This window comes from Phenylobacterium sp., from assembly GCF_031984885.1.
GTDB lineage: Bacteria > Pseudomonadota > Alphaproteobacteria > Caulobacterales > Caulobacteraceae > Phenylobacterium.
On record NZ_DAMABV010000012.1, the window covers coordinates 55097 to 103355 of the forward strand.

Genomic DNA, 48259 nt, shown 5'->3' on the forward strand with positions numbered 1-48259 from the left:
TGCGGGTCGAGGAGGCCTAGATGTTCGCCAACATCAACTGGGCCGACATCGGCCAGGCGAGCCTCGACACCTTGGTCATGCTGGCCGGGTCGCTGGGCTTCTCGGTGCTGCTGGGCCTGCCGCTGGGGGTGATCCTGTTCCTGACCGGCAAGGGCCGGCTGCTGGAGAACGGGCCGGCGCATGCGGGCCTGTCGCTTGCCGTCAACGTGCTGCGCTCGGTGCCGTTCGTGATCCTGCTGATCGTGATGATCCCGCTGACCATGCTGCTGGTTGGCACCTCGCTGGGGGTGGCCGGGGCGATCCCGCCGCTGGTGGTCGGGGCCGCGCCGTTCTACGCCCGGCTGGTCGAGACCGCCCTGCGCGAGGTCGACAGGGGCGTGATCGAGGCGGCCCAGGCCATGGGCGCGACCCCGCGCCAGATCGTGTTCGGGGCGCTGCTGCCCGAGGCGCTGCCGGGCATCGTGGCCGGGGCGACGGTCACCGCCATCGCGCTGGTCTCCTATACGGCCATGGCCGGGGTGGTGGGCGCCGGCGGCCTCGGCGACCTCGCCATCCGCTTCGGTTACCAGCGGTTCCAGACCGACGTCATGGTCGTGACGGTGCTGCTGCTGCTGGCCCTGGTGCAGGGGCTGCAATGGGCGGGCGACCGCCTGGTCATCAAGCTCAGCCGCCGCTGAGCCGCGAAAGGAAGTCCATGCTGAACAAGCGCACCCTGATCCTGGCCGCCGCCGCCCTGGCGCTGGCCGCCTGCGGCCAGAAGCCGGCGGCGCCGTCCGACACCCTGGTCGTCGCCGCCACGCCCGTGCCGCACGCCGAGATCCTGGAGGTCGTGCGCCCGATCCTGGCCAAGGAGGGGGTGAAGCTGGATGTGAAGGTGTTCAACGACTACGTGCAGCCCAACCTGCAGGTGGCGCAGAAGCAGCTCGACGTGAACTATTTCCAGACCGCGCCCTATCTGGACGAGTTCAACAAGGCCCGCGGCACGCGCCTGGTGAAGGTGGTCGGGGTGCATATCGAGCCGATCGGGGCCTATTCGAAGAAGATCAAGGCCATCGCCGACCTGCCGCAGGGCGCCAGCGTGGCGATCCCCAACGAGCCGAGCAACGGCGGGCGGGCGCTGCTGCTGCTGCAGAAGGGCGGGCTGATCACGCTGAAGGACCCGGCCAACCCACTCTCGACCCTGAACGACATCGTCGCCAATCCCAAGGGGCTGAAGTTCAGGGAACTGGAGGCCGCCACCCTGCCGCGGGTGCTGGGCGAGCTGGACCTGGCGGTGATCAACACCAACTACGTGCTGGACGCGGGGCTGAACCCGGCCAAGGACGCGCTGCTGCTGGAGGACGCGAACAGCCCCTATGTGAACCTGCTGGTCGCCCGCGAGGACAACAGGGACGATCGGCGGGTGCAGAAGCTGGCCAAGGCGCTGACCAGCCCGGAGGTGAGGGCGTTCATCGAGCAGAAATACGCCGGCGCGGTGCAGCCGGCGTTCTGAAGTCTCTCCGCCAAGTCAGCAGACATAGGGCGGTCGCGCTAATTTTCCTCCCCCATTCATGGGGGAGGTACCGGCGCAGCCGGTGGAGGGGGGGCGGCCGGCGATGAGCCTGGGGCTCGCCCCCTCCACCACGCTGGCGCGTGGTCCCCCTCCCCCGCTGCGCGGGGGAGGAAAATATGCGACATCCCTGCCTCCCAGGGAGAGGGGCCTAGCGCGCCACGACCTCGGCGATCTGGACGGCGTTGAGGGCGGCGCCCTTGAGCAGTTGGTCGCCGACCGCGAACAGGCTGAGCGTGCGGCCGGTGGGGTCCGACAGGTCGGCGCGGATGCGGCCGACCAGGACGTCGTCGCCGCCCGAGGCTTCGTTCGGCATCGGGAAGTGGTTGCGTAGCGGGTCGTTGACCAGCTTCACGCCCGGGGCCTGGGCCAGCCAGGCCTCGGCTTGCGCGGGGCTGACCGGGCGTTCGAACTCGACGGTCAGCGACATCGAGTGGGCGCGCAGCACCGGCACGCGCACGCAGGTGAACGACAGGCGCATGTCCGGCGTGGACATGATCTTGCGGATCTCCTCCATCGCCTTCAGCTCCTCGCCGTTATAGCCGGTCTCGGCGTCGACGCCGGCGTTGTGGCTGAACAGGTTGAAGGCGTAGGGGTGCGGCAGCACCTTGGGCTCGAAGGCCTCGCCGGCCAGGTAGGCGGCGGTGGACTGTTCGAGCTCGGCCATGGCCGCGGCGCCGGCGCCCGAGGCCGACTGGTAGGTCGAGGCGATCACCCGCTGGATGGGGTTGTGGGCGTGCAGCGGTTGCAGCGCCATGACCGCGATGGCCGCGACGCAGTTGGGGTTGGCGACGATGCGCGGCTGCTGGGCCAGCAGGTCGCCGTTGACCTCGGGCACCACCAGCGGGATCTCCGGCTGCATGCGGAAGGCCGAGGAGTTGTCGACCACGACGCAGCCCTTGGCGGCGGCGATCGGCGCGAACTCGCGGCTGATCGTGGCGCCGGCCGAGAACAGGGCGATGTCGACGCCGGTGAAGGAGTCGGCGCTCAGCGCCTCGACGGCCACCTGGCGGCCCTGGAAGGCGTAGGTGCGGCCGGCCGAGCGCGGCGAGGCCAGCAGCTTCAGCGCGCGGACCGGGAAGTTGCGGCGCTCCAGGCACTCCATGAGCTCGACGCCGACGGCGCCGGTGGCGCCGACGATGGCGACGTTGAACAGGCGCTGGCCGGCGGGGCGGGCGACTTCGGTGGAAAGCATGACTCTATCGTCTCCGGTGGGTGAGGTCCGGAAGGCCGAGGTCTTTCGCGTTTCGAGAATGCGACCCCGGCCTGCCGGCGGGGTCCTTGGGGTCTTACGCGGCGAGCACGCGCGAACCCCCAAGCCCCGCGGGCGTGGTGGTTTTAATCGCGCTTTTAATGGTCGAACGACGCATGCCGCTCCGATATGGCAAAGAGCGCCTGCTTGTAAATGGTGAAATGCAGGCCAAATCCAAATCACGGCTCGGGCGTTGTGGTCGCGCCAGGAAGTCTAGAGGGGCCGCTGCGGCGAGGCATGGACGACGATACGGGCCACACTTCCATCTCCGCCATCGTCCGGGAACTGAGCGCGCGCGAGAGCGTCAGCCTCGGCGAGATCATCGACCGCTTCGGGACGCGCGCGTTCGGGGCGCTGCTGTTCATCTTCGCCCTGCCGAACCTGCTGCCGTTGCCGCCCGGCTCCTCGACGATCCTGGGCGCGCCGCTGCTGCTGCTGGCCCCGCAGGTGGCGCTGGGGGTGGACGGGCCCTGGCTGCCGCGCTCGATCGACAACCGCCGGATCAGCGGCACGGACCTCAACAAGGTGTTCGCCCCGCTGCTGCCATGGGTCGAACGCTTCGAGAAGATCTCGCGGCCGCGGATCGGCCTGCTGTTCACGCCCTGGGGGCAGCGGCTGATCGGGGCGATCTGCACGCTGCTGGCCTTCGTGCTGATCCTGCCCATCCCGCTGGGCAACCTGCTGCCCGGCCTGACGATCGGGGTCCTGGGCTTTTCGCTGTTCCAGCGCGACGGCCTTTTTGCGATCGCCGGCTACATCCTGGCCGCGTTCAGCGCCTTTCTCCTGTACGTCGCCGCCGACGCCGTGATCGTCGGCGTTCGCCTTCTCGTGAACTGGCTCGGGGGCGCTTGACACCTAAGCCGCGCGGGCGCGTTGTTAGCTCATGCAAGTCTTAGTCTCTGGCAAGCATGTCGCCGTCGGGGAGGCCCTGCGCGAGCGGGTCACCGACGAAATCACCGGTTCCATCGGTAAGTACTTCGAACGTGGCGGAGACGCCGACGTCGTGGTCAGCCGTGAGGGCCATTCCTTCCGAGTCGACTGCGCGGTGAAGCTGGCCTCCGGCCAAGCCTTGCAGTCCCATGGTCTGGGGAGCGATGCGCATGGCGCGTTCGATGCGGCCCTCGCCAAAATCGAAACCCGCATACGCCGGTACAAGCGCCGGCTGAAGAGCCACTCCGCCGCGGCGAACGCCAAGCTGGCGGAGACGGCCTCCTACTTCGTCATCCGGGCCCCGGAGGGCGACGAGGATGTCGACTGGGACGACGGCGAAACGTCGCAGGCGGGGCATGCGCCGCCTTCGGGAATGGTTATCGCCGAAACCGAAAAGCCTGTCCGCGAAATGACCGTTTCCATGGCGGTCATGGAGTTGGACTTGACGGAATCTCAAACAATCGTGTTTAGGAACGCCGCTCACGGGGGCTTGTCCGTGGTGTACCGCCGGCCGGATGGGAATATCGGCTGGATCGATCCTGAACGTACGAAATCGCTCGAGGGTAACGGACTGAACGGAACCAGCGTCTAGGCGCGCCGTCGTCCCCCGAGCCAAGGCGTGCGTCGGGCTTTGTTCGAGTTTGGGCGTCACGAGATCATGCAAATAGGCGATATAGTGGACCGCGCGGCGATCGCGGCGCGCGCGAGCGCGCCGAGCAAGCGCCAGGCCCTGGCCGTGGTGGCGGAGATCGCCGCCCGGAACTTCGGCCTGGACGCGGGCGCGGTGCTGGACGCCCTGATCGAGCGCGAGACCGCCGGATCGACCGGCGTCGGCTATGGCGTGGCGGTGCCGCATGCGCGCCTGGAGGGCCTGACCCAGATCCGCGGCGTGTTCGTGCGCCTGGACCAGCCGGTCGATTTCGAGTCGGTCGACGAGCAGCCGGTGGACTTGATCTTCGCGCTGCTGGCCCCGCCGAACGCCAGCTCCGAGCACCTGCGGGCCCTGGCCCGGGTTTCGCGCATGCTGCGCCAGGGCGACCTGCGCGAGCATCTGCGCCAGGCCAGGACGCCGGACGCCATACACGCGCTGCTTGTTCAGGAAAGGCCGTCGGCGGCCGCCTGACGCCGCTGCGGGCCAGGTTCAGGAACCCGGCCCGCGCGTCGCACCTTTTCGATTAGTGCACCGAGACCGGCGCCAGTTCGTGGGCCAGCGCCGCAGCGACGGCCGAGTCCTTGTCGGTCAGCACCGCCAGGCGTTCGCCGTCGGCGCGGTGGACCGCATAGAGAATCTGATCGGGATCGAGCTGAAACCCCTGGATCTGGGCCGCCGGCGTGCTCGCCATGATCTCTGCGGCCTTGATCGGACGGACATAGACGAGGTCCGGCGCGCCAAGGGCGGCGAAAGCTTCAGTCGTAAGATTGGGCGTCATCATGACCACCTCCGTAAAACTCAACGCGTCGAACGGCCGCCGGTTCAGCCGGCCGTCTTGATCGGGATCCGCTGGACGAGGCGTTCCGGTTCGGGCCGGATCAGGTCGATGTGCAGCAGCCCATGAGCCAGGGTCGCGCCGTCCACCTTCATTCCGTCCGCCAGCACGAACGTCCGGATGAAGCCCCGCGCCGCGATGCCGCGGTGCAGATAGGCCTCGTCGGACGCGCCCTCGCGCTTGCCCGCCACGATCAACTGGCGGTCCTCGATGGTCACCTGCAGTTGCTCGGGGGTGAAGCCGGCGACCGCCAGGGTGATCCGCAAGGCGCCGTCGCCGCGGTCTTCCACGTTGTAGGGCGGATAGCTTTCGGCGGCGGCCTTGGCCGCGCGCTCGATCAGGCTGCGGGTGTGATCGAAACCCAGCAGGAAGGGACTGTCGAAGACAAGCGACCGATTCATTCCAGAGTCCTCGGTTGAAGCGACTCCCCGGAACTCCGCCCTGACGGCGCGGCGCCCCGGTTGGAACTCATGTGGCGACGACCCGGCGGGATTTCAACGGCGAGGCGAGGCCGCCGGCTGCTGACAGGTTTTGGGCCCCCGGCGCGTTAGCTGACGGATCCATCCCCTCACGGAGCCCAAGCCCATGACCCTGACCGCGTCCTGCCACTGCGGCGCCACCAAGATCCAGGCGCCCGCCCCCACGACCGCCACGGAATGCAACTGCACCTACTGCGCGCGCACGGGCGCGGTGTGGGCCTATTTCCAGCCGGGCGAACTGGTCCTGCTCTCGCAGGAGGACGAGCGCGCCTATTCGGCCGGCGAGGCGGACAACCGCCATCACTTCTGCGGCCGCTGCGGGATGCAGACCTGGGGCGATTCCCCGGACTGGGCCGCGGTCTACAATACGGACGGGACGCCGAAGCCGGGGTTCGAAGCCGGATCGTTTCCGAGTACGCGCATCCACGCGCTGAACCTGCGGCTGGTCGACGACCTCGACTGGTCGGCGATCACGGTCGAGAAGGTGGACGGGCGCAACGGCTGGTGAGACGGGCCGCCGAGGCCAGGCCCCGGATAAGGCGAAGGCCCGCAGGGTGTCCTGCGGGCCTCCATGGTGGAGCTAAGCGGAGTCGAACCGCTGACCTCTTGAATGCCATTCAAGCGCTCTACCAACTGAGCTATAGCCCCGAGGTCTCGGGTCTCTCAGGAGGTCGCCCCCCGAAGAGGCGCGGAACCTAGTCTGAGAGTTTCGCGCGATCAACCCACCCTGAGAGAAATTTTTGGGTGGGTTGTCGCACCCGGGTTTTTACCGGTCGTCGTCGTCCCCTTCGCCCGGCAGACCCTCGATTTCGGCGTCGTCGAAATCGTCTTCGTCCTCGTCCTCGAGGAACGGAACGTCGTCGGTTTCTTCGTCCTCGATATCGTCCTCGGAGAACTCCGAGAGCTGGTCTTCGGGCGTGGTGTCGGGGGCCTCGTCGTCGTCGTCCGAGACGAGCGGCGGCTCGTTGGCGACTTCATCGAGTTCCGGGGTGACCACCTCGTCTTCTTCCTCGTCCTCGTCGACGGGCTTGGCGCGGACTTGATCCTCGGCCTCCTCCTCGTGATCGACGACGGCGGTGCGGGCGCGGACCCGGCGGTTGCGGACCGCTTCGTCCGGATCGAATTCCGTGCCGCATTTCGGGCAGACGGCGGGCCGGCGGGTCAGGTCGTAGAATTTCGCCTGACAGTTGGGGCAAATCTGCTTTGCGCCCAGTTCGGGATTGGCCAAGGGGCGGAGCCTCTTTGAGCGAGGTTGGAATTGAAGCGGGCTCCCTTGCCATGGGCGGAGAGCGCTGTCAAAAGCAAACCCCTTTCGAAAAACTGGACAAACTTGATAGCTGAAAGTGGACGCCGGTTTCGGCGGCCATCAAGTTTGCGCAAAAGGACCGGCCTGATCGACGATCACGCCTGGGGCCTTAAGGAGGCTTGGCAATCCCATGACGTCAGCAGGACTGACCGCGAAACGCGGCGGCCCGCTGCGGGGCCGCGTGCGCGCCCCAGGCGACAAATCGATCTCCCACCGCTCATTGATCCTCGGCGCCCTGGCGCAGGGGACCACCGAGATCGAAGGGCTTCTCGAAGGGGACGACGTGCTGCGCACCGCCGCGGCCATGCGCAGCTTCGGCGCCAAGGTCGAGCGGCTGGGCGAGGGCCGCTGGCGCGTCGAGGGCCATGGCGGCTTCAGCGAGCCGTCCGACGTCATCGACTGCGGCAACGCCGGCACCGGCGTGCGCCTGATCATGGGCGCGATGGCGGGTTTCGATTTCGCCGCGACCTTCACGGGCGACGAGTCCCTGCGCGGCCGGCCGATGCGCCGGGTGCTGGGGCCGCTGGGGCAGATGGGCGCGAGCTTCCTGGGCCGCTCGAACGGGCGGCTGCCGCTGACCCTGCAGGGCGGGACGCTGAAGCATCTGTCCTATCGCCTGCCCGAGCCGTCGGCCCAGGTGAAGTCGGCGGTGCTGCTGGCCGGCCTGCACGCCGACGGCGGCGCGCAGGTGATCGAGCCCGAGGCGACCCGCGACCATACCGAGCGGATGCTGCGCGCCTTCGGGGCCGTGGTCGAGGTCGAGGACCGCGCCGACGGCCGCTGGATCACCCTTCCCGGCGGCCAGAAGCTGACCGGGACCCGGGTGCGGGTCCCGGGCGATCCGTCCTCGGCGGCGTTCCCGCTGGTGGCGGCGCTGGTGACGCCGGGGTCCGAGGTGACGGTCGAGGGCGTGCTGCTGAACGACCTGCGCACCGGGCTCTTCACGACGCTGCAGGAGATGGGCGGCGACCTGGCGATCTCCAACGTCCGCGAGGAGAGCGGCGAGCAGGTCGGCGACATCACCGCCCGCCATTCGGCGCTCAAGGGCGTCGAGGTTCCCCCCGGGCGGGCGCCCTCGATGATCGACGAGTATCCGATCCTGGCCGTGGCGGCCGCGTTCGCCGACGGCTCGACCGCCATGCGCGGCATCGGCGAGATGCGGGTCAAGGAGAGCGACCGCATCGCCCTGATGGCCGCGGGCCTGGCGGCCTGCGGCGTCGGGGTCGAGGAGGAGCCCGAGGGCCTGATCGTGGTCGGCTCGGCCCGCGGCAACCATCCGGTGGCCGGCGGCGCGATGGTGACCACCCGGGGCGACCACCGGATCGCCATGTCGCACCTGGTCATGGGCCTGGCCTCCGAGGCGCCGGTGGCCGTGGACGAGCCCGGCATGATCGCCACCAGCTTCCCCGGCTTCGTGGAGCTGATGCGCGGCATGGGCGCGGAGATCGCGTGAAGCCGGTCGCTTTCAGATCCTCCCCTTTTGGGGGAGGTGGATCGCATATGGCGCCGACGTCCCAGCCTCCGTCTTCTCCGATCGTCATCCCCGGCCGCGTAGGCGTGCCGGGGATCCAGACGCGCCGGAGATTCTCGACAAAGCTCGGCGTCTATGGATGGCCGGGACCTGGCGGCCCGGCCATGACGAGTCATCGAGGGGGAGCATCTTGGAAGGGCAGGGCATGAGGGCGCCGTTCGTCATCGCGGTGGACGGGCCCGCCGCGTCGGGCAAGGGCACGATCGCCAGCCGGCTGGCCGAAGCCTATGACATGCCGATGCTGGATTCCGGCCTGCTCTACCGGGCGGTCGGGGTGCTGCTGGCGCGGCATGGCGGCGACTTCGACGACGTCGCGGCGGCTGCGGCGGTCGCCCGCGAGCTGACCGCCGAGATGCTGACCGATCCGGCCTTCCGCACCCGCGAGGCCGGCGAGGCGGCCAGCCGCGTGGCGGTGCATCCGCCGGTCCGCGAGGCCCTGCGCGACATGCAGCAGGCCTTCGCCCGGCGGCCCGGCGGCGCGGTGATCGACGGGCGCGACATCGGCACGGTCATCGCCCCGCAGGCGCCGGCCAAGCTCTATGTGACCGCCGCGCCCGAGATCCGGGCCGAGCGGCGCTGGAAGCAGCTCAAGGCCCAGGGCGAGGCGGTTTCCTACGAGGACATCCTGGGCGACATCCGCAAGCGCGACGCCCGCGACGGCGGCCGCGCCGACAGCCCGATGCGCCCGGCCGACGACTCCGTCTTGCTGGATACCAGTGAAATGACTATAGAGCAGGCCACCGATGCGGCCCGCCGTATCGTCGAGGCGGCGCGCGCGCGCTGGGAGCTTTCCTAGAGGAAGCCGCCCAGCCCGCAAATCCAACCGCGCCTTTCCCTCGCACGGCTGCGGGCAAATCACCGGCGCGGGGTCTCCCGCGTCATCGGTCGCAACCCTCAACCTGACGCCGGGACTCCGTCCGAACTCCGTTCGGCCGGGATCATGCCCTTTCCGAAGGGCGCCGAGGTCATTCAAGTACGAAAGAACATCAATGGCTGACGATCTTAGCCTGAACCCCTCGCGTGACGATTTCGCCGCGCTGCTCGACGCCTCGATGGGCGGCCGTGACTTCATGGAAGGCACCGTCGTCAAGGGCGCCGTGGTCGGCATCGAAAAGGACTTCGCGATCATCGACGTCGGTCTGAAGACCGAAGGCCGCGTGTCCGTGAAGGAATTCGGCGTCGATGAAAGCGGCAAGCCGACCCTGAAGGTCGGCGACACCGTCGAAGTCTTCCTGGAACGCGTCGAAAACGCCATGGGCGAAGCGGTCATCAGCCGCGACAAGGCCCGCCGCGAAGAAGCCTGGACCCGTCTGGAAGGCGTCTACGAGAAGAACGAACCCGTCATGGGTACGATCGTGGGCCGCGTGAAGGGCGGCTTCACCGTCGACCTCGGCGGCGCCTCGGCCTTCCTGCCCGGTTCGCAAGTCGACATCCGCCCGGTGCGCGACGTCGGCCCGCTCATGGGCAAGGAACAGCCCTTCGCCATCCTCAAGATGGACCGTCCGCGCGGCAACATCGTCGTCTCGCGTCGCGCCATCCTGGAAGAAGCCCGCGCCGAACAGCGCACGGAACTGGTCAGCCAGCTCCAAGAGGGCGAAGTCCGCGAAGGCGTGGTCAAGAACATCACCGACTACGGCGCGTTCGTGGACCTGGGCGGCATCGACGGCCTGCTGCACGTCACCGACATGAGCTGGAAGCGCGTCAACCACCCGAGCCAGGTGCTCGCGGTCGGCGACACCGTGAAGGTCCAGATCGTCAAGATCAACCCGGACACCCAGCGCATCAGCCTGGGCATGAAGCAACTGCAGTCCGACCCGTGGGACGGCGTGGAAGCGAAGTACCCGGTCGGCGCCAAGTTCACGGGCCGCATCACCAACATCACCGACTACGGCGCCTTCGTGGAGCTGGAAGCCGGCGTCGAGGGCCTGGTGCACGTCTCGGAAATGTCCTGGACCAAGAAGAACGTCCACCCCGGCAAGATCGTCTCGACCTCGCAGGAAGTCGACGTGGTCGTGCTGGACGTCGATCCGTCCAAGCGCCGCGTGTCGCTGGGCCTGAAGCAGGCCATGGCCAATCCGTGGGACGCCTTCGTGGCCGCCCATCCGATCGGCTCGACCGTCGAAGGCGAAGTCAAGAACGCGACCGAATTTGGTCTGTTCATCGGCCTCGACAACGACATCGACGGCATGGTGCACCTGTCGGATCTCGACTGGACCGTGTCGGGTGAAGAAGCGATCGCCAAGTACAACAAGGGCGACGTGGTCAAGGCGCGCGTTCTCGACGTCGACGTCGAGAAGGAACGCATCTCGCTGGGCATCAAGCAACTGGCCGGCGACCCGATGGAAGGCGACACCTACCGTCGCGGCCAGACCGTCACCGTGACCGTCACCGAGATCACCACCGGCGGCATCGAAGTGAAGTTCGGCGACGAAGAAGCCCCGATGACCGCCTTCATCCGCAAGTCGGACCTGTCGCGCGACCGCGCCGACCAACGTCCGGAGCGCTTCGCCGTGGGTGACCGCGTCGACGCTCAAGTGACCCAGATCGACAAGGCCGCCCGCCGCGTGTCGCTGTCGATCAAGGCGCTCGAGATGATGGAAGAAAAGGAAGCCATCGAGCAGTTCGGCTCGTCGGACTCCGGCGCTTCGCTGGGCGACATCCTCGGCGCGGCCCTTCGCGAGAAGGCCGGCAAGGAATAAGCCTCATAGCCGCATAGCGGTCTGAAGCTGACGGCGGATCGGGTGACCGGTCCGCCGTTTTCTTTTCCGGGCATGCCGGTATCGTGCGCGACCCGAGCCGCCTGGAGATCCGTATTGCTTCGTCCTGCCCTGGCGGTTCTCGCCGCCGCCGCCTGGATCTCCCCCGCCGCCGCGGCCGACCGCCCCGCCTTCGGACCGCCCGCCGCCTGGATCGCCGTGGCGGACATCCCGCAGGCCCCGCCCGAGGACGGCGCCGCGGCCGTGCAGGTGGTGCTGGACGACAACCAGACCCGGTTCTCGCCGCAGGGCGACGCCTACTACAACCGCCGCGTCTACCGGATCGCGCGGACCGAGGGCCTGACCGGCTTCCAGTCGCGCCAGGTCACCTGGGACCCCGCCGTCGAGGAGGTCGCCTGGCACACCCTGCGCATCATCCGCGGCGGCAAGGCCATCGACCTGCTGAAGGGCGGCAAGGACATGCTGGTCCTGCGGCGCGAGACCAATCTGGAGCGCGCGATGCTGGACGGGCGGCTGACCGCCAGCCGCCAGATCGAGGGGCTGCAGGTCGGCGACCTGGTCGACATGGCCTGGACGGTCGTCCGCCGCGACCCGATCGTCGAGGGCCATTCCTACGACTATGAGCGCATGCAGTTCCCCGGGGCGGCCGGCCGCTATCGGGCGAGGGTCTGGTGGCCGCAGGGCCAGGACGTGCGCTGGAAGACCACCGAGGGCTATGGCGAGCCGACGGTGACGCAGGAGGACGGCTGGACCCTGCTGGAGCGCGACCAGCCGCTGGCCGTGGCTCCGAAGCCGCCGCTGGGCGCGCCGCCGCGGTTCCAGCGGCTGGGCGACCTGGAGGTCTCCAGCTACGGCGCCTGGGCCGAGGTCTCGCGGGTGATGAGCCCGCACTTCGCCAGGGCCGCGATCCTGAAGCCGGACTCCGACGTCCGCGCCCAGGCCGGCGCCATCGCCGCCGAGCACAAGGACCCCAAGGCCCGCGCCTTCGCGGCGCTGAAGCTGGTCGAGGACCAGACCCGCTACCTGTTCCTGGGCATGGGCGAGGGCGGCTACGTGCCGGCCGCCGCCGACGAGACCTGGGAGCGGCGGTTCGGCGACTGCAAGGGCAAGACAGTGCTGCTGCTGGCCCTGCTCGGGGAGCTGGGGATCGAGGCCGAGCCGGCGCTGGTGTCGCTGGGCGGGGGCGACGGCATGGACGAGCGGCTGCCGTCGCTGTCGGCCTTCAACCACGTGCTGGTGCGCGCCAGCATCGAGGGGCGGACCTACTGGCTGGACGGGACCCGCAGCGGCGACCGCGGCGGGCTGGACGCGCTGCCGGCGCCGGGCTGGCGCTGGGCGCTGCCGCTGCGGGCCGAGGGCGCGGAGCTGGAGCGGGCGGCCGAGCCGCCGCTGACCCAGCCTCAGGTGGTCGCCTCCATCCATCTGGACGCCTCCCGGGGCCTGGCCGAGGCCGCGCCGGCCCGGGTCGAGATGCGGATGCAGGGCGAGGCCGCGGCGAGCTTCCAGCAACTGGCGGCCCGCGCGCCGAAGGCGGACCTGGAGCGGACCTTCCGGCAGGCGTTCTCGGCCAGCTATAGCTGGATCGAGCTGGACGACGTCGCCTGGGACAGCCAGCCGTCGGGCTTTTCGCTGGTCATGACCGGCAGGGCCGAGGTCGACTGGCGCGAGAACCCCGACCTGGGCGTGCGCGAGTTCCGCCTGCCCGGCGCGGGCGGCGTGGCGGCCTTCCCGCGGCGCGAGCCCGGCCCCAACCGTGACGCGCCCTATGCGGTCAGCTATCCGATGTTCCGCCAGTCGGTGACCGAAGTGGTGCTGCCCGATGGCGGGCGCGGCTTCACGATCCGCGGGCCGAACGGCGAGCAGACCGTGGGCGGCTATGAGATCAAGCAGTCCTCGGCGATCCAGGGCGAGGTGGCCCGCTTCACGACGCAGGTGCGCTCGGTGACGCCGGAGATCGCGGCCAGCGAAATCGAGGCGGCGAATCGCACCCTGAGGTCGCTGGCGGCGCAGGAATACTTCGTGCGGGCGCCTAAATGACGTGGGGTGACCCTGACCTCACGTCACCTGACGGTTGAAAATGCGGCGAACCGGTCTGGTGTAGGGGCCGTCAACCTTCTTTGCGCCTTGAACATCCAATCGGACTCGACCATGGTCCCGCTCGCTTCCAGCGATTTCTTGGAATGCGCGCCGGTTTTGGCGAATTGTTGCTCCTAGTTGAACGCCTATGAGCCGTCTCCCCACGGCTCGGGGACCCGGAAATAGGCATGATCAAGTCGGAACTTATCGCCCGCCTGTCGGAGGAGAACCCGCACCTGACCCAACGCGACGTCGAACGCGTCGTGGGGGTGATTCTGGAGCGGATGATCCAGGCGCTGGAGGCGGACGGCCGCGTGGAACTGCGCGGCTTCGGGGCCCTGTCGGTGCGCTCGCGCGACGCCCGCGCCGGCCGCAATCCCCGCACCGGAGAGTCGGTGGACGTGCGCGCCAAGCACGTGCCGTTCTTCAAGAGCGGCAAGGAACTGCGCGAGCGGCTCAACGCCGACTAGGCTGCACGCCAAGGTTTGCAGTTGACCGTGAGGAAGGGCTCAGTCGATCCTGGCCCTCCTCTCGATGATCAACGGTGAACCATGAGCATCTTCTCCGAATTTCGCGAATTCATCGCGCGCGGCAACGTCATCGACCTCGCCGTCGGCGTGATCATCGGGGCGTCCTTCAACAAGATCGTCGAGAGCCTGGTCACCCAGATGGTGATGCCGCCGATCGGCCTGCTGACCGGCGGGCTCGACTTCTCCAAGCTGCAGTTCGTGCTCAAGCCCGACGACCCGGCCACCGCGGCGAGCGAGCTGGTGGCCATCCAGTACGGCGCCTTCATCAACACCCTGATCCAGTTCCTGATCGTCGCCTGGGTGATCTTCCTGCTGGTCAAGGGGGTGAACACCCTGCGCCGCAACCAGGCCGAGGCGCCGGCGGCGCCCACCCCCAGCGAGGAGCTGCTGACCGAAATCCGCGATCTTCTGAAGTCCAAGCCCTGATCCGGCTTGGCTTGGCGCGCCCCAGGCCCTAACTCATCGGCCATGAGCGTGCGCGCCAAGATCTGCGGACTTTCGACGCCGGCGACCGTCCAGGCGGCGATCGACGGCGCGGCCAGCCATATCGGCCTCAACTTCTTCCCCAAGAGCCCGCGCTATGTCGAGCTCGAGGCGGCCGCCATCCTGGCCCGGCCGGCCCGCGCCGCCAGGGTGAAGGTCGTGGCGGTGACGGTCGATCCCGACGACGCCCTGCTGGACCGGCTGACCGCCATCCTGCAGCCCGACCTGATCCAGTTGCACGGCAAGGAGACGCCGGCCCGCGCCCATCAGGTCGCCGCGCACACGGGGGCGGGGATCATCAAGGCGTTGTCGGTGTCCGAGGCCTCCGACCTGGCCGGGGCGGCGGCGTTCGAGCCGGTGGTCGAGCACCTGATGTTCGACGCCAAACCGCCCAAGGACTCCGAGCTGCCGGGCGGGACCGGCTCGCGGTTCGACTGGACGATCATGGCCGGGCGCCGATTCCAGCGGCCGTGGCTGCTGGCCGGCGGCCTCGATCCATGGAACGTGGCCGAGGCGATGAAGCTGTCCGGGGCGCCGCTCGTGGACGTTTCTTCTGGCGTGGAGCGCGGTCCCGGACTAAAGGACCCGGCCTTGATCACGGCGTTTCTCGACGCCGTCCGCCGCGCTTGAAGTTGCAGATTCCTGTGAACGCCCCAGCGAAACCCAACGACTACACCGCCTATCCCGACGCCGCGGGGCGCTTCGGCGACTATGGCGGCCGCTATGTGCCCGAGACGCTGATGCCGCTGGTCCACGAGCTGGACGCGGCCTATGCGGCGGCGAAGAACGATCCGGCCTTCCAGGCCGAGCTGCGCAGCTTCCTGACGCACTATGTCGGCCGCCCGAGCCCGCTGTACTTCGCCGAGCGGCTGACCCGGCATTATGGCGGCGCGAAGATCTATCTGAAGCGCGAGGAGCTGAACCACACCGGCTCGCACAAGATCAACAACTGCATGGGCCAGATCCTGCTGGCCATGCGGATGGGCAAGACCCGGATCATCGCCGAGACCGGCGCCGGCCAGCACGGCGTGGCCACGGCCACCGTCTGCGCCCGCTTCGGCCTGCCCTGCGTGGTCTATATGGGCGCGGTGGACGTGGAGCGGCAGAAGCCGAACGTGTTCCGGATGAACCTGCTGGGCGCCCGGGTCGAGGCCGTGACCGCCGGATCGGCGACCCTGAAGGACGCCATGAACGAGGCCCTGCGCGACTGGGTCACCAACGTCCACGACACCTACTACCTGATCGGCACGGCGGCCGGCATGCATCCATATCCGGAGATGGTGCGCGACTTCCAGGCGGTGATCGGCAACGAGGTCAAGCAGCAGATCCTCGAGCTCGAGGGACGCCTGCCCGACGCGGTGGTCGCCTGCGTGGGTGGCGGATCGAACGCCATCGGCCTGTTCCACCCGTTCCTGAACGACGAGGGCGTGAAGCTGTTCGGCGTCGAGGCGGCGGGCGAGGGCATGGACACCGGCCGCCACGCCGCGGCGATCAACGGCGGCCGTCCGGGCGTCCTGCACGGCAACATGACCTATCTGCTGCAGGACGACGAAGGCCAGATCACCGAGGCCCACTCGATCTCGGCGGGCCTGGACTATCCGGGCATCGGCCCCGAGCACTCCTGGCTGCACGACGTCGGCCGGGCCACCTACCTGACCTGCACCGACCAGGAGGCGCTGGACGCTTTCAAGCTGCTGGCCGAGCTGGAGGGCATCCTGCCGGCGATCGAATCCTCGCACGCCCTGGCCCGCCTGCCCGAGGTGGTGAAGGAGGTCGGCAAGGACGGGATCGTGGTGCTGAACCTCTCCGGGCGCGGCGACAAGGACGTGCAGACCGTCGCCGACCACCTGGGCCGCACGATTTGAGCGCGCCGATGTCGAGGCTGAAGTTCGTCCTGCAACTGGTCGCCGCCGCGGTTCTGCTGACCGCCGCCGCCTGGGCGACCGGCGTCGTCAAGGTCGAGGTGCGCGGCGACGCGACCCCCACAGTGCACAGGGCGTCCCAATGACCAAATCCCGCATCGAGGCCCGCTTCGCCCAGCTCAAGGCGGAGAACCGGGCCGCGTTCGTCGCCTATGTGATGGCCGGCGACCCCGACCATGCGACCGGCCTGGAGATCCTGCAGGGCCTGCCGGCCGCGGGCGCGGACCTGATCGAGGTCGGCTTCCCGTTCTCCGACCCGATGGCCGAGGGGCCGCCGATCCAGCGCGCGGCGCAGCGGGCGCTGGCGGGCGGCATGACGCTCAACAAGACTTTGGCGATGATCGCCGAGTTCCGGAAGGGCGACCAGGCGACGCCGATCATCATGATGGGCTACGCCAATCCGCTGGTGCACCACGGCTATGCGGCCTTCGCGCGCGATGCGGCGCAGGCGGGCGTGGACGGGGTGATCTGCGTCGACATTCCGCCGGAAGAGGCCGATCCGCTGGCCGACGCCCTGGACGCCCACGAACTCTCGCTGATCCGGCTGGCGACCCCGACCACGGACGACCGGCGCCTGCCGGTGGTGGTCCGCCGCACGTCGGGCTTCGTCTACTACGTCTCGGTCGCCGGCGTGACCGGTGTGAAGGAGGCCGACGCCGCCGCGGTGGCCCCGAACGTCGAGCGTATCCGCGCCGCTTCGGGCCTGCCGGTGGCGGTCGGGTTCGGCATCAAGACGCCCGAGCGGGCCGCGGAGATCGCCCGGGTGGCGGACGCCGCGGTGGTCGGTTCGGCGCTCGTCGAGGAGGTCGCAACAGGCTTGGCAATGAACGAATCTGTGACCGCCCGGGTTCTTTCCAAAGTAGAATCCTTGGCTAAGGCTGTGCGCTCCGCGCGAGTCGAAAGCCTCACGGTGTAGAACCCCATGGCGATGGCTGAACAGCGAAACGACAAACCGGGCAAAGGCCCCCAGGGACCGCGCGAACGCCGCGGCTGGCTTTCGCGGATTGCGCCCGGCGTGCGCAACCTCGTGGCCAAGCGCGAGACGCCGGAGAACCTCTGGGTGAAATGCCCGGACACCGGCGAGATGATCTACCGCTCGGACCTGGAGGCGGCCCTGTGGGTCACCCCGTCCGGCCACCACATGCGGATCGGCGCCGAGCAGCGCCTGCGCTACACCTTCGACGAGGGCCAGTACGAGAAGCTGGAAGCGCCCAAGGGCGTGGTCGACGACCCGCTGAAGTTCCCGGACACCAAGCCCTACATGGAGCGCCTGAAGGCGGCCCGTAAGGCGAGCGGCGCGCAGGACGCGATGAGCTCGGGCTACGGGACCATCGAGGGCGTGCCCTGCGTCGTCTCGGTGCAGGACTTCAGCTTCATGGGCGGCTCGCTGAGCGTCGGGGTCGGCGAGGCCTTCATCAAGGCCGCGCAGGAAGCCGTGAAGCGCGGCGCGCCCTATGTGATCTTCACCGCCGCCGGCGGCGCGCGCATGCAGGAGGGCACCCTGGCCCTGATGCAGATGGCCCGCACCACCCTGGCGCTGAACGAGGTCAAGGCCGCGGGCCTGCCCTACATCGTCGTGCTGACCGACCCGACCACGGGCGGGGTCTCGGCCTCCTACGCGATGCTGGGCGACATCCACCTGGCCGAGCCGAACGCCATGGTCGCCTTCGCCGGCCGCCGGGTGATCGAGCAGACCATCCGCGAGACCCTGCCGCCGGGCTTCCAGCGCGCCGAGTTCCTGGTCGAACGCGGCCAGATCGACCGGGTGGTGACCCGCGCCGACATGCGTCCGGTGCTGGGCTCGATCCTCAAGACCCTGATGATGGGACGCGACCGTTCGAAAGCCGCCTAGGCCTTGTCATTGCGCCCCCTGTGGGGGAGCTGTCAGCGAAGCTGACCGAGGGGGACTTTGACTTCGAGCGTTGCGGCGGCTGCGGCCCCCTCCACCACTTCGTGGTCCCCCTCCCCCATGAGGGGAGGAATTAGACATGTATGATCCGATCCGCGCTTCGGACGAGGTGATCCTGCGGCTGCGGGCGCATCATCCCTCGCTCATCGACCTGACCACCGGGCGCGTGGAGCGGCTGCTGGCGGCGCTGGGCCATCCCGAGCGGCGGCTGCCGCCGGTGATCCATGTGGCCGGCACCAACGGCAAGGGCTCGACGGTCTCCTACCTGCGCGCGATCGCCGAGGCGGCGGGGATGAAGGTCCACGTCATCACCTCGCCGCATCTGGTGCGGTTCGCCGAGCGCATCCGCGTGGCCGGCGAACTGGTCACCGACGAGCGGCTGTCGGAACTGATCGACAAGGTCGAGGCGGCCAATGCCGGAGAGCCGATCAGCTTCTTCGAGATCACCACGGTGCTGGCGATCCAGGCCTTCGCCGAGACCCCGGCCGACCTCTGCATCGTCGAGGTGGGGCTGGGCGGCCGGTTCGACGCCACCAACATCTTCGACGCGCCGGCGGTCAGCGTCATCACCCCGGTCGACTACGACCACCTGGAGATGCTGGGCCCCGAGCTGTCCAAGATCGCCTGGGAGAAGGCCGGCATCATCAAGCCGGGCCGCCCGGTGGTGGTCGCCCGGCAGATGGAGGAGGGCGAGGCGGTGATCCTGGCGGAGGCCGAGCAGCTCGATGCGCCGCTGACCCTGATGGGCCGCGACTTCGACGCCTGGGAAGAGCGCGGCCGGCTGCTGGTGCAGATGCCCGATCAGCTCTACGACCTGCCGGCGCCCAGCCTGTTCGGCGGCTACCAGTTCGCCAATGCCGGGCTGGCGGTGGCCGCGGCCCTGGCGCTGGGCGACCCGCGCATCGACGAGGCGGCGCTGGCCAAGGGGGTCTCCAGCGCGGTCTGGCCGGCCAGGTTCCAGCGCCTGACCGACGGGCCGATGGCGCGGCTGGCGGCCGAACGGGGCGCCGACCTGTGGCTGGACGGCGGGCACAATCCGCATGCCGGCCGGGCGCTGGCCGAGGCGGCCGGGCGGCTGGTGGCGCGCGACCCGCGGCCCCTGGTGCTGATCACGGCCATGTTCGCCCGCAAGGACGCGCTGGGCTTCTTCCGGCCGTTCGCGGACCTGAAGCCGCGGGTGATCGCCACCACCTTCGAGTCGCCCAACGCCGCGCCGGCCGAGGAACTGGCCGCGGCGGCGCGCGAGGCCGGGCTGGACGTCGAGATCGCCGCCGATGTCGAGGCGGGCGTGCGCCGCGCCCTGGCGGGGCCGGGCCCCGCGCCGCACGTGCTGATCTGCGGCGGGCTGCACTTCGCCGGCGAGGTCCTGGCCATGAGCCCGGAGACCTGGCCGACATGATCCCCTGGGTCCACCTGGCCACCGCCGTCATGCCCGACGACGGCGGGGAGCTGCGGCTCATGCAGCGCGGCGCCGAGTTCTCGATCATGTCGGGCGCCATCGAACTGATGAGCAGCCGCGTCAGCGGCTCGGAGAAGGCGCTGGCCACCCTGGCGTGCGAGCGCCTGCGCGATCGCCCAAGGCCGCACATCCTGATCGGCGGCTTCGGCATGGGCTTCACCCTGCGCGCGGCGCTGGAGAACCTCGGCCCCGAGGCGCAGGTCACCGTGGGCGAGCTGGTTCCGGAAATCATCGCCTGGGCGCGCGGGCCGATGGCCCATCTCTCCGGCGAGTGCCTGAAGGACCCGCGCCTGACGCTGATCGAGGGAGACGTCGGCGCCCTGATCGGGGCCGGCCGGGCCAGCTATGACGCCATCCTGCTGGACGTCGACAACGGCCCGGAGAGCCTGAGCCGGACGGCCAACGACCAGCTCTACAGCGACCAGGGCCTGGCGGCGGCCCGCCGGGCCCTGCGTCCGGGCGGCATGCTGGCGGTCTGGTCCTCGGCCCGGGACGAGCGCTTCACCAAACGTCTGCGCCGGGCGGGCTACGAGGTCGAGGAGGTCGGCGTGCGCGCCACCGGCGGCAAGCGCGGCGCGCGGCATATGATCTGGATGGCGAGCGCGCCCGGCCGGCCCTGACGGCCGAACTCGCGCGGGCATCGCGCTTGGCGGCCGCGGCGGATATGGTGAGGCATGGATTATCGAATTTCAGCCCGCCATCCCGGCCGCGCCGTGACCTATACGGCGAAGACGGAAGAGGCGGCGCTCGCCAAATACGAAGAACTGGTCGCCGACGGCGTGCCCTTCGAGATCACCGACGCCGACGGCGTCGTGGTCGACGACATCGACCTTGAGGAGCGCATCGACGCCAGGGGCGAGGCCTGAACGACGAGGTCCCGGCAGCCGGAACCCCGCTGGGGCCCGGCTGCGCAGAGACGGTTAGATGCCGGCCTCGTTGAGCCACTCAACGATCTTCTGCTTGGGCATGGCGCCGACCTTCATCGAGGCCATCTGGCCGCCCTTGAACAGCATCATGGTCGGGATGCCGCGCACGCCGTAGCGCGAGGGGGTCGTGGGGCTGTCCTCTATGTTCAGCTTGGCCACGGTGACCTGTTCGCCGAGCTCGGCGGCGATCTGCTCCAGGGCCGGGGCGATCTGCTTGCACGGGCCGCACCACTCGGCCCAGAAATCCACCAGCACAGGCTTGGAAGCCTGCAGCACGTCCTTGTCGAAGGATTCGTCGGTGACCGTCACGGTGCTCATGAAAAGCTCCTTATAGCCCGGCCGGAAGAACGTTTGGCCGCGGCTCTCGATCCGCCGATGTAGGCGGGCACGGCTCCGGTATCAACCTTCGCGATGGAGGTCGGCAAGGGTCTGACGCCACAGGTTTTCTGGAACCGCCATCAGCTTCGGGCCATCGGTCCAGACCAGGGCGGCCTCGATGCGGCGGCCCTCGAAGATGTCCTCCAGCACCGCGGCGTAGATCGCCATCTGCCGCAGATAGGCGCGGTCGGCGTCCTCGATGCGGTCGGGGGAAGGGCGGTTGGTCTTGAAATCCGCCACTAGAACACGGTCTTGCAGCACCACCAGCCGGTCGATGCGGCCGGAGATGGCCAGGCCGGGCGGCAGGCCGCGGGCGGTCCCGGCGACCGAGACCTCGGCCCGGCTGCCTGGCCCGAACACCTCGGAAAAGCGGGCGTCGGTGAGCACGCCCATGGCCGCGGCGGTCATCTCGGCGCGCTGCCCGGCGGTCAGATCACGTTCGCGCGAGAGGATGCGGCCAGCGGCGGCTTCGCGTTCCGCGGGCGGCAGGTCGGGCAGGATCTGCAGCAGGCGGTGGATCAGGTCGCCGCGGCGGAAGCGGCCCAGGCCCTCGGTGCGGACCAGCGGCGAGGTGGCGGGCGTGGTCGCGTCCTCGCCGAGCTGCGAGGGCGAGGCGTAGCGGGCGAAGGCCTCGGCCGGCGGGGCGACCTGCGCCCAGGCCGGCAGGGCGGCGGTGGTTTCGCTCTGGGCCCGGGCGGGGCCCAGGGCGAGGGGATCGGGGCCGAAGCGCAGGAATTCGCGGCCGCCCGCGGTCACGATCCGCTTCTCGCCGCCGACATCGGCATGCTCGAAGGCGGCGACCACCGCGCCCCACCAGCCCTTGACGTTCTCTTCCTTGGCGGTGGCCGAGACCCGGCCGCACAGGACCAGCCGGTCGCGGGCGCGGGTCAGGGCGACGTAGAGCAGGCGCGCGGCCTCCTCCTCGTCCTTGCGGGCGCGCCATTCGCGGGCCTCCAGCGAGGCGGCGCAGTCCGTGCCTTTCGAGGGGCTCCACAGGAAGCCGCCCGCCTGGGTCCGCATCAGCGGCGAGCCGCGGGCGGTGCGGCCGAGCGTGGTCTCCGGCAGGAAGACGATCGGCGCCTCCAGGCCCTTGGCGCCGTGGGCGGTCATCACCCGGACCTCGTCGCGGCCGGCCTCCATCTCGCGCTTGACGGTGATGTCGAGGCTGGCCAGCGCCGCGGCCAGGCTTTCGAGGTCCTCCACCCCGCGGCCCTCGGCGGCCAGGACCTGGGCCAGGAACTCGTCCAGGGCGTCCTCGGCCTCCGCGCCCAGCCGCTCCATCAGCCGCCGGCGCATGGAGCGGCCGCCCTCGTCGCGCAGGGCCAGCAGGCGCGCATAGAACTCGAACGGCCGCAGGGCGCGGTTGGCGACCAGCCATTCGACCAGATCGGCGGCGGCGGCCCATGGCGGGGTCTCGGCGCGGCGGCGGCGCAGCACGGCCGCGAGGTTCTCGCGGCCCCGGAGATGGGCCAGGGCGTAGAGGCTGTCGTCGGAGAGGTCGCAGAACGGGCTGCGCAGCAGGGCCGCCAGGGTCAGCTCGTCGGCGGGGTGCTGGGCGAAGCGGGCCACCGCCAGCAGGTCGTCGAAGACGATGTGCTCGGACAGGGCCAGCCGGTCGGCGCCGGCCACCGGGATCTTGCGATGCTTGAGCGCGCGCAGGATCTCCTCGAACAGCGCCTTGCGGCGGCGGACCAGGATCAGCACGTCGCCGGCGGTGGCCGGGCGCGGCCGGCGGGTCTCCTTGTCCAGCACGGCGTCGCCGCGGGCGATCAGGGCGGCGATCTCGGCGGCGATCTCCTCGGCCAGGCGCTTGTTGGCGCTGGCCTGGCCTTCCTCGTCGAGCGGGGCGTCCCAGGCGTCGCGGACGTCGCCCTTCTCCTCGCGCTCCAGCGGCCAGAGGTCGACGCAGCCGTCGTCGGAACGCACGGCCCGGTGCTCGATCACCTCGGCCTCGACGCGGGGCAGGATGGCGGCGGCGAGCTCGGGCGGGGCGAAGGCGGCGTCGACGAAGCGCAGCACCTGGGGCGTGGAGCGCCAGGAGGTCAGCAGGTCGACGCGCTCGAACCGGAAGCCGGCGCCGGTGGCGCGCTCGCGGTGGAACTCGAACTCCTGGATCAGCAGCTCGGGCCGCGCGCCCTGGAAGGAGTAGATCGACTGCTTCTCGTCGCCGACGACGAACATGTTGCGCTCAAGCATCCGCTCGGTCGGCTGGCCCGAGCCGGCGAAGAACTCCTCGGTCAGGGCGCGGACGATCTCCCACTGCTCGGGGGCGGTGTCCTGGGCTTCGTCAACGAGGATATGATCAACCCCGCCGTCGAGCTTGTAGAGCACCCAGGCGGCCATGGGCCGCGAGGCGACGAGATCGCGTGTCTTTTCAATGAGATCGGTGAAATCGAGCGCGCCGGTGGCGGCCTTCTCGATGGCGTAGGCGGCCAGGTAGGCGCTGGCCAGGATCAGGGCGCCGTGGGTGTCGTGGGCGACGCGGGCGGCGCGGCGCCGTTCGCGGGCGATCTCCAGCCGGTCCTGCTCGGCCAGCAGGAAGAACCGCAGGTCCTCGCGGACCTTGAGGCCCGAGGTCTTCTGCACCCAGGCGACGGGCGTGCCCTCGCCCTTTTCGGTGAAGAGGGCCGCCAGACATTCGTCGAGGCCGGCGCCGGGCGCCAGGGCGGCGGCGAGCTTGGCGGCGTTGGCGATGTCGGCCTTGCCGCCCTGGGCCAGGGTCTCGGCGCAGTCCTGCCAGGCCGCGCGGTTCAGGTCGTCCAGCGCCTCGGCCTCGACGGCGTCGGGATCGGCCGGTTCATCGAAACCGCAGACGCGCCAGACGTCCTCGACCGCGCCCTCAAGGCCGCCGTGGCTGTCCAGATAGGCGCCGAGCGCGCCGCGCTGGCTCTCGAAGGCGGCGAACATGCCCTGGAAGCTCTGGAAGTCGAGCGCGACCGAGAAGCGGGCATAGGCCTGGGCGACCGCGCCCTCGCCGCGCAGGGCGTGGCGGGCGACGGCCTTGCGGGCGGCGCCGGCGACCGCGGCGCTGGCGCTGTCGTCCATGACCCGGAAGCCGGGCGAGACGCCCGCCTCCAGCGGAAAGCGCCGCAGGAGCTTCTCGCAGAAGGCGTGGATGGTCTGGATCTTCAGGCCGCCGGGCGTCTCCAGGGCGCTGGCGAACAGGGCGCGGGCCTTGGACAGGCTGCGGGCGTCGTAGCTCTCGGGCGCGCGGCCCTCGAGCCTGGCCAGTTCGCCCTGCAGCCTCTTGTCGTCATAGACCGACCAGTCGCCCAGCAGATGATAGAGGCGGCGCTGCATCTCGGCGGCCGCGGCCTTGGTGTAGGTCACGCAGAGGATGGTCTCCGGGCGCGCCCCGGCCAGCAGCAGGCGCGCGACCCGGTCGATCAGGGTCTTGGTCTTGCCCGAGCCGGCGTTGGCGGTGACGAAGGCCGAGATCCCCGGGTCGGCGGCCAGGCGCTGGGGGTCGGGGGGCGGGATCGCGTTCATTCGCCGTCCTCCTCGCCGCTGGTCGACCACTCGAAGACGCGGGCCAGGTGGTCGTAGTCGCTCATGTGCAGCTTCACGAACTGCGGGGCGACGCGCGAGGCGTAGGGGCGGCCGTGGTCGAACTGGCTGACCAGCTTGACCAGCCCCTCATAGGCGTTGGCGGCGGCCAGGGCGCTCTCGTCGCCCGGCATGGCGCGCACTTCCTCGCGCCCGGCCGGCTTGCGGCCGGTGATCTCCAGATAGGTCAGCTCCCCCGGCTCGGGATGGCCGAGCGTCGGGAAGCCGCCCGATTGCAGGATCGCCGCCGTCAGGGTGAGCTGCGGCGAGAAGCCGGTCTCCACCACCTTTTTCGACGGCGCCTTGCCGGTCTTGTAGTCGAGGATGTGGCCATAGCCCTGGGGGTCGATCTCGATGCGGTCGGCGCGGGCGTTGACGGTGAACGGCCCGGCAGGGGCCTCGATGGTCAGTTCGCCCTTCAACTCGACGTGGATGGTGCGGCCGTCGGCGCGGCGGCGGCGCTCCAGGTCGGCGACCCAGGCGGCGGCCTCCTTGGCCAGGGCGGTCTCGCGCGCCAGGGCCTCGTGCGGCATGCCGGCGGCCTCCAGTTCGGCGACATAGAGGCGCTCGAAGATCGCGGCGGCGTCGGGCGGCAGTTGGTCGGGATGAGCCTCGGCCAGCCGCTCGAAGGCCTTGTGGATCGCAGTTCCGCGGGCGCGGGCCTCGACGGCCTCGTCGGGCCGTTCCAGCGGATAGAGCTTGAGGATGTCGCGCGCCCAGACGGCGTAGGGATCGCGGGTGAGGGCCTCGATGCGGGTGACCGCCATCTCGCGCGGCCGGTCGGCGATCGGCGGGCTGGGCGAGGGGCGCTTGGCGGGTTTGTAGTCCTGGGCGGCGTCGAGGGCGCGGGCCCAGTCGACGACGTCCGGGCGGCCGGGCAGGGCGACGCCGGCGCCGCGGGCCAGGGTCTCCAGCCGCCAGAGCCAGCGCGACTTCACGGCCGGGGCGCCCTCGCGGCGTTCGGAATGCAGCAGGATCACCTCGGGCGCGCAGGCGGCCTGGGCGAAGTCGTGGGCGGCGAGGCCGACGCGGCGCTCGGGCGGCGGCAGGCCCAGGCGCTCGCGCATCGGGCGCGACAGGAACGGGTCGAGCGGCGCGCCCTGCGGCCAGACGCCTTCCTCCAGGCCGGCGACCACCAGGCGGTCGGCCCGGGTCAGGCGCGCCTCGATGGCGCCGAGGATGCGCAGGCGCGGATGGGTGGCGCCGCCGGTGCGCACGCTCTCGCCCGACATCAGCCGCGAGAGCAGGTCGGCGAAACCGCGCGGGGTGACGGGGGGCAGGCCCTCGGACTCGTCGATCAAGCCGGCCAGCAGCCGGCCCAGGGCCTCGCCGCCGTGCCCGGCCCAGAGGTCGCCATGGTCGCCCAGCGGATCGGCGGCGAGGGCTTCGAGGGTTTCGGTCAGGCGCCGGGCGGCGTCGGCCGGGGATTGGGCGGGCTCTGCGGCCTCCAGGCGGGAGAGGGCGGTTTGCAGCCTTCGCGCCAGGGCCAGCGCCTCGTCGGATTCGCCCAGGCGCGCCTCCAGCGCGGCCCAGGTGGTGCGGCGCGGGCCGCGCAGGCCGTGCTGCTCCAGCGCCGCGCGGCGCGCGATCAGGTCTTCCGGATCCAGGCCCAGCCGCACCAGCGGATGCTTGAGGATGGCCAGCAGGGTCACCGGGTCGAGCGGATCGACCGCGGCCCTGGCGACCAGGCCGGCCAGCACGCCGCCCGGGCAGCCGGAGAGCGAGAGGCCGGCCGAGGAGTCGGCGGCCACGCCCCAGCGGGCCAGCTTGGCGGCGACGCGGCGGGCCAGGGCCTGGTCGGGGGCGACGAGGGCGGCGGTGCGGCCCGGCGTCTCCAGCGCCTCGCGCAGCAGCAGGGCGGCGACCGTGGCGGCCTCCTCCTCGGCGTGGGCGGTGACGACGGAGAGGCCCGACAGGCCCTCGGCGATGGCGTCGACGCCGTCCGTCTCGCCCTCCAGGCGCAGGCTCTCGATCACCGACAGCCAGTCGGCGGTGCGCTCGGCCGGGCGCAGGGCCTCGTTGATCACCCGCCGGCGCCAGCGGCCGCGCGAGTCGAGGGTGAAGGAGGCCGGCCACTCCATGACCTCGCGGCGCTCGACCCCGGCGCGGTGCAGCAGGCGGCGCATGGCGCCCTGGGGATGCTGTTCGCCGACCTCGATCCAGGCGCTCTCGGCCAAGCTGTCGTCGAGGCCGGGCAGGACCACGGCCCCCTGCGGCGCGGCGGCGACGACGGCCAGCAGGTCGGCGGTGGCCGGCGCGGTGCCGGTCGAGCCGGCGGCGATCAGCACGCCCTGCGGCGGGCGCTCGCTCCAGGCCCGGGCCAGCTTGCGCAGCAGGGCCACGCGCCGCTGGGAGACGTCTACCAGGCCGAGCTCCCGCAGCCGCGCGGGCCAGGCGACCTGGGCCATCTCCAGGAACTCGCGGCTGATGCGCCAGTGTTCGGCCAGGTCGGCGCCGACCAGCTCGCCAAGGCCCTCGCCGTTGACCTCCTCGATCTGGAGGCTGTCGAGGAAGCTTCCCAGGGCGTCGGCCAGTTCCAGGGCGGCGGAGGCGTCGAGCTCGCGGCCGAGCTCCTTCTCGTGCGCCTTGACCAGCCGGGTCAGCTCGAAGCGGCGGCGCAGGGAGCCGATGGCGGCGGGCAGCTCGACGGCCAGGTCGCCGGGCTCGAACGGCGGCTCGCCCTCGTCGAGGTCGCCGAGCGGGCGGATCTGCGGCGGCAGCACCGCCTTGCCGCCGGCCGCGGCGACGAAGGCGTCGGCCAGGGCCCGCGCCCCGCGCCGGGTCGGGGTGAGGATGATCGCCTGGGAAAGGGCGTCGGGGCCGAGCGGGCTGAGGGCGTCGTAGAGCCCGGCGGCCAGGTCCTGCACGAACGGCCGGTGGGCGGGGATGTTGAACCAGCGCGGGCCGGGGCGGGTGAAGAGGGTCATGGGCGCGTCCCGCCCATCCCGGTTTCGGCCGCAGGCCGAAGACCGGGACCCCTGAACACCTGGTCGGGTCGAACGTGGCGCTGGCGGCGCTCGGAATCGGCGCGCGCGGCGCGAATGGATCCCGGCCTTCCGCTGCGCTCCAGCCGGGATGACGCCTGGTGTTGGTCGGGGCGGCTTGAGCCAAGGTCCCCCTCAGTCAGCCATGCGGCTGACAGCTCCCCCGAGGGGGGAGCATCTGTAAGGGGCGGCGTCACCGGAGCTTCGCCTCGGTCGCCTCCCGGGCGGCGGGGTCTCCGACGTGCATCCAGAAGCCGTCCATGACGGCGCCGTGGAGGCGGCCCTGCGCGGACAGCCGCCACCAGACCGGCACGATGGAGAAGGCGCCGTCGGGTTCCGCGTCGAGGATCTGGGGTTTCAGGATCTGGAAGCCGACATTGGCGTAGGGCGTCGGCGGTTCGGGCTTGGCCGAGTGGGTCAGGCGGCCGGCCTCGTCGCGGAAGAAGCCCTGCGGCCCCTCGAAGCCGATGCCGTGGCCGCGGCGGACCAGCAGCAGGCAGAGGTCCATGGCGTCGGGATCCCAGGCCGCCTTGAGCGTCTCCAGGGCCGGCGTCTCGCCCTCGATCCACAGCGAGTCGATGTTGGCGATCATGATCGGGGCGTCGCCGAGCAGACGGCGGGCGTGCTTGATCCCGCCGCCGGAGTCGAGCAGGACGGCGCGCTCGTCGGAGATCAGGATGCGGATGTCGGTCCGCCTGGCCAGATGCGCCTCCATCTGGTCGGCGAAGTGGTGGACGTTGACCACGGCGGTCTCGATCCCCGCCGCGACCAGCCGGTCGAGCACGTGGTCGATCAGCGGCTTTCCGGCGACTTGGATCAGCGCCTTGGGGCGGTCGTCGGTCAGCGGCCGCATGCGGGTGCCCAGGCCCGCGGCCATCACCATGGCGGTCTTGATCTGGCTCATCGGCGGGCCTGCGCGGGAACGTGGCGGTCGAACCAGGCCTTGAGATCGCCCAGCGCAGGATCGGCCAGGCAGCGGTCCAGATAGCCCCACAGGCGCGGAAGGAACGCCTCGTAGCGCGGCTTGCCGTCACGGGTCGCCAGGCGCGCGAAGATGCCGATGATCCGCGCGATGTTGAGCGCGCCGAGCGCGTGATAGTCGGCCAGGAACCGCACCGGGTCCAGTTCGGGCCGCAGGACGAAGTAGCGGGCCAGGCACCCGGCCTCCAGCGCCGGCGAGACCTCGCGCCGCGCATCGTGCAGGAGCATGGACATGTCCCACGCCGGGTGGGCGACGACCGCGTCCTGGAAGTCCAGCAGGCCGACGCGCGCCGCGCCGGTCCGCTGCGGCAGCCAGATCAGGTTTTCGGCGTGATAGTCCCGATGGCAGAACACCGTGGGGTTGGCTGCGCCGCGGGCGCGGATCGGCGCCCAGACGGCTTCCCATTCGGCCAGGGCCTGGTCGGTGAAGCGGAGTTCCGGGCGCAGCCGGGGCAGCCACTCCGGAAGGATGTCGCCTGCGGTCTTCAAGGCCAGGTCGTCATAGCTGAGCAGCGGCCAGGAGAGCCCTTGCGCTTCCAGCCGCGCCGGCGGCGTCACCGAATGCAGCAGCACCAGCGCCTCGATGGCGTCGTCATAGAGCGGCGCTTCGTCCTGGCCGGCCTCGATCAGGCGCGCGAACAGGTCGTCGCCCAGGTCCTCCAGCACGGCCAGGCCGCTCGGGGCGTCGTGGGCCAGGACCGCCGGCGCCGACAGGCCCTGCGCGCGCAGCCACTCGGCGGTGGTCACGAAGGCCTCCACCCGGCCGGCGGCCAGGCGGGCCAGGGCGTTGTAGCCGGCCGCCCTGCGCTCGTCGTCGGTGGCGCCTGGCGGACAAGGCGCGGTTTCGGCCGACGGCGGCTGGTCCATGAAGATCACGGTCGAGCCGCCTGGCAGATGCAGGCGTTCATAGGCGCGGGTGGAGGCGTCGCCGCTCAGCGGCTCGCGGCGGGCCTGGCCATAGCCGTGCGCCTTCAGGAACTGCGCCTTGCGGCTCTCACGATCGGAATTCAAGCCCACGTCCTTCCCAGGCGCCCGCCGGCGTCAGCCGGGCGCGCCGCGCTTCCCCGCCGCCTGGCGACTCATCGACCATGATCTCTACATCAAGTCGGTCGGGGGGGAGATGGCCCTCCAGGCGCTCGGGCCATTCGATCACCGCCGCCCCGTCCTCCAGCGCCTCGTCCAGGCCGATCTCATAGGCCTCGTCCGCCGAGGCGAGGCGATAGAGGTCGAAGTGCGCGACCTTCAGCCGCGCGCCCTCGTAGAACTGCACGATGGTGAAGGTCGGGCTGGGGACGTCCTCGGTCGGCGTGGTCAGGGCGCGGACCAGGGCGCGGGCCAGGGTCGACTTGCCGGCCCCCAGCGGCCCGGTCAGGCAGACCGCCTCGCCGGGCTTCAGCTCGGCGGCGATGGCTGCGCCCAGGACGCCGGTGGCGGCTTCGTCGTCCAGGCGGAAATCGCCCTCGGCCTGGGTGATCATGCGAAGGCCTTTTCGGGATGCTGCGGCAGGGTGCGGACATAGGCCTTGAGCGCCTCGGTGGCGGCGACGGCGTCCGGGTCGAGGGCGCCGGGCGGGACCGGCGGGCCGAGGATCAGCGAGAACTCGCGGCCGCGCTTGTTCAGCAGCTCGTGGAACAGGGTGATGTCGCGCAGCTCGTTGGAGAAACGGTTGAAGAGGTGGAACAGGGTCGATGACGGGCCGCTGAGGTGCATGGGGATCACCGGCGCCTCGTACTTGCGGGCCAGGGAGATGGCGCTGGGCATCCATTCGGGATCGCTGAGCACGCCGCCCGGGCCGCGGCGGGCCAGGCGGCCGGCCGGGAAGATCATCAGGGCGCGCTCGGCCTCCATGGCCTGGCGGGTGAGCTGCAGGGTCAGGCGGGTGCGCTCGCGGGTGCGCTTCTCCTCGACCCATTCGACCGGGATCAGCACCTCGTCGAAATGGGGCGCGACGCGGTGGGCGTCGGAATTGGCGTAGAAGCAGATGTCGGGGCGCAGGCCCTTCAGGGCGTCGAAGACCGCGACGCCGTCGGCGATGCCGGTCGGGTGGTTGCAGATGAAGATGGCGCGGCCGGCGGGGGGGACGTGCTCCAGCCCCTGGGCCGCGACCTTCACGCTGAGCAGGTCGGAGACGTAGTCGAGCGCCGCGCGGCCGGGCATGGGGGCGATGGCGTCGGCCATGGCGCGGGCCTTGCGGTAGTCCAGCATCCGGTAGAGGGCGGGCCGGATCAGCGGCCACAGCGGCCCGCCCGACAGCCGAGGCGCGCGCTCGGCGATCAGCGCGTCGACGATGTGGTCGTGATAGGCGCTGCGCGCGGGCAGGGCGGCGGCGGTGGGCGAGAGGCTCGTCATCGACGTGCAGAATGCGACGGCCCCCTGCGCCGGGGCAAGCGGGCGCCGGCCTGCTCACCCTGGGTGACCTACCCAGGCCGCGCGCGAGGGCCTACAACACCGGCATGCGCGATATCCAACACTTCATTTCAGGTGCGGCCCAGCCTGGCGTGTCCGGGCGGTTCGGCGAGGTTTTCGACCCCAACACGGGCGAGGTGCAGGCAAAAGTCGCCCTGGCGACGGCGGCCGAGGTCGACGCCGCGGTGCAGGCGGCGCTGGCGGCCCAGGGCGCCTGGGCGGCGACCAATCCGCAGCGCCGGGCGCGGGTGATGTTCGAGTTCAAGCGCCTGGTCGAGGCGCGGATGGACGAGCTGGCGGCGCTGCTGTCGTCCGAGCACGGCAAGGTGATCGCCGACTCCAAGGGCGACATCCAGCGCGGGCTGGAGGTGATCGAGTTCGCCTGCGGCGTCCCGCACGTGCTGAAGGGCGAATATACCGAGGGCGCCGGGCCGGGCATCGACGTCTATTCGATGCGCCAGCCGCTGGGCGTGGCGGCGGGGATCACCCCGTTCAACTTCCCCGGCATGATCCCGATGTGGATGTTCGGCGTCGCGATCGCGGTGGGCAACACCTTCGTGCTGAAGCCCTCGGAGAAGGACCCCAGCGTCCCGGTGCGGCTGGCCGAGCTGTTCATGGAGGCCGGCGCCAACCTGGGCATGGACCTGAAGGGCGTGCTGAACGTGGTGCACGGCGACAAGGTCGCGGTCGACGCGATCCTGACCCATCCCGACATCGCCGCGGTCAGCTTCGTCGGCTCGTCCGACATCGCCCATTACGTCTATTCGACCGGGACGGCGCACGGAAAGCGGGTCCAGGCCATGGGCGGGGCCAAGAACCACGGCATCGTCATGCCCGACGCCGACCTCGACCAGACGGTCAAGGACCTGGTCGGCGCGGCCTACGGCTCGGCCGGGGAGCGCTGCATGGCGCTGCCGGTGGTGGTGCCGGTCGGGGCCAGGACCGCCGACGCGATCCGCGAGCGGGTGGTGGCCGAGCTGGAGACGCTGAAGGTCGGGGTCTCGACCGACGCGGCCGCCCAGTACGGGCCGGTGGTCAGCGCCGCGCACCGCAACAAGATCGCCGACTACATCCAGATCGGGGTCGACGAGGGCGCCGAGCTGGTGGTCGACGGCCGCGGCTTCGCGCTGCAGGGCTTCGAGAAGGGCTTCTTCATCGGGCCGAGCCTGTTCGACCAGGTCAAGCCGGGCATGAAGACCTATCGCGAGGAGATCTTCGGCCCGGTGCTGCAGATCGTCCGCGCCGAGAGCTTCGAGGAGGCGCTGGCCCTGCCCAGCGCGCACCAGTACGGCAACGGGGTGGCGATCTTCACCCGCAACGGCCGCGCCGCGCGCGAGTTCGCCGCCCGGGTCAATGTCGGTATGGTCGGGATCAACGTGCCGATCCCGGTGCCGGTGGCCTATCACACCTTCGGCGGCTGGAAGCGCAGCGCCTTCGGCGACGTGAACCAGCACGGCATGGAGGGCGTGAAGTTCTACACCAAGATCAAGACGGTCACGGCCCGCTGGCCCGAGGGCATGACCGACGACAGCGCCTTCGTCATTCCCACCATGCGGTGATGCAACTACTCTGCCGCGAGTTTGCGGCGGAGGTTCGATGAAGCGGTTCCAGCTCTGGGCGATCCTGGCCCTGGTCGTCGCCCTGGCGGGCGCGGGCGGTTTTGCGTGGTGGAACTACGACCTGCGCTGGCGGCCGCACACCATCACCAGGCACCAGGCGGAGATCACCAGGATCCTCGAGACCTCCGGCTGGGTCTCGCCCGGCAAGACCGGGCCCAAGCTCTACATGGTCTCGTTCCGCACCTGCCCCGACTGCCTGCGGTTCAAGGCCGAGGAGTTCCCGCTGCTGCACGCGGCCGGCGTCGACACCCGGGTCATCGAGATCGCCCGCCGCGACCTGAACGGCGTGGCCAAGTCGACCCCGGCCGAGCGCGCGACCGTGGCCGAGCTGTGGCTGGGCCGCTCCTGGCCGCTGATGGAGCAGTGGGAGGACGTGCCGGCCGAGGCCTGGACCGCGGCCGGCATCGCGCCGGCCGACGGCGACATGGCCCGCACGGCGGTGGTGGAGGCGGGGCGCAAGCTGGTCGACGACCTGCAACCGCTGCTGAAGGCCAACGGCGTCAAGTTCGCCTATCCGACCCTGGTCTGGTGGACCAAGGACGGCCGGATGCGGGCCTGCGCCTGCGAGAAGCGCGAGACCTACCGCTTCGTGCGCAAGGAACTGGGCGTCCCCGGCTAGCTGGCGTAGGGCCGGCCGCTGACGATCTGCTTGCTGCGGATGCGGGTCTTGACCCCGTGTTCGCGGTCGGCGGGATGGCCGCTGGCGCGCCGGCCGATGCCTTCGCGGCTGGCCTCGTCCTCCAGCTCGTCGGCCGCACCGAGTTCGAGCTCGGGATCGGTCTCGCCGTCGATGACGGGGTCGGGCGCGGCGTTGCGGTTCTTTCCGGCCATGGGGGGCTCCTCATCTTGGGTCCGACTAGGTCAACCGCCGAGGCGGCGCCCTGTTCCGTGCTTGAGGCGAGCGCGCTGAAGGGCTAGGCGGGAGCCATGCCGTCACAGTTGCAAGCCGCCTATGACGCCCGCCTGGCGCAGGGCGATATCCGTCCAGATGCGGCCCAGGCCGCCGCGCTGGCGGCGCTGGTGCGGCTGGAGGGCGACCTGGCCCGGGCCGAGCCCAGCGGCTTCGCCTCGTTCTTCAGGAAGCCGGAGAGCCAGCGCGGCGTCTACCTGATCGGCCCGGTCGGGCGCGGCAAGTCGATGCTGATGGACCTGTTCTTCGCCAGCGCCCCGGTGGAGAAGAAGCGGCGCATCCACTTCCACGTCTTCATGGGCGAGATCCACCGGCTGATCGACGCCTGGCGCAAGGGCGACGCCGCGGCCCGCAAGGCGAAGTTCGGCCAACACAAGGGCGACGACCCGATCCCGCCGGTCGCCGACGTGGTCGCCGGCCAGGCGCGGCTGCTGTGCTTCGACGAGTTCCAGGTCACCGACATCGCCGACGCCATGATCCTGGGCCGGCTGTTCGAGGGGCTGTTCGCCCGCGGCGTGACCCTGGTGGCGACCTCGAACCGGCTGCCGGACCAGCTCTACAAGGACGGCATCAACCGCCAGCTCTTCCTGCCGTTCATCGCGCTGCTGAAGAGCAAGGTCGAGGTGATCAGCGTCGCCGGGCCGCACGACTACCGGCTCGACCGGCTGCGGGCGGCGGGCGTCTGGTTCAGCCCCAACGATCCCGACAATGCGCGCAGCTTCGACGCGCTCTGGAAGGACATGCTGGGCGGCGAGGCGGAGGTCGGCGAGACCCTGGAGGTGCTGGGCCGCAAGGTGCACCTGCCGCACGCCCAGGGCGGCATGGTGCGGGCGACCTTCGCCAGCCTGTGCTCGGTGGCGCTGGGGCCGAACGACTACATCGCCATCGCCGAGCGCTTCCACACCCTGTTCCTGGAGGACGTGCCGCGGCTGACGCCGAACCGGCGCGAGGAGGCGCGGCGGTTCGTGATCCTGATCGACGCGCTCTACGAGGCGCACGCCAAGCTGATCGTGCTGGCGCAGGCCGAGCCGACCAAGCTCTATCCGGAGGGCGACGGCGCCTTCGAGTTCGAGCGCACCGCCTCGCGCCTGCAGGAGATGCGCTCGGCCGACTGGCTGGCGGAGGACAGTTAAGCCGCTCGTGTCATCAAGTCAGTTGAGCTTTTGGGGCGGGGCGGCGCCTCATTCGCCAGGCCCGGCGCGAATGGGTCCCGGACAAGCCCTGCGGGCTTTCCGGGATGACACGGGCGGGGTCTAGCCGGCCCGCAGGCTCTCGACCAGGTCGCGGGCGTAGGGGGCCAGGCCCTCCAGGCTGCGCACGCAGATGGTCAGCTCGCGCCGGGCCCAGTCGTCGGTGAGGTCGACGATGCCGAGCGACATGGTGCGGGCCGCGCGCCGGGCGGTGGTCTCGGGCACGATGCCGACCCCGACCCCGCACTCCACCAGCCGGCACACCGCGTCGAAGCTGCGCAACTGCACGCGCAGCCGCAGGGGCCGGCCCTCGCGCACCGCCTTGGCCGACAGGAACCGCTGCAGCGACGAGGCGCGGTCGAGGCCGACGAGGTCGCAGCCGAGCACGTCGGCGAAGGTCATCGACCGGCGCTGGGCCAGCGGGTGGATGGCGCTGGTCACCACCACGAAGCGGTCGGAGCGGAAGGGAAAGGTCTCCAGGCTGCCCATGTCGACGGTGCCGGCGACGATGCCGATGTCGCCGACGCCCTCGGCCACCAGCCCGACGATCTCGTCGGAGAGGCGTTCCTCCAGGTTGATGCTGACGTGCGGGTGGTCGGCCAGGAAGCGGCTGAGCGCCTCGGGGATGAACTCGGTCAGGGCGTTGGTGTTGGCCAGCAGCCGCACCTCGCCCGAGAGCCCGCCGGCATAGGCGCCGAGGTCCTCGCGCAGCCGCGCGGTCTGCGAGAGGATGGTGCGCGCGTGCTTGAGCAGGGTGCGGCCGGCGGGCGTGGGCGTGACCCCCTGGCGCGAACGCTCCAGCAACGGCGCGCCCAGGGCGTCCTCCATGTTGCGGATGCGGGTGGAGGCGGCGGCCAGGGCCAGGGCGCAGCGTTCGGCCCCGCGGGTGATGGAGCCGGCGTCCGTCACTTCGCAGAACAGCCGCAAGTCAACCAGGTCGAACCGCATCCTTCGCCTCCTGCGAAGGATGCATACGGGAAAGACGCATTGCATCAAAAGAAAAAGCTCGGAAACTTCGGTTTTGGCGAAGGGGAGGTCGCTGCTCTGTAGAGAGCGGGGCTGCGCCTTTCGTTGACACTCGAAGGGGGCGGCTTAAAAGCGGAGCCGCTTCTTGCAGCCCGGAACGCCCATGACCTACGCCCCTCGCGAACGCCCGCTCTCGCCACACACGACGATCTGGCGGTGGCACGTCACCATGGCCACGTCGATCCTGCACCGGGCGACCGGCTGCGCCCTCTATGGCGGCGCGCTGATCTTCGCGCTGTGGGCCACGGCCCTGGCCTCGGGCCCCGACGCCTATGCGACCTTCATGGCGGTGCTGGGCTCGTTCCCCGGCAAGATCGTGATGTTCGGCCTGACGCTGTCGGTCTTCTACCACCTGGCCAAGGGCGTCCAGCACCTGATCTGGGACCTGGGCTTCGGCTACAAGGTGCAGACCGCCACCCTGGGCGCCGTCGTCTGCATCGCCTTCTCGATCGCCGCCACCCTGGCGGTCTGGATCATCGCCGCCATGACCGGAGCGCTCTGATGTCGAGCTTTCGCACTCCCCTCGGCCGCGCCCGCGGCCTGGGCGCCGCCAAGCACGGCGTCGGCCACTGGATCTCCGAGCGGGTCTCCGCCGCGGCCCTGATCCCGCTGCTGCTGTGGGGCGTGTTCGCCGCCCTGCGCCTGGCGAGCCTGGACTATGACGGCGCGGTGGCCTGGCTGCGGTCGACCCCGCTGAACCCGACCCTGCTGGTGCTGCTGGTGACCTTCTCGTTCCTGCACATGCACGGCGGCCTGCGGGTGGTCATCGAGGACTATGTCGAAAAGAACCTGAGCCGGGCCGCCTGCCTGCTGCTCAACCTGTTCGTCTGCGCGCTGTTCGGCGCGCTGGCGGTGTTCTCCATCCTGAAGGTCGCGCTGGGAGGCGCTGTCTAATCCCATGGCGAGCTACGAGTTCATCGATCACAAGTTCGACGTGGTGGTGGTCGGCGCCGGCGGTTCGGGCCTGCGCGCGGCGCTGGGCTGCGCCCAGGCGGGGCTGAAGACGGCCTGCATCACCAAGGTCTTCCCGACCCGCTCGCATACCGTGGCGGCCCAGGGCGGCATCTCGGCCAGCCTCGGCAACATGGGCCAGGACGACTGGCGCTGGCACATGTACGACACCGTCAAGGGGTCGGACTGGCTGGGCGACCAGGACGCCATCGAATACCTCTGCCGCAACGCGCCGGCCGCGGTCTACGAGCTGGAGCACTGGGGCGTGCCGTTCTCGCGCACCGAGGAAGGCAAGATCTACCAGCGCGCCTTCGGCGGCATGACCAAGAACTTCGGCGAGGCCCCGATCCAGCGCACCTGCGCGGCGGCCGACCGCACCGGCCACGCCATGCTGCACACCATGTACGGCCAGAGCCTGGCGCACGACACCGAGTTCTTCATCGAGTACTTCGCCCTCGACCTGATCATGGACGAAGGCGTCTGCCGCGGCGTGACCGCGTGGAAGCTCGACGACGGCACCCTGCACCGCTTCCAGGCCCAGCAGGTGATCCTGGCCACCGGCGGCTATGGCCGCGCCTACTTCTCGGCCACCAGCGCCCATACCTGCACCGGCGACGGCGGCGGCATGGCGCTGCGCGCCGGCCTGCCGCTGCAGGACATGGAGTTCGTGCAGTTCCACCCGACCGGCATCTACGGCGCCGGCTGCCTGATCACCGAGGGCGCCCGTGGCGAGGGCGGCTACCTGACCAACTCCGAGGGCGAGCGCTTCATGGAGCGCTATGCGCCGTCGGTGAAGGACCTGGCGCCGCGCGACATGGTCAGCCGGGCCATGACCATCGAGATCCGCGAAGGCCGCGGCGTGGGCCCGAAGAAGGACCACATCTTCCTGCACCTCGACCACCTGGATCCGAAGATGCTGGCCGAGCGCCTGCCGGGCATCTCGGAAAGCGCCAAGATCTTCGCCGGCGTCGACGTGACCAAGGAGCCGATCCCGGTCCTGCCGACCGTGCACTACAACATGGGCGGCATCCCCACGAACTTCTTCTCCGAGGTCGTGACCCGCGAGGGCGACAACCCCGACCAGGTGGTTCCGGGCCTGATGGCGGTGGGCGAAGCGGCCTGCGTGTCGGTGCACGGCGCCAACCGCCTGGGCTCCAACTCGCTGATCGACCTGGTGGTGTTCGGCCGCTCGGCGGCGCTGCGCTGCGCCGACACCATCAAGGCCGGGGCGACCCAGCCGGAGCTGAAGCCGGTCATGACCGACGGCCACCTGGCCCGCTTCGACAAGTTCCGCAACGCCAACGGCTCGCTCCCCACCGCGCACCTGCGCCTGGAGATGCAGCAGGCCATGCAGGAGGACGCCGCGGTGTTCCGCACCACCGAGGCCCTGGCCTCGGGCGTCAGGCGCTTGGCCGCGGTGCACGCCAAGCGTCCGGACCTGAAGGTCACCGACCGCGGCCTGATCTGGAACACCGACCTGCTCGAGACCCTCGAGCTGGACAACCTGATCGGCCAGGCGACGGTCACCGTGGTCGGGGCGCACAACCGCACCGAAAGCCGCGGCGCCCACGCGCACGAGGACTATCCGGACCGCAACGACCAGGACTGGATGAAGCACACCCTGACCTGGTTCGACGACGCCACCGGCAAGGTGAAGATCGATGACCGGCCGGTGCACAGCTACACCATGACCAACGACATCGCCTACATCCCGCCCAAGGCGCGGGTGTACTAGGCCCTGCCGATGATCCTTCTCCCCTCCATGCTCAACGCGTCCGCGTCCAAGGAAAGCGTCTGATGGTCCAGCTCGCCCTGCCCAAGAACTCCCGCGTCCAGAAGGGCCGCCATCACCCCGCGCCCGCCGGGGCCAAGAAGGTCAAGACCTTCCGAATCTACCGCTACGACCCGGAAGGGAGCGAGAACCCGCGCTGGGACACCTATGACGTCGACGTCGACGCCTGCGGCCCGATGGTGCTGGACGTCCTGATCCACATCAAGAACGAGATCGACCCGACGCTGGCGTTCCGCCGCTCCTGCCGCGAGGGGGTCTGCGGCTCCTGCGCCATGAACATCGGCGGGCGCAACACGCTGGCCTGCACCCACGGTCACGAAGACGTGCCCGGCGCCGCGTGCCAGATCAGCCCGCTGCCGCACATGCCGGTGGTCAAGGACCTGATCCCCGACCTGACGATGTTCTACGCGCAGTACGCCTCGATCGAGCCGTGGCTGCACACCGAGACGCCCGAGCCGCAGAGGGAATGGCGCCAGACCCCGGAGGACCGCGAGAAGCTGGACGGCCTCTACGAGTGCATCCTCTGCGCCTGCTGCTCGACCTCGTGCCCCAGCTACTGGTGGAACGGCGACAAGTACCTGGGCCCGGCCGCCCTGCTGCACGCCTACCGCTGGCTGATCGACAGCCGCGACGAGGCCACCGGCGAGCGCCTGGACGAGCTGGAGGACCCCTTCAAGCTCTATCGCTGCCACACGATCATGAACTGCGCCCAGGTCTGCCCGAAGGGTCTGAACCCCGCCAAGGCCATCGGCGAGATCAAGAAGATGCTGGTGGATCGCGTCGTCTGACGCTTCTCTAGGAGAGGGCGAACGATCCGAACTGTGTTTGGAAAGTTGACGCCGCCGTCACTTTTCTGCATGGGGCTTATATGAGCCAGTCGGACGCGCACATTGTGATCCTCGGAGCGGGCCACGCCGGCGGCACCGCCGCGGCGTTGCTGCGCCAGTACGGCCACACCGGCCCCATCACGATGGTGGGCGACGAGCCGATCCCGCCCTATCAGCGTCCGCCGCTCAGCAAGGCCTGGCTGAAGGGCGAGGCCGACGCCGACTCGCTGGCGCTCAAGCCGCTGGAATTCTATCCCGAGCAGAACATCGACTTCCGGCCGAACCTGAAGGCGGTGAAGCTGGCGCGGTCGGACAAGCTGGTGACCCTGTCGGACGGCTCGACCGTCTCCTACGACATCCTGATCATCGCGACCGGAATGCGGGCGATCCGCCTGCCGATCGAGGGCGCCGACCTGGAGGGGGTGCTGACCCTGCGCACCGCGGCCGACGCCGAGGCGATCAAGGCGGCGCTGGGCCCCGGCAAGCGGCTGGCCATCGTCGGCGGCGGCTATATCGGGCTGGAGGTCGCAGCCTCGGCCCGCGCCCTGGGCGCCGAGGCGGTGGTGATCGAGCGCGAGGCGCGGATCCTGGCGCGCAGCGCCTGCGAGCCGCTGTCGAACTTCTTCCATGGCTACCACCTGGACCGCGGCGTGCAGTTCGTGCTGGGCGCCAGCGTCGCCGGCTTCGTCGGCGAGAACGGCAAGGTCGTGGGCGTGCGCCTGGCCGACGGCCGCGTCGAGGCCTGCGACCTGGTGCTGCTGGGCGTCGGGGCCATCCCGAACGACGAGATCGCCCGCGACGCGGGCCTGGAGTGCGCCCGCGGCATCGTGGTCGACCTGGAGGCGCGCACGGCCGACCCGAACGTGTTCGCGATCGGCGACGTCACCCACCGGCCGATGCCGCACTATGGCCGCATGTTCGGCCCCGAGAGCGTGCCCAGCGCCCTGGAGCAGGCCAAGCAGGCCGCCAGCGCCATCACCGGCCGCCCGGCCCCCTCGCCGGAAGTGCCGTGGAACTGGTCGGACCAGTATGACCTGAAGCTGCAGATCGCCGGCCTGCCGTTCGACGCCGACCGGGTGCTGCTGCGCGGCGACCCGGCCAGCGGCAAGTTCGCCGTGTTCCACCTGAAGGGAGATCAGGTGCAGTCCGTGGAGGCGATCAACTCGCCCCCGGAGTTCATGATGGGCAAGCAGCTCATCGCCAACCGCAAGCCGATCAACGCCGAAAAGCTTGCCGATCCAACGGTTTCCATGAAAGAGGTCGCCGCATAGAAGGCGACGAAGGGGAGTAAATGGCCAAGATTACTTACATCGAGCATGACGGCACCGAACACGTCGTCGACGTGAAGAACGGCCTGACGGTCATGGAAGGCGCGGTGAAGAACAACATCCCGGGCATCGACGCCGACTGCGGCGGCGCCTGCGCCTGCGCCACCTGCCACGTCTATGTGGACGAGGCCTGGCAGGACAAGACCGGCTCCACCTCGGCCATGGAAGACTCCATGCTGGACTTCGCCGAGAACGTCGAGCCGAACAGCCGTCTGTCCTGCCAGATCAAGGTCTCGGACGCCCTGGACGGCCTGGTCGTGCGGATGCCGGAAAGCCAGCACTAAGCGGCGCGGCGCTTTCCCTGGAAAGCGCCTTTGAAAGATCGAGCGCGACGGGCTTCCACTTTCGGCTGTCGCGCTCGGGCGTGCTATAGCCCGGTCCGGTCGCGCGCGGCGCGCCGGATCGGAGGCACTCCTAAGTGAACGCAGAGTTGAACGCGCCTGATCTTTCGTTCGATCAGGTCGATCCCGTCTATCGGGCTTTCATCGACGACTATCTGCGCCTCCACGGCCTGGACCCGGCAAGGTTCTGCAAGCCCTTGCCGGGTCAGGACGAGATGTTCTTCAAGGCCATCCTGCCGAACTACGAGTTCGAGGCTTCGATCTCGGCCTTCAAGTTCGTCGAATCCACGATCCGCCTGGGCGAAGCCTATCGGCAACTGGTCGAAGGCGTGTTCGGCGGCTACCGGAATCTGGGCCCGGTGCTGGACTTCGCGTCGGGCTGGGGGCGGCTGACCCGCTACCTGGAACAGCGGCTCGATCCCTCGCAGATCCGGGTCGCCGACATCTACCATCAGGCCATCGACTGGCAGGTTTCGACCTTCGGGGTTGCAGGAACCTACTCGGACAAGGACCCGGCGCAGCTTTCCTACGCCGGAAAGCACGACATCGTGCTGGCCGGATCGATGTTCTCGCACCTTCCGGCAGGTTTGTTCCACGCCTGGCTGGACAAGCTGTTCAGCCTGGTTTCGGACCGCGGACTGCTGGCTTTCAGCGTGCATGACGAAGCGATCCTGCCGATAGGCGAGACGATGGACGCCTCGGGCCTCCACTTCCTGCGCTTCTCGGAGAGCGGCTCGCTGGACCTCGACATCTACGGCATGTCGTATGTGACCGAGGATTTCGTCGGCCGGGCGATCGCGCGGCTGGGGCCGAACCTGTCGTGGCGGCGCTTCCCCAAGGGGCTCTACGAGAACCAGGACCTCTATGTCGTCGGCGCGCCGGGCGTCGACCTGTCGGGCCTGAGGCTGGGCTCGGTCCCGATGGGCGGCTTCGAGACGCTCACGACCCTGTCGACGGGCGAGATCGAGTACGCCGGCTGGGCGATCGAGCGGACGCCGGGCGCGGCCGTCGAGGCGGTCGCGGTGCATGTCGACGGGGCCGAAGTGCTGACCGTCCTGCCGGACGCCGAGCGGCCGGACGTCCAGAAGCATTTCCCCGGCTCGGCCAATGCGCCGGTGGGCTGGCGCTTCCGGCTGGCGGCCAGGCCCGGGGCGATGGTGCGGGTGGAGCTGCGCAGCACGTCGGGGCTGAAGGGCCACTGTTACGCGCAGGCGCCGCTGGGGGCGAGCTTCACCTATTCGGGCTGGTCGCGGCGGGGGCTGCGGTAGCAGCGCGCCGTCCCGGAGGCCGCGCAGCGGCGGTCCGTGGGTCCCGGTCCTCGGCCTGCGGCCGAAACCGGGATGACGCCATGGGGAGGCCTACGCGACCCGGCGCAGGCCGTCGAGTTCGGCGATGATGGTGTCCATGGCGCGCGAGGGACGGATATCGTCGCGGCCGTAGGAGCCGTCCTCGATGATCGTCGCCAGGCGGTCGCGGGCGCGGCTGACGCGGCTCTTGATGGTGCCGATGGCGCAGTTGCAGATCTCGGAGACCTCCTCGTAGGAGAGGCCGCCGGCGCCGATCAGGATCAGGGCCTCGCGCTGGTCGTCCGGCAGGCAGGCCAGGGCCCGGCGCACTTCGTCGAGCTCCAGGCTGGCCATGGGGTTGGAGGCCGCCTCCAGGGTGCGCTCGGCCACTTCCGGGTCGAGCTGGCTGGAGCGCCACGACCGGCGCTTGTCGGAATAGAACTGGTTGCGGAGGATCATGAAGGTCCAGGCCTTCATGTTGGTGCCCGGCTCGTAGCTGGTGCGGTTGTTCCACGCCTTGAGCAGGGCGTCCTGCGCCAGGTCGTCGGCGGCGGTCGCGTCCCGGCAGAGGGAACGGGCGAAAGCCCGCATCTGGGGGATCAAGGCCGTAAGCTCGGTCTTGAACTCGTGGTCCGCTTGAGCCTGTTCGGTCATTAGGTCACCTCCGTTCAAGCCCAGAGCTTAGAAGCTCCATAAGGCGTAAACGCGGCGGGGTTCCAAAGGCTCCGCTTGTTTCGGCCGGAAACGGCCGCCGGGGCGAATAAGCTCAAGCCTGGCCTGGGAAAGCTGCGCAGCACGGCGCCGAACCGGTGGCCGACAATGTGGCGCGAATGGGGCTGGGCGCTAGAACCGCAGCTCCGGATGCCCGGCCGCGCCCTGGGCGGCCTCGGGCAGGTGGCAGGTGAAGGTGGCGCCGGCGCCGGGCTCGCTCTCCAGGGCGACCCAGCCGCCGTGCAGCTCGACCAGCGCCTTGACGAGGGCCAGGCCCAGGCCCGGCCCGCCGCGCTCGCGGCCGATGAAGCGGTCGAAGATGTGCGCCTGGACGTGGAACGGGATGCCGCGGCCGGTGTCGGTGACCTGGAGCTGCACCTCGCCCAGCCCGCGGCGGGCGGCGATGGTGACGGTCCCGCCGGGCGGGGTCTGGCGCACGGCGTTCTCGGCCAGGTGGTCGAGGGTCTGGGCCAGCCGGCGCACGTCGCCGCGCAGCAGGCCGATGTCCTCCGGATGCTCGACCTTGATGGTCACCTGGGCGGCCTGGGCCTCCTTCTCCCAGCGCTCGGCGGCCTGGCCCAGCAGGTCGGCGACGTGGACGTCCTCCAGGTCCAGGGCCATCTCGTCGGCGTCGATCTGGGCCATGTCGAGCACGTCGTCGATCGAGCGGGCCAACTGGGTGGCGGCGGTGCGCACCGCGGCGGCGTGGCCGCGGCCGCGCTCCGACAGGTTCTCGCCCGAGCGCTCCAGCAGCTCGGAATAGCCGATGATGGTGGTGAGCGGGGTGCGCAGCTCGTAGGAGACGTTGCCCACGAAGTCGCGCTTCAGGCGCTCGGCCTCGGCCAGGGCGGCCGAACGGTCGGCCAGCGCGCTCTCCAGCTTGCGCGCGTCGGTGACGTCGGCGAAGGCGATCAGGGTCGCGCCGTCCGGCAGCGGGCGGCTCTGATAGACGACGATGCGCGAGTCGGAGGTCTTCACCTCGCCCGAGATCGGGGCGCGGGCCTGGGGGTCGGGGTCGGCGACGCGGCCCTTGAGCTCGCGCCAGAAGTTCATGTCGTGCAGGCGGCGGACGCACAGCTCGACGACGCCCTCGAAGTCGTGGGCCACTTCGAGCTGCTCGCCGGTGATGTTCCAGAACTGCTCGAAGGCCTCGTTGTGCAGGCGCAGGCGCCCGTCCGAGCCGAACACGGCGACGGCGTCGTTGAGCTTGTCGAGGGTGGCCTGCTGGACCTGGATCTGGCCGTTGTACTGGGCCTTCAGCCGCAGCTCGCCGGTGATGTCGGAGAACAGCAGCACCACGCCGCCCATCGGGTGCGGCTGGCGGCCGACCTTCAGCGTGCGGCCGTCGGGCAGGCTCCAGAGGTCGTCGGGGCCCGACGCGGTGTCCTCGTAGCGGTCGAGCTCGGCGGCCTTCCATTTGGCGTAGTCGACGGTCTCGGGCAGGCGGCGGCGCTGGCGCAGGCGGTCGAGCACCTCGCCGTGGCTGGGGCGGTCGGCCAGCCAGGCCGGCTCCAGGCCCCAGAGCTCGGCGAAGGCGGTGTTGTGGAAGATCAGCCGCTTGCCCTCGCCGAAGATGGCGACGGCGTCGGCGATGTGGTTCAGGGTCTCGTCGTGGGCCTCGACATGGCGCTTGAGGGCCTCGCGCAGCTCCTCGGTCTCGGTGACGTCGTCGCTCCAGACCCCGACCCCGCCGCCTTCCAGCGGCTGGGCGACGACCTGGAAGGCGCGGCGGCGCCCGCCCAGGGTGGTCCAGCGTAGGGCCTGGCGGCGGGTCCCCAGGTTGGCGGCCTCGCTGGCCAGGCTGTCGGCGCCCTTGTCGAAGGAGACGCCGCGGGCGGCGGCCTCGTCCAGGCTGGCGGCCCCGGCCGCGGTCAGCCAGGCGGCGTTGACCCAGACCGGGCTGCCGTCGGCGGCGGCGACCCAGGCCGGCGTCTGGCGGGCGTTGAGCAGGGCGGCGAAGCGCGGGGCGGTGGGCAGGCCGGCGTCCTCGCCGATCACCGCGGACAGCCGCAGCCAGGCCAGGGCGCCGGCGGCGCGGCCCTCGACGGCGACGACCCCGGCGGGGCCCTGGACCTCGAAGGCGCAGGCCTCGCCGCGCTCGAACAGGGCGCGCAGCCGGCGGGCGTGGTCGGGGTCGGCGCGCATGAGGGCGGAGACCACGCCCTGCGGGTCGGGGTTCTGGGCGCCGAGGGCCTCGGCGCAGACGGCGAGGCTTTCCTCGCCGGAGGTCAGGCTGGCATGGCCGTCCTCGACGGCGAGCAGGGCGGAATCGAAGGCTTCGACCGAGGCCTGGGCGGCTTCGGCCCCGGCTTCCAGCTCGGCGATGCGGGCGCGCAGGACGTCCAGCCGCGCCTCGTTGCGGCGGCGCTGGTCCACCAGCCAGAACATGGCGCAGAGGGCGAGCAGCACCGCGCCGGCGGCGGCCCCCAGGATCAGATCTTGCTCGCTCATCGGCGCTCCGTCGCCGCAGGTCGTCGAAGACGGCGAATCATCTCAAGCGACCATAGTTTGGTCCGCGCATTTCGGCGATGATCGGGAGGTCATGACCGCGATCCTCTATCCCGTGGCCGCCGATGCGGGCCAGGCCTTCGCCGCGCCGAAAGCGCGGGCGGCGCGCGAGCGCGAGGCGACGCTGGCGGCCGGCGAGGCGGTCGGCTTCGTGACCGAGGCGGTGGGGCCGGCCTATGCGACGCGCGAGGCGGCGCTGGACGCCCTGGCCGGGCGGGTCGAGGACGACCGGCCGGGCCGGATCGCCGCCCTGGCGGCCGAGGATCGCTACGTCACCCTGGTCGAGCAGGTCGCGCCGCGGGGCGGCAAGCGTCCGCGCGCGCCGGCGCCGGTCCAGCCGACCTTCGCCGGCGGCCATCGCTGGCCCGCGCCGGCGGCGGCGCCGGCGACGGTGTGGCGGGCGATGATCTCCTACTGGCGGATCGGCGGGGCGCCCCTGCGCCAGGCGGGCGAGGCCCAGGCGCGCCAGGCCCGCCGCCGGGGCGGCGAGGACATCGACACCGACCGGCTGCGGGCGCTGACCCGCCAGCCGCTGCAGGCGGTGAAGCCGCAGCAGCCGCTGGACATCGGACTTTTCGAGACGCGCCTGCCCGAGGCTCCCCATATAGTCGTGCCTGATGAGTGATCCCTATTCGGGCCGCGCGCCCTCCCTCGACGACCTCGCCGCCCTGGCGCAGGCCGCCTTCGCGGCCCTGCCGGAGGATTTCCGCAGGCTGACCGGGGACGTGATCTTCCGGGTGGACGACTTCGCCAGCGACGAGGTGCTGGACGAACTGGGCATCGAGAACCCGTTCGAGCTGTCGGGCCTCTACAGCGGCGTGCACATCGGCCACCGCTCGGTGCTCGACCCGACGCCGGGGCCGAGCCGGATCTTCCTCTATCGCCGGGCGATCCTGGACGAATGGGCCGAGCGCGGCGACGTGACCCTGGCCGAGCTGGTCAGCCACGTGCTGGTCCACGAGATCGGCCACCACTTCGGGCTCAGCGACGACGACATCCACGCCATCGAGGACGCGGCGGAGTAGGGGCGGCTCAACACCGCTCATCCCGGCGGAGGCCGGGATCCAGTTTCGGCCGCCCGCAGATGGTGTCTATGCGCCTAGGCCCAGCCCCATGACCTGGGTCCCGGCCTTCGCCGGGATGACCGGGTGGGGCGGCGGCTGGGCTCGGCCTCCAGTGCGCGAATGCCGAGCTGCGCCCTAACTGACAGTCGCTCGCAAAAGTGACGCCGCCGTCATTTTTCTTGACTGATCGCTGTTCTGTTGAGAGGCTTTGCGCAACGAGGAAACAGCGGGCGCCTTCGCGCGCCTTGTCAGGAGGAAGAGCCGATGGCCGCCGACGGCAACATCACCAAGGACGTCATCTACGACGCGGTCGCGCCGGACGACTTCGAGTCGATGCTGGAGCTGGACCGCTACAACGCGCGCTCGACGGCGTTCGACAAGATCATCTCGGCGACGCACGACCACTTCTGGGATCCGCTCGACAAGAAGTACATCGACTTCGACGAGCCGTTCGACATGGAAAACGAGATGCTCCTCCCCGAGGACATGATCATCTCGCTGTCGACGGACTACGTCTCCAACCACCTGACCGACTGGAAGACCCGCGTGCGGTTCGCCAACCAGTCGGCGCTGCGGTCGTTCTCATCGATCCTGCACGGCGAGCAGGGCGCGCTGAACCTGTCGGCCAGCCTCTGCCACGTGCTGAAGGACCAGGGCGCGCAGGAATACGCCGCCAACCAGACCCGCGAAGAGGCCCGCCACGTCACCGCCTTCGCCAAGTACATCAAGGCCCGCTGGGGCCGTCCGGTCGAGTGCGGCCCGACCCTGAAGACCCTGCTGGTCGACATCATCGGTTCGCCGGAGGTCTACAAGAAGATCATCGGCATGCAGATGCTGGTCGAGGGCCTGGCCATGGGCGCCTTCGCGACCTTCTACCAGAAGCTCAACGACCCGCTCGGCCGCCAGCTCATGCAACTGGTGATGACCGACGAGGCCTTCCACCACAAGTTCGGGAAGATCTGGGCCGACCGCACCATCCCGCACCTGACCGAGGCCGAGCACGAGATCATCGAGACCTGGGCGGCGCACTGTTTCCAGACCCTGCTGTTCAACCTGGTCTCGCCCAGCCAGCAGCGCGACCTCTACGAGGAGTTCGGCCTGGACCCGGACCGGGTGATCGCCGAGATGGCCGAGATGGTCACCGACGAGACCCGCCGCGAGAACATGAAGGAGCAGACCAACATCTTCCGGGTGCTGGTGAAGACCCTGCTCAACGCCGGCATCATCACCGACCGCACCAAGGCGTTCTACGCCATGTACGTCGACATCGAGGAGCTGAAGGGCGAGGGCGACCGGATGGTCGGCGACGACATCGCCGAGGAGGGGATCAAGTACCTCCAGGAGATCAACTTCAAGGACCGCCTGGCGTCCACGATCTCGATCGCGGCGGAGTAACAAGCGACCCGCACAGTCGCGCGTGAGAGCGGCGCTCCGGCCTGGCTGGAGCGCCGTTTGCGTTTGGAGGCGCTTGTTCCTCCCCATGAAATGGGGGAGGGGGACCGGCGAAGCCGGTGGAGGGGGCGGGCCTCAAGCTCGGCGCCGGCCGCTCGCCCCCTCCACCACCCTTCGGGCGGTCCCCCTCCCCCGCTCCGCAGGGGAGGAAAGGAGCGTATTGCGTCGGAAGCTCTGCTGGCGCCATGTCCCCTCATGACCGCTTGCGTTTGAGGGGCGCGGCCGCCCGGGTGTCATCCCGGTTTGCGAAGCAAGACCGGGATCCATTGGCGCCTGGGTTCGCCTGCATGGCGCGGCCGAGCCGCATCCTGCGCCATCCGGTGTTCATGGGTCCCGGTCTTCGGCTGCGCCGAAACCGGGATTGTCTGTTTGAAGTGATGCAATGTTGGGGAGCCGGAGGCAG

General features: G+C 70.2%; 49 protein-coding genes and 1 tRNA gene (1 of these 50 only partly in view). 34 read left to right on the top strand and 16 right to left on the bottom strand.

The window, feature by feature from the left end; all coding sequences use genetic code 11:
• The 3 genes in view from RTL41_RS16360 to RTL41_RS16370 are tightly spaced (at most 17 nt apart) and all read left to right on the top strand, a layout consistent with a single transcriptional unit that may run on beyond the window.
• Nucleotides 1–20: the end of a methionine ABC transporter ATP-binding protein gene (locus RTL41_RS16360; protein WP_312166146.1), read on the top strand. 952 nt of this gene lie to the left of the window's left edge; 20 of the gene's 972 nt are visible here — the last part of the coding sequence; its start codon lies off the left edge, out of view; it ends in the stop codon at nucleotides 18–20.
• Nucleotides 21–677: a methionine ABC transporter permease gene (locus tag RTL41_RS16365; protein WP_312166147.1), complete on the top strand. Its 657-nt coding sequence runs from the start codon at nucleotides 21–23 to the stop codon at nucleotides 675–677. It begins immediately after the preceding gene.
• 17 nt (nucleotides 678–694) lie between these two features.
• Nucleotides 695–1492 carry a MetQ/NlpA family ABC transporter substrate-binding protein gene (locus RTL41_RS16370; protein ID WP_312166148.1) on the top strand — a complete coding sequence of 266 codons (798 nt, stop codon included), beginning with the start codon at nucleotides 695–697 and terminating at the stop codon, nucleotides 1490–1492.
• A gap of 208 nt (nucleotides 1493–1700) precedes the next feature.
• Here RTL41_RS16370 and RTL41_RS16375 read toward each other — a convergent pair whose 3' ends face one another.
• A complete protein-coding gene (locus tag RTL41_RS16375) occupies nucleotides 1701–2744 on the bottom strand; it encodes an aspartate-semialdehyde dehydrogenase (protein WP_312166149.1) in 1044 nt (347 codons plus the stop codon).
• Nucleotides 2745–3038: 294 nt separating this feature from the next.
• Here RTL41_RS16375 and RTL41_RS16380 point away from each other — a divergent pair, with 294 nt between their 5' ends.
• From RTL41_RS16380 to ptsN, 3 genes are all read left to right on the top strand, one after another.
• Nucleotides 3039–3653 carry an exopolysaccharide biosynthesis protein gene (locus RTL41_RS16380; protein WP_312166150.1) on the top strand — a complete coding sequence of 205 codons (615 nt, stop codon included), beginning with the start codon at nucleotides 3039–3041 and terminating at the stop codon, nucleotides 3651–3653.
• A 31-nt stretch (nucleotides 3654–3684) separates the two neighbouring features.
• Nucleotides 3685–4323 carry a ribosome hibernation-promoting factor, HPF/YfiA family gene (gene hpf / locus RTL41_RS16385; RefSeq protein WP_312166151.1) on the top strand — a complete coding sequence of 213 codons (639 nt, stop codon included), beginning with the start codon at nucleotides 3685–3687 and terminating at the stop codon, nucleotides 4321–4323.
• Between the two features lie 66 nt (nucleotides 4324–4389).
• Nucleotides 4390–4854: a PTS IIA-like nitrogen regulatory protein PtsN gene (ptsN, locus tag RTL41_RS16390; protein WP_312166152.1), complete on the top strand. Its 465-nt coding sequence runs from the start codon at nucleotides 4390–4392 to the stop codon at nucleotides 4852–4854.
• A 52-nt stretch (nucleotides 4855–4906) separates the two neighbouring features.
• Here ptsN and RTL41_RS16395 read toward each other — a convergent pair whose 3' ends face one another.
• Complete coding sequence (locus tag RTL41_RS16395; protein WP_183772404.1) at nucleotides 4907–5161, bottom strand: DUF1150 family protein; 255 nt, start codon at nucleotides 5159–5161, stop codon at nucleotides 4907–4909.
• Nucleotides 5162–5205: 44 nt separating this feature from the next.
• Entirely contained in the window at nucleotides 5206–5619 is a 414-nt protein-coding gene (locus RTL41_RS16400) for an Hsp20 family protein (RefSeq protein WP_312166153.1), read from the bottom strand.
• Between the two features lie 184 nt (nucleotides 5620–5803).
• On the opposite strand from RTL41_RS16400, the gene RTL41_RS16405 reads away from it, so the two are divergent.
• A complete protein-coding gene (locus tag RTL41_RS16405) occupies nucleotides 5804–6205 on the top strand; it encodes an aldehyde-activating protein (RefSeq protein WP_312166154.1) in 402 nt (133 codons plus the stop codon).
• Nucleotides 6206–6269: 64 nt separating this feature from the next.
• On the opposite strand, the gene RTL41_RS16410 is transcribed toward RTL41_RS16405, so the two are convergent.
• Both RTL41_RS16410 and RTL41_RS16415 read right to left on the bottom strand, forming a co-directional pair.
• Nucleotides 6270–6345: transfer RNA gene (locus RTL41_RS16410), tRNA-Ala, on the bottom strand.
• A gap of 118 nt (nucleotides 6346–6463) precedes the next feature.
• A complete protein-coding gene (locus RTL41_RS16415) occupies nucleotides 6464–6925 on the bottom strand; it encodes a TIGR02300 family protein (protein ID WP_312166155.1) in 462 nt (153 codons plus the stop codon).
• A 208-nt stretch (nucleotides 6926–7133) separates the two neighbouring features.
• On the opposite strand from RTL41_RS16415, the gene aroA reads away from it, so the two are divergent.
• From aroA to RTL41_RS16485, 14 genes are all read left to right on the top strand, one after another.
• The gene (gene aroA, locus RTL41_RS16420; protein ID WP_312166156.1) at nucleotides 7134–8456 is read left to right on the top strand and encodes a 3-phosphoshikimate 1-carboxyvinyltransferase; all 1323 of its coding nucleotides are present in this window, start codon (nucleotides 7134–7136) and stop codon (nucleotides 8454–8456) included.
• 223 nt (nucleotides 8457–8679) lie between these two features.
• Nucleotides 8680–9330: a (d)CMP kinase gene (cmk, locus tag RTL41_RS16425; protein WP_312166157.1), complete on the top strand. Its 651-nt coding sequence runs from the start codon at nucleotides 8680–8682 to the stop codon at nucleotides 9328–9330.
• A 193-nt stretch (nucleotides 9331–9523) separates the two neighbouring features.
• The gene (gene rpsA / locus RTL41_RS16430) at nucleotides 9524–11233 is read left to right on the top strand and encodes a 30S ribosomal protein S1 (protein ID WP_312166158.1); all 1710 of its coding nucleotides are present in this window, start codon (nucleotides 9524–9526) and stop codon (nucleotides 11231–11233) included.
• Between the two features lie 114 nt (nucleotides 11234–11347).
• On the top strand, nucleotides 11348–13288 hold the full coding sequence (locus RTL41_RS16435; RefSeq protein WP_312166159.1) for a DUF3857 domain-containing protein: 1941 nt from the start codon (nucleotides 11348–11350) through the stop codon (nucleotides 13286–13288).
• A gap of 227 nt (nucleotides 13289–13515) precedes the next feature.
• Nucleotides 13516–13797 (top strand): integration host factor subunit beta, encoded by a 282-nt coding sequence (locus RTL41_RS16440; RefSeq protein ID WP_312166160.1) that lies wholly within the window; start codon nucleotides 13516–13518, stop codon nucleotides 13795–13797.
• Nucleotides 13798–13878: 81 nt separating this feature from the next.
• On the top strand, nucleotides 13879–14283 hold the full coding sequence (mscL, locus tag RTL41_RS16445; protein ID WP_312166161.1) for a large-conductance mechanosensitive channel protein MscL: 405 nt from the start codon (nucleotides 13879–13881) through the stop codon (nucleotides 14281–14283).
• Nucleotides 14284–14325: 42 nt separating this feature from the next.
• Nucleotides 14326–14970, top strand: coding sequence for a phosphoribosylanthranilate isomerase (locus RTL41_RS16450; RefSeq protein WP_312166162.1), 645 nt, complete (start codon nucleotides 14326–14328; stop codon nucleotides 14968–14970).
• A gap of 14 nt (nucleotides 14971–14984) precedes the next feature.
• On the top strand, nucleotides 14985–16205 hold the full coding sequence (trpB, locus tag RTL41_RS16455) for a tryptophan synthase subunit beta (RefSeq protein ID WP_312166163.1): 1221 nt from the start codon (nucleotides 14985–14987) through the stop codon (nucleotides 16203–16205).
• Nucleotides 16206–16213: 8 nt separating this feature from the next.
• A complete protein-coding gene (locus RTL41_RS16460) occupies nucleotides 16214–16348 on the top strand; it encodes a hypothetical protein (RefSeq protein WP_312166164.1) in 135 nt (44 codons plus the stop codon).
• Nucleotides 16345–17178 carry a tryptophan synthase subunit alpha gene (trpA, locus tag RTL41_RS16465; RefSeq protein WP_312166165.1) on the top strand — a complete coding sequence of 278 codons (834 nt, stop codon included), beginning with the start codon at nucleotides 16345–16347 and terminating at the stop codon, nucleotides 17176–17178. The genes RTL41_RS16460 and trpA overlap by 4 nt, the downstream gene beginning before the upstream one ends.
• A 6-nt stretch (nucleotides 17179–17184) precedes the next feature.
• Nucleotides 17185–18114, top strand: coding sequence for an acetyl-CoA carboxylase, carboxyltransferase subunit beta (gene accD / locus RTL41_RS16470; protein ID WP_312166166.1), 930 nt, complete (start codon nucleotides 17185–17187; stop codon nucleotides 18112–18114).
• A gap of 136 nt (nucleotides 18115–18250) precedes the next feature.
• Nucleotides 18251–19570, top strand: coding sequence for a folylpolyglutamate synthase/dihydrofolate synthase family protein (locus tag RTL41_RS16475; RefSeq protein WP_312166167.1), 1320 nt, complete (start codon nucleotides 18251–18253; stop codon nucleotides 19568–19570).
• Nucleotides 19567–20250, top strand: a complete 684-nt coding sequence (locus RTL41_RS16480; protein WP_312166168.1) for an MnmC family methyltransferase — start codon at nucleotides 19567–19569, stop codon at nucleotides 20248–20250. Before RTL41_RS16475 ends, RTL41_RS16480 begins: the two co-directional genes overlap by 4 nt.
• A gap of 54 nt (nucleotides 20251–20304) precedes the next feature.
• The gene (locus RTL41_RS16485) at nucleotides 20305–20496 is read left to right on the top strand and encodes a hypothetical protein (RefSeq protein WP_312166169.1); all 192 of its coding nucleotides are present in this window, start codon (nucleotides 20305–20307) and stop codon (nucleotides 20494–20496) included.
• A gap of 54 nt (nucleotides 20497–20550) precedes the next feature.
• On the opposite strand, the gene trxA is transcribed toward RTL41_RS16485, so the two are convergent.
• The 7 genes from trxA to RTL41_RS16520 form a co-directional block, all read right to left on the bottom strand.
• Nucleotides 20551–20874, bottom strand: a complete 324-nt coding sequence (trxA, locus tag RTL41_RS16490) for a thioredoxin (RefSeq protein WP_183771157.1) — start codon at nucleotides 20872–20874, stop codon at nucleotides 20551–20553.
• Nucleotides 20875–20955: 81 nt separating this feature from the next.
• On the bottom strand, nucleotides 20956–24423 hold the full coding sequence (gene addA / locus RTL41_RS16495) for a double-strand break repair helicase AddA (protein ID WP_312166170.1): 3468 nt from the start codon (nucleotides 24421–24423) through the stop codon (nucleotides 20956–20958).
• Complete coding sequence (addB, locus tag RTL41_RS16500; RefSeq protein ID WP_312166171.1) at nucleotides 24420–27407, bottom strand: double-strand break repair protein AddB; 2988 nt, start codon at nucleotides 27405–27407, stop codon at nucleotides 24420–24422. The genes addA and addB overlap by 4 nt, the downstream gene beginning before the upstream one ends.
• A 250-nt stretch (nucleotides 27408–27657) precedes the next feature.
• On the bottom strand, nucleotides 27658–28368 hold the full coding sequence (locus RTL41_RS16505; protein WP_312166172.1) for a nucleotidyltransferase family protein: 711 nt from the start codon (nucleotides 28366–28368) through the stop codon (nucleotides 27658–27660).
• Nucleotides 28365–29462: an N-acetylmuramate/N-acetylglucosamine kinase AmgK gene (gene amgK / locus RTL41_RS16510; RefSeq protein ID WP_312166173.1), complete on the bottom strand. Its 1098-nt coding sequence runs from the start codon at nucleotides 29460–29462 to the stop codon at nucleotides 28365–28367. The genes RTL41_RS16505 and amgK overlap by 4 nt, the downstream gene beginning before the upstream one ends.
• A complete protein-coding gene (gene tsaE / locus RTL41_RS16515) occupies nucleotides 29440–29922 on the bottom strand; it encodes a tRNA (adenosine(37)-N6)-threonylcarbamoyltransferase complex ATPase subunit type 1 TsaE (RefSeq protein WP_312166174.1) in 483 nt (160 codons plus the stop codon). The genes amgK and tsaE overlap by 23 nt, the downstream gene beginning before the upstream one ends.
• Complete coding sequence (locus RTL41_RS16520) at nucleotides 29919–30794, bottom strand: 1-acyl-sn-glycerol-3-phosphate acyltransferase (protein WP_312166175.1); 876 nt, start codon at nucleotides 30792–30794, stop codon at nucleotides 29919–29921. Before RTL41_RS16520 ends, tsaE begins: the two co-directional genes overlap by 4 nt.
• Before the next feature lie 104 nt (nucleotides 30795–30898).
• Between RTL41_RS16520 and RTL41_RS16525 the strand changes: the two genes are divergently transcribed.
• A complete protein-coding gene (locus RTL41_RS16525; protein WP_312166176.1) occupies nucleotides 30899–32410 on the top strand; it encodes a CoA-acylating methylmalonate-semialdehyde dehydrogenase in 1512 nt (503 codons plus the stop codon).
• A 37-nt stretch (nucleotides 32411–32447) separates the two neighbouring features.
• Nucleotides 32448–33089, top strand: coding sequence for a hypothetical protein (locus RTL41_RS16530; RefSeq protein ID WP_312166177.1), 642 nt, complete (start codon nucleotides 32448–32450; stop codon nucleotides 33087–33089).
• On the opposite strand, the gene RTL41_RS16535 is transcribed toward RTL41_RS16530, so the two are convergent.
• Nucleotides 33086–33301, bottom strand: coding sequence for a hypothetical protein (locus RTL41_RS16535; RefSeq protein WP_312166178.1), 216 nt, complete (start codon nucleotides 33299–33301; stop codon nucleotides 33086–33088). The genes RTL41_RS16530 and RTL41_RS16535 overlap by 4 nt on opposite strands.
• Before the next feature lie 96 nt (nucleotides 33302–33397).
• Between RTL41_RS16535 and zapE the strand changes: the two genes are divergently transcribed.
• Nucleotides 33398–34513 (top strand): cell division protein ZapE, encoded by a 1116-nt coding sequence (zapE, locus tag RTL41_RS16540; RefSeq protein WP_312166179.1) that lies wholly within the window; start codon nucleotides 33398–33400, stop codon nucleotides 34511–34513.
• Nucleotides 34514–34633: 120 nt separating this feature from the next.
• Here zapE and RTL41_RS16545 read toward each other — a convergent pair whose 3' ends face one another.
• The gene (locus tag RTL41_RS16545; RefSeq protein WP_312166180.1) at nucleotides 34634–35518 is read right to left on the bottom strand and encodes a LysR substrate-binding domain-containing protein; all 885 of its coding nucleotides are present in this window, start codon (nucleotides 35516–35518) and stop codon (nucleotides 34634–34636) included.
• Nucleotides 35519–35699: 181 nt separating this feature from the next.
• Here RTL41_RS16545 and sdhC point away from each other — a divergent pair, with 181 nt between their 5' ends.
• The 7 genes from sdhC to RTL41_RS16580 all read left to right on the top strand — a co-directional run bounded on the left by sdhC (nucleotide 35700) and on the right by RTL41_RS16580 (nucleotide 42103).
• Nucleotides 35700–36098: a succinate dehydrogenase, cytochrome b556 subunit gene (gene sdhC / locus RTL41_RS16550; protein WP_312166181.1), complete on the top strand. Its 399-nt coding sequence runs from the start codon at nucleotides 35700–35702 to the stop codon at nucleotides 36096–36098.
• Nucleotides 36098–36490 carry a succinate dehydrogenase, hydrophobic membrane anchor protein gene (gene sdhD, locus RTL41_RS16555; RefSeq protein ID WP_312166182.1) on the top strand — a complete coding sequence of 131 codons (393 nt, stop codon included), beginning with the start codon at nucleotides 36098–36100 and terminating at the stop codon, nucleotides 36488–36490. The genes sdhC and sdhD overlap by 1 nt, the downstream gene beginning before the upstream one ends.
• A gap of 4 nt (nucleotides 36491–36494) precedes the next feature.
• Nucleotides 36495–38282 carry a succinate dehydrogenase flavoprotein subunit gene (sdhA, locus tag RTL41_RS16560; protein ID WP_312166183.1) on the top strand — a complete coding sequence of 596 codons (1788 nt, stop codon included), beginning with the start codon at nucleotides 36495–36497 and terminating at the stop codon, nucleotides 38280–38282.
• A 62-nt stretch (nucleotides 38283–38344) separates the two neighbouring features.
• Nucleotides 38345–39127 carry a succinate dehydrogenase iron-sulfur subunit gene (locus RTL41_RS16565; RefSeq protein ID WP_312166184.1) on the top strand — a complete coding sequence of 261 codons (783 nt, stop codon included), beginning with the start codon at nucleotides 38345–38347 and terminating at the stop codon, nucleotides 39125–39127.
• An 80-nt stretch (nucleotides 39128–39207) separates the two neighbouring features.
• Entirely contained in the window at nucleotides 39208–40437 is a 1230-nt protein-coding gene (locus RTL41_RS16570) for an FAD-dependent oxidoreductase (RefSeq protein ID WP_312166185.1), read from the top strand.
• 20 nt (nucleotides 40438–40457) lie between these two features.
• On the top strand, nucleotides 40458–40778 hold the full coding sequence (locus tag RTL41_RS16575) for a 2Fe-2S iron-sulfur cluster-binding protein (RefSeq protein ID WP_267230849.1): 321 nt from the start codon (nucleotides 40458–40460) through the stop codon (nucleotides 40776–40778).
• Between the two features lie 134 nt (nucleotides 40779–40912).
• Nucleotides 40913–42103, top strand: a complete 1191-nt coding sequence (locus RTL41_RS16580; protein ID WP_312166186.1) for a class I SAM-dependent methyltransferase — start codon at nucleotides 40913–40915, stop codon at nucleotides 42101–42103.
• A 90-nt stretch (nucleotides 42104–42193) separates the two neighbouring features.
• On the opposite strand, the gene RTL41_RS16585 is transcribed toward RTL41_RS16580, so the two are convergent.
• Nucleotides 42194–42775, bottom strand: a complete 582-nt coding sequence (locus tag RTL41_RS16585; protein ID WP_312166187.1) for a sigma-70 family RNA polymerase sigma factor — start codon at nucleotides 42773–42775, stop codon at nucleotides 42194–42196.
• 189 nt (nucleotides 42776–42964) lie between these two features.
• Complete coding sequence (locus RTL41_RS16590) at nucleotides 42965–45283, bottom strand: ATP-binding protein (RefSeq protein ID WP_312166188.1); 2319 nt, start codon at nucleotides 45281–45283, stop codon at nucleotides 42965–42967.
• A gap of 91 nt (nucleotides 45284–45374) precedes the next feature.
• Here RTL41_RS16590 and RTL41_RS16595 point away from each other — a divergent pair, with 91 nt between their 5' ends.
• From RTL41_RS16595 to RTL41_RS16605, 3 genes are all read left to right on the top strand, one after another.
• A complete protein-coding gene (locus tag RTL41_RS16595) occupies nucleotides 45375–45965 on the top strand; it encodes a hypothetical protein (RefSeq protein ID WP_312166189.1) in 591 nt (196 codons plus the stop codon).
• Nucleotides 45958–46365 (top strand): metallopeptidase family protein, encoded by a 408-nt coding sequence (locus RTL41_RS16600; RefSeq protein ID WP_312166190.1) that lies wholly within the window; start codon nucleotides 45958–45960, stop codon nucleotides 46363–46365. The genes RTL41_RS16595 and RTL41_RS16600 overlap by 8 nt, the downstream gene beginning before the upstream one ends.
• A 303-nt stretch (nucleotides 46366–46668) precedes the next feature.
• A complete protein-coding gene (locus tag RTL41_RS16605) occupies nucleotides 46669–47799 on the top strand; it encodes a ferritin-like domain-containing protein (protein ID WP_312166191.1) in 1131 nt (376 codons plus the stop codon).
• Nucleotides 47800–48259: the final 460 nt, after the last annotated feature.

Excerpts from the sequence above, each read along its gene's own strand:
- RTL41_RS16365 (WP_312166147.1), top strand. The coding sequence starts at position 21 with ATGTTCGCCAACATCAACTGGGCCGACATCGGCCAGGCGAGCCTCGAC.
- RTL41_RS16370 (WP_312166148.1), top strand. The coding sequence starts at position 695 with ATGCTGAACAAGCGCACCCTGATCCTGGCCGCCGCCGCCCTGGCGCTG.
- RTL41_RS16375 (WP_312166149.1), bottom strand. The coding sequence starts at position 2,744 with ATGCTTTCCACCGAAGTCGCCCGCCCCGCCGGCCAGCGCCTGTTCAAC.
- RTL41_RS16380 (WP_312166150.1), top strand. The coding sequence starts at position 3,039 with ATGGACGACGATACGGGCCACACTTCCATCTCCGCCATCGTCCGGGAA.
- hpf (WP_312166151.1), top strand. The coding sequence starts at position 3,685 with ATGCAAGTCTTAGTCTCTGGCAAGCATGTCGCCGTCGGGGAGGCCCTG.
- ptsN (WP_312166152.1), top strand. The coding sequence starts at position 4,390 with ATGCAAATAGGCGATATAGTGGACCGCGCGGCGATCGCGGCGCGCGCG.
- RTL41_RS16395 (WP_183772404.1), bottom strand. The coding sequence starts at position 5,161 with ATGACGCCCAATCTTACGACTGAAGCTTTCGCCGCCCTTGGCGCGCCG.
- RTL41_RS16400 (WP_312166153.1), bottom strand. The coding sequence starts at position 5,619 with ATGAATCGGTCGCTTGTCTTCGACAGTCCCTTCCTGCTGGGTTTCGAT.
- RTL41_RS16405 (WP_312166154.1), top strand. The coding sequence starts at position 5,804 with ATGACCCTGACCGCGTCCTGCCACTGCGGCGCCACCAAGATCCAGGCG.
- aroA (WP_312166156.1), top strand. The coding sequence starts at position 7,134 with ATGACGTCAGCAGGACTGACCGCGAAACGCGGCGGCCCGCTGCGGGGC.
- cmk (WP_312166157.1), top strand. The coding sequence starts at position 8,680 with ATGAGGGCGCCGTTCGTCATCGCGGTGGACGGGCCCGCCGCGTCGGGC.
- rpsA (WP_312166158.1), top strand. The coding sequence starts at position 9,524 with ATGGCTGACGATCTTAGCCTGAACCCCTCGCGTGACGATTTCGCCGCG.
- RTL41_RS16440 (WP_312166160.1), top strand. The coding sequence starts at position 13,516 with ATGATCAAGTCGGAACTTATCGCCCGCCTGTCGGAGGAGAACCCGCAC.
- mscL (WP_312166161.1), top strand. The coding sequence starts at position 13,879 with ATGAGCATCTTCTCCGAATTTCGCGAATTCATCGCGCGCGGCAACGTC.
- RTL41_RS16450 (WP_312166162.1), top strand. The coding sequence starts at position 14,326 with ATGAGCGTGCGCGCCAAGATCTGCGGACTTTCGACGCCGGCGACCGTC.
- RTL41_RS16460 (WP_312166164.1), top strand. The coding sequence starts at position 16,214 with ATGTCGAGGCTGAAGTTCGTCCTGCAACTGGTCGCCGCCGCGGTTCTG.
- trpA (WP_312166165.1), top strand. The coding sequence starts at position 16,345 with ATGACCAAATCCCGCATCGAGGCCCGCTTCGCCCAGCTCAAGGCGGAG.
- accD (WP_312166166.1), top strand. The coding sequence starts at position 17,185 with ATGGCGATGGCTGAACAGCGAAACGACAAACCGGGCAAAGGCCCCCAG.
- RTL41_RS16475 (WP_312166167.1), top strand. The coding sequence starts at position 18,251 with ATGTATGATCCGATCCGCGCTTCGGACGAGGTGATCCTGCGGCTGCGG.
- RTL41_RS16480 (WP_312166168.1), top strand. The coding sequence starts at position 19,567 with ATGATCCCCTGGGTCCACCTGGCCACCGCCGTCATGCCCGACGACGGC.
- RTL41_RS16485 (WP_312166169.1), top strand. The coding sequence starts at position 20,305 with ATGGATTATCGAATTTCAGCCCGCCATCCCGGCCGCGCCGTGACCTAT.
- trxA (WP_183771157.1), bottom strand. The coding sequence starts at position 20,874 with ATGAGCACCGTGACGGTCACCGACGAATCCTTCGACAAGGACGTGCTG.
- addA (WP_312166170.1), bottom strand. The coding sequence starts at position 24,423 with ATGAACGCGATCCCGCCCCCCGACCCCCAGCGCCTGGCCGCCGACCCG.
- addB (WP_312166171.1), bottom strand. The coding sequence starts at position 27,407 with ATGACCCTCTTCACCCGCCCCGGCCCGCGCTGGTTCAACATCCCCGCC.
- RTL41_RS16505 (WP_312166172.1), bottom strand. The coding sequence starts at position 28,368 with ATGAGCCAGATCAAGACCGCCATGGTGATGGCCGCGGGCCTGGGCACC.
- tsaE (WP_312166174.1), bottom strand. The coding sequence starts at position 29,922 with ATGATCACCCAGGCCGAGGGCGATTTCCGCCTGGACGACGAAGCCGCC.
- RTL41_RS16520 (WP_312166175.1), bottom strand. The coding sequence starts at position 30,794 with ATGACGAGCCTCTCGCCCACCGCCGCCGCCCTGCCCGCGCGCAGCGCC.
- RTL41_RS16525 (WP_312166176.1), top strand. The coding sequence starts at position 30,899 with ATGCGCGATATCCAACACTTCATTTCAGGTGCGGCCCAGCCTGGCGTG.
- RTL41_RS16530 (WP_312166177.1), top strand. The coding sequence starts at position 32,448 with ATGAAGCGGTTCCAGCTCTGGGCGATCCTGGCCCTGGTCGTCGCCCTG.
- RTL41_RS16535 (WP_312166178.1), bottom strand. The coding sequence starts at position 33,301 with ATGGCCGGAAAGAACCGCAACGCCGCGCCCGACCCCGTCATCGACGGC.
- zapE (WP_312166179.1), top strand. The coding sequence starts at position 33,398 with ATGCCGTCACAGTTGCAAGCCGCCTATGACGCCCGCCTGGCGCAGGGC.
- RTL41_RS16545 (WP_312166180.1), bottom strand. The coding sequence starts at position 35,518 with ATGCGGTTCGACCTGGTTGACTTGCGGCTGTTCTGCGAAGTGACGGAC.
- sdhC (WP_312166181.1), top strand. The coding sequence starts at position 35,700 with ATGACCTACGCCCCTCGCGAACGCCCGCTCTCGCCACACACGACGATC.
- sdhD (WP_312166182.1), top strand. The coding sequence starts at position 36,098 with ATGTCGAGCTTTCGCACTCCCCTCGGCCGCGCCCGCGGCCTGGGCGCC.
- sdhA (WP_312166183.1), top strand. The coding sequence starts at position 36,495 with ATGGCGAGCTACGAGTTCATCGATCACAAGTTCGACGTGGTGGTGGTC.
- RTL41_RS16565 (WP_312166184.1), top strand. The coding sequence starts at position 38,345 with ATGGTCCAGCTCGCCCTGCCCAAGAACTCCCGCGTCCAGAAGGGCCGC.
- RTL41_RS16570 (WP_312166185.1), top strand. The coding sequence starts at position 39,208 with ATGAGCCAGTCGGACGCGCACATTGTGATCCTCGGAGCGGGCCACGCC.
- RTL41_RS16575 (WP_267230849.1), top strand. The coding sequence starts at position 40,458 with ATGGCCAAGATTACTTACATCGAGCATGACGGCACCGAACACGTCGTC.
- RTL41_RS16585 (WP_312166187.1), bottom strand. The coding sequence starts at position 42,775 with ATGACCGAACAGGCTCAAGCGGACCACGAGTTCAAGACCGAGCTTACG.
- RTL41_RS16590 (WP_312166188.1), bottom strand. The coding sequence starts at position 45,283 with ATGAGCGAGCAAGATCTGATCCTGGGGGCCGCCGCCGGCGCGGTGCTG.
- RTL41_RS16595 (WP_312166189.1), top strand. The coding sequence starts at position 45,375 with ATGACCGCGATCCTCTATCCCGTGGCCGCCGATGCGGGCCAGGCCTTC.
- RTL41_RS16600 (WP_312166190.1), top strand. The coding sequence starts at position 45,958 with ATGAGTGATCCCTATTCGGGCCGCGCGCCCTCCCTCGACGACCTCGCC.
- RTL41_RS16605 (WP_312166191.1), top strand. The coding sequence starts at position 46,669 with ATGGCCGCCGACGGCAACATCACCAAGGACGTCATCTACGACGCGGTC.